Consider the following 55,338-nt stretch of genomic DNA (forward strand, 5'->3'; position numbering starts at 1 on the left):
CAGTCAGCAGAAGCGACGAGCAAATAGCTGTGCCGGGTGACCGGTCAGGAATACGGAGCAGCCCGTGTTGCAGATGGAGGTCGTGGGCGTACGAGTTGAAATGCCCACAAATCAGCCGATCGTCTTGCTCAAGGAGGCACACGGGGAGCGGTTCCTTCCTATATGGATCGGCATGACCGAAGCCACGGCCATCGCCTTGGCCCAGGCGGAGGAGCCTCCCCCGAGGCCGCTCACCCACGACCTCTTCCGTGACGTGCTGAGCGCTCTGGGCGTGGGCCTGCGGGCGGTCAACATCGTCGCTCTGCGCGACGGCATCTTCTTCGCCGACCTGGTGTTCTCCAACGGCGTGGAGGTGAGCGCGCGGCCGTCGGACTCGATCGCGCTCGCGCTGCGCACCGGAGCCCGCATCTTCGCCAGCGAGGAGGTGGTCCAGGAGGCCGGCGTGGTCATCCCGGACGACCAGGAGGACGAGGTGGAGAAGTTCAGGGAGTTCCTTGACACGATCACTCCCGAGGACTTCGGCAGGGCGGGGTAGGTATTTCGGTGCATTTACGCTTCACGACGCGCCGAGCCGGATCGTTGACTGAGCATGGTCACGGTCCTACGGTGCAAGTGAAACCCGTGGTCGCCCTTTATGAACCCCCAGATCAGGCCGCGGGATGAGAGAAAGCCGGAGGTCCGCGTGGCGGTCAGCAGCGGCGAGGGAAAGACGGCCGGCCAGGAAGATCCGGTGCGGCGCGAGGACGCGCGGCAGCGTGCCGGGGAGCAGGGCCTGCTCTTCGACGAGCAGCCGGCGGCGTTGCCGGACGACATCGGGTACCGCGGGCCCACGGCCTGCGCGGCGGCCGGCATCACCTACAGGCAGCTCGACTACTGGGCGCGTACAGGCCTGGTGGAGCCCACGATAAGGGCAGCGCAAGGCTCGGGCTCCCAGCGGCTCTACAGCTTCCGCGACATCCTGGTGCTCAAGGTCGTCAAGCGGCTCCTCGACACCGGGGTGTCGCTGCAGCAGATCCGCACGGCCGTGCAGCACCTGCGCGATCGCGGGGTCGCCGACCTCGCCCAGATCACGCTCATGAGCGACGGCGTCAGCGTCTACGAGTGCACCTCGGCCGACGAGGTGATCGACCTGCTCCAGGGCGGCCAGGGCGTGTTCGGGATCGCGCTCGGCCGGGTCTGGCGCGAGGTCGAGGGATCCCTCGCGGAGCTGCCGGGGGAAAGAGCGGCGGTCGAGGACACCGTCCCGGCCGACCACCCCGCTGACGAACTCGCAAGGCGCCGACGCGCCCGGCGCATAGGGTAGGAACAGCCGCCCGAGCGTTGGCCATGCCAGACGATGGTCAACGGCAGAACTGTTGTCGGCGTCCTGCCGTTGGATGAGTGACGACCGATGGTAATGGCGGGATGACTTTCTGTCACAACCAGGTGCCCGCCCGGCCTTGCCGGGTCGCCGCCGGCCTTGGCGCGGGGTGCGACGAGACTACGCCGATGTCCGTTTTGCTCAGGTAAACGACAGAGAACCGAAGACGCTTATGGAGACCGGCGAGGGTTGTCATCGGTGAGGGTTGTAATCTAGGACAAGCAAAGCTTGCGACCCCGTGCGGGAGAGTCCCCGGGGCCTTCGGGCCCCTGGGCGCCGAAGGAGCAACCCTCCCCGGAATCTCTCAGGCACCCTGTACCGCTCGGGCGAGGCAACTCTGGAAAGCAGGCGCGCCCGCCAGGCGTGCCTCACCGACGGTGCAAGCCCCCGCCCGGGGGTGAAGCTCTCAGGTCGCGGCACCGCACCCATCATGGGGCCGCGCTGACAGAGGGGGAGATCCGGCACTCGCCCGCGCCCTGGCGCCGGTCTCCATACCTTCGGGAGGCACCTCCATGACCGACCTGTCAGCTCCGCCGTTCTCCACCCGGCACATCGGCCCCTCGGAGTCCGAGCAGCAGCGCATGCTGGAGGTCGTCGGCTTCGAGTCCGTGGCCGACCTGGTGGCCGTGGCCGTCCCCGAGGCGATCAGGGCCAAGGACCGGCTCAAGCTGCCCGCCGCCGCGAGCGAGACCGAGGCGATCGCCGAGCTGCGCGCCCTGGCCGATCGCAACCGGGTGCTCACCTCGATGATCGGCCTGGGCTACCACGACACGATCACGCCCGCGGTCATCCGCCGCAACCTGCTGGAGAACCCGGGCTGGTACACCGCGTACACGCCGTATCAGCCGGAGATCTCACAGGGCCGGCTCGAGGCGCTGCTGAACTTCCAGACGGTCGTCTCCGACCTCACCGGCCTGCCCGTCGCCGGCGCCTCCCTCCTCGACGAGGGCACGGCCGCCGCCGAGGCCATGACGCTGGCCCGCCGCGCCGGCAAGTCCAAGAGCGACGTGTTCGTGATCGACGCCGACGCGCTGCCCCAGACCAAGCGCGTGCTGGCCACCAGGGCCGAGCCGCTCGGCATCACGCTCGTGGAGCACTCGCTCGACGGCGAGCTGCCCGAGTGCTTCGGCGTGCTCGTCCAGTACCCGGGGGCCTCCGGGCGGCTGCGCGACTTCCGCGCCGTGGCCGCCGCCGCGCACGAGGCGGGCGCGCTGGTCGTGGCCGCGGCCGACCTGCTGGCCCTCACGCTCGTGGCCGCGCCGGGCGAGCTGGGCGCCGACATCGCGATCGGCACCTCGCAGCGCTTCGGCGTGCCGTTCGGGTTCGGCGGGCCGCACGCGGCCTACATGTCCGTACGCGAGGGCCTGCAGCGGCAGCTGCCCGGGCGGCTCGTGGGCGTGTCCGTGGACGCCGACGGCGCCCCCGCCTACCGGCTGGCCCTGCAGACCCGCGAGCAGCACATCCGCCGGGAGAAGGCCACCAGCAACATCTGCACCGCGCAGGTCCTGCTCGCCGTCATCGCGGGCATGTACGCCGTCTACCACGGCCCCGACGGGCTGCGCCGCATCGCCCGCGGGGTGCACCGGCACGCCGTCGCCATCGCCGGTGGCCTGCGCCGGGCCGGCCTGGAGGTCGTACACGCCGAGTTCTTCGACACGGTCCTCGTCCGCGTGCCGGGCAGGGCCGCCGAGGTGGTCGCCGCGGCCGCCGAGCGCGGGATCAACCTCTGGCGGGCCGACGACGACCACGTCTCGATCTCCTGCGACGAGAAGACCGGAGCCGCCGAGGTGGCCGCGGTGCAGGAGGCGTTCGGGGTTCCGGCCGCGGACCCGGAGGGCGCGGCCGACGCGCTGCCCGCCTCGCTGCTGCGCGAGTCGGCATACCTCACCCACCCGGTCTTCCACAGCCACCGCTCCGAGACCGCGATGCTGCGCTACCTGCGCAGGTTGCAGGACAAGGACATCGCGCTGGACAGGTCGATGATCCCGCTCGGCTCCTGCACGATGAAGCTCAACGCCAGCACCGAGATGGAGCCGATCACCTGGCCCGAGTTCGCGGCGATCCACCCGTACGCGCCCGACGCGCAGGCCGGGGGCTACCTGGAGCTGATCGGCACGCTGGAGCGCTGGCTGGCCGAGATCACCGGCTACGACACGGTGTCGCTGCAGCCGAACGCCGGCTCGCAGGGCGAGTTCGCCGGGCTGCTGGCCATCCGCGCCTACCACCGCGCGGGCGGCCAGACCGGCCGCGACGTCTGCCTCATCCCGTCCTCCGCCCACGGCACCAACGCCGCCAGCGCCGTCATGGCCGGCATGCGGGTCGTGGTCGTGGCCTGCGACTCCGAGGGCAACGTCGACCTGGACGACCTCGACGCCAAGATCGCCAAGCACCGCGACGCGCTGGCCGCGATCATGGTGACGTACCCGTCGACACACGGCGTGTACGAGGAGACCATCACCGAGGTCTGCGCCAAGGTGCACGAGGCCGGCGGGCAGGTGTACGTCGACGGGGCCAACCTCAACGCCCTGGTCGGGCTGGCCAAGCCGGGCGAGTTCGGGGCCGACGTGTCCCACCTCAACCTGCACAAGACGTTCTGCATCCCGCACGGGGGCGGCGGCCCCGGCGTCGGGCCGGTCGCGGTGCGCGCCCACCTGGCGGCCTACCTGCCCGGCCATCCGCTGCACGACGGCACGCCGGTCGGGCCCGTCTCCGCGGCCCCGTACGGGTCGGCGGGGATCCTGCCGATCTCGTGGGCGTACATCAGGATGATGGGCAGCGACGGGCTCACGGCGGCCACCGAGCAGGCCATCCTGTCGGCGAACTACCTGGCGCGGCGCCTGGCCCCCCACTACCCGGTCCTGTACACCGGCCGGGGCGGGCTGGTGGCGCACGAGTGCATCGTCGACCTGCGGCAGATCACCAAGGAGACCGGCGTCACCGTGGACGACGTGGCCAAGCGGCTCATCGACTACGGCTTCCACGCGCCCACCATGTCGTTCCCGGTGGCGGGCACGCTCATGATCGAGCCGACCGAGAGCGAGGACCTCGGCGAGCTGGACCGGTTCGCCGACGCGATGATCGCCATCCGGGGAGAGATCGCCAAGGTGGCGTCGGGCGAGTACGACAAGACCGACAACCCCCTCCGGAACGCCCCGCACACGGCCACGTCGGTCACCGCCGACGAGTGGACGCACCCGTACCCGCGCAGCGAGGCGGCCTACCCGGTGCCGTCGCTGCGTGAGGGCAAGTACTGGGTGCCGGTACGGCGGATCGACCAGGCGTACGGGGACCGCAACCTGGTGTGCTCCTGCCCGCCTTTGGAGGCGTACGAGGACTGAATGCCTGCGGCGCGGTGTCCTCGTCGCTTCGCGTACGAGGACTGAATGCCTGCGGCGGGGTGTCCTCGTCGCTTCGCGTACGAGGGCTGAGCGGACGATGGCGGATCGGCCAGTCCGCCATCGTCAAGTGAGCAGACATGATCGCCAGAAGTCGTTAGGGTGTGAATCGTTGCTGGCCCTTGCTATGCGAGCAGGTGGTTACCGGTAGAACTGTTATGCAACGCATAGTAATCGCGAAGTAACATCCTGTCACGGCCGGGTGTCTGAGTGGCGCCCGGTCCCCGCCCTCGTTGGTGTCCGCACCACCGGGACAGCGTCCGGCGGGGCGGTGGCCCAAGAGCCGCGCTCTCTCCAGGAGTGCGGAGTCAGCCTCCGACACCGCGGTTCTCGGCCACGGTCCGCCCGGCTTGCCGGACGGACGCGGCTTTGGCTTCCACCGGATCGCTGCCCGGCCTCGGTCGGCGTGCGGCGAGGTTACGCCGATGTCCGTTTTACCTCGGTAAACACAGAGAATCGAAGACGCTTCGGTGCGACCCGTCGCCAGAAGGAGCTCTCTTGACGTCCTCAGAGCTGGAGACCCCGCCTCTCGACACCGCCCGCCGCCTCGCCGAGGGCGGCGACCTCGACGGCGCCGCGGCCATACTGAGCCGCCTGGTCGCCGACCCGGAGGGCCCCGACCGGGCCCAGGCCGCCGTCGGGCTCGCCGTGGTGCTGGAGGAGCGCGGCGACGTGGAGGGCGCCAGGACGGCGGCCAGGACCGCGCTGGCCACCGGCCATCCCGAGTACGCCGCCCAGGCCGCCTGCCACCTGGCCGAGGGCTTCGAGCGCGAAGGGCGGACCGAGCAGGCCAGGGCCGCCTGGCAGGCCGTGCTCGGCGTCGGCACGGCCGCGTACGTCCCGCTGGCCCATCTCGCGCTGGCCCGCCTGGCGGCGAACCTCGACGAGGCGGAGAAGGAGCTGCGGGCCGCCATGGCAGCCGGGGACGCGCGGATCGGGGCGCACGCGGCGGGCCGGCTGGCCGGCCTGCTGGTGGAGTACGGCGAGCCCGGGACGGCCGCTGACGTGCTCATGGACGCGCTGGAGGCGGCGCCCGAGGACGAGGTGCCGGGGCTGCGGGTGCAGCTCGGCATCGCGCATCTGGAGCTGGCCTGCGCCGAGTTCGCCGAGACCGTGGAGGGCGGGGCCGACCCCGAGACCAGTGCGCTGGCCATCGAGCTGCTGGCCCGCACGCTGCCGCTGCGCGGGCGGCCGGACGATGCCGACCGGGTGTGGTCGTACGGGCTGGAGCACGAGGACGAGACCTTGGCCGCCGAGGTCAGGCTCCGCTACCACCGCGACGCCTGACCTGCCTCGCCCCTGCTCGGCCGACGCGCCTGGTCCGTGCCGTACCCCTCGCGATGCCGTCCCGCCCGCTCGCGCCGTCCCGCCCGCTCGCGCGATCCCGAGACGGCGGTGGATCGGGTCGTCCACGGCGGAGTCGCGGCTCGAGGACGCCTGATCCGCGCCAGACCGCGGGCGGGGAGCCGGGTCAGCCGCGGCGCATGATGGCCGCCGCGGCGGCCACGTTGATGAGCACGATCGACAGCCAGGCGATCGTCAGCCCGAACAGCCCCGTGCTGCCCGCCGCGATGGCGGTGAGCGGGACGCCGATGCCCATCGACCCCAGCGCGATCGGGATCATCGCGGCACCGGGATTCTTGGCCTTGGGGTGCGGGGGCGGGCCGTACGGCGGCGCGCCGTGCGTGCCCAGTTCGGCCCGCACCCGGGCGGCGATCGTCGCATCGAGCCGTTCCATGAACGACTCCACGAGCGCGGCCTCGTAGTCGGGGCCGAGATCACGGCGGGCGTCGAGGGTGGCCTGCAGGTCATCCCGGAGGGGGCGATTGTCTGGCATGCCACCATCATCCCGGGCGCGTGACACGCCGTCATCCGACCTGAGGGCTAAGACGGGATCGTCCGAAGGTACGGTTCTGCCGTGACTCCTGCGCTCCCTGACGGGAGCGGCTTCTCGCTGACCCGCTTCGCGGCGTCGCGAGCGGCGCGCACCCGCCCTACGGTCGGTGACGAAGAGTGACGAGATCACCACGATGCCGGCAGGCGCCGGGCAAACCTGAAGGGAGGGAGCGCGGACTTTCCCGCCGGTCAAGGCGGGCGGGTCCCTCCGCGCGAATCTGATGGAAATCACCACCCCGCGAGGACCCGCGCTGGTCCAGATCGACGAGGCGGCCGAGCCCCGGCTGCTGCTCGTGCTGACCCACGGGTCGTCCGGGGGAGTGGACGCTCCCGACCTGCTGGCCGTCCGCGACGCCGCGCTCACCGCCGGGGCCAGCGTGGCCAGGGTGACGCAGGCGTTCAGGGTGGCGGGGGCGCGGGCGCCCGGCTCGCCGGCCAGGCAGGACGAGGCATGGGAGATCGTCCTGGAGGAGCTGCGTTCGCGGTGGTCCGGCCTGCCGATCGTGCAGGGCGGGCGGAGCAACGGGGCGCGGGTCGCCTGCCGTACGGCCAAGGCGGTCGGCGCGGCGGCGGTCGTGGCGCTGGCGTTCCCGCTCCACCCGCCGGGCAAGCCGGAGCGTTCCAGGGCGGGGGAGCTACGGGGAGCCGGGGTGGACGTGCTGGTCGTCAGCGGAGATCGTGACCCGTTCGGGATCCCCGACGCCGCGGACGCGGCGCGCCTGGTGGTGCTGCCCGGGGAGGGGCACGACCTGAAGCGGGACCCCGCCCGGGTGGGCGCGGTCGTGGCGGAGTGGATCGGCCACTACGCGTACGCCTAGCTCAGGCCGCGCCGACGACGGGCCGATGCGGCTCGATGGTGGCGCCGCTGGGCAGGAGCTCCCCGGTGTCCTCGAACAGTACGACGCCGTTGCAGAGCAGGGACCATCCCTGCTCGGGGTGGCAGGCGAGCGTGCGTGCCTTCTCGCGATCAGGCGCCTCTGCATCCGGACAGGCCGGGACGTGCGGGCACATCGGCGTGCCTCCGATATCTCGTGGGATGCCCCCGTTGAGGGCGGGAGCGGCTCGGGTTCTTCTGTTGGCAAGTGTGCGGCGTATGTCACACATTCCGACATAGTCCGTTAGGACTGTTACAGGAGGGTCCCCGGAACGTGTGACCTTCGACACAGGGTGCCTTATGCAGGATAACGGGCCAAGCGTGACACGCGCATCACGTTTGCAAACCCTTGAGAAGAGCGTCGAGTCCGCGTTCGAAGTCAACATCGGCCCTTTCATCCCTCCTGACCCATTCGTCGACCTCGGGATCGGCCCAGCCGGACTGCTGCACCTCGACCGCCACGCTGCCGAACACGAAGGCCCGCAGCGCGCGAACGGCCTCCGCGGCGTTGTCCAGGCCGCCGTCGGCGAGCTGCTCGGTCTGCTCCCTGATGGCGATGGCCGTGGCCCCTTTGGGGGGTTTGGTGAGCGCCAGGGCCAGCACGCCCGGGTGCTCGCGGAGTAGCTCCCGCTCCGCCCGGCACCACGATCTGGCCGTCTCCTGCCAGGTCGTGGCCTGCTCCACGTGGACAGTGGTGACGTGCTCGGCCAGGGCGTCCATCAGCGCCTCCTTGCCGCGGGGCAGGTGGTGGTAGATGGCCATGGCCTCGACCTGGAGCGCGTCGCCCAGCCGGCGCATGGTCAGCCGGCGCAGGCCCTGGCTGTCGGCGATGTGGAGTGCGGCCTCGATGATGCGCTCGCGGGAGAGGGGGACTGGTGGTCTCTTGGCGGGCATGATGATCATCTTACTATGTAAAGGGCGTCGCGCCGGGCTGATTTCTGATCGTGTCGCCGGACGGCGTACCCTTGGCCATTGAACGAGTGCCGGCTGGTGAAGGGGCAGGGTCGATGGCGTTTTTCCGTCCGCGGGTGAGCCGGGAGGCCGAGGTTCGCTACCACGCGGACCAGGAGATCTCCAGGAGCTTCCCCGAGCTGCTCGAGAAGGCACGGCAGGCTGAGCAGACGCTGAGGGAGCTGCGGGCCGCGGCGGCCGACGAGATCGAGCTGCTGGCCGCGGGGCAGGCGTTCGACAGGGCGCTGACCGAGGCGCTGCGGGCCGCTGAGGCGGGGCAGCGGGCCACGTTCGGGGTGAAGGCCTACGACGACCGGATCGCGCGGCGCAAGGCCAGGGCCACGCCTGCCGGCAAGACGTGGACGGCGGAGGTCGATCGGCTGCGCACGTTGCGCGAGGAGAACCGGATGTGGGGGATCCCGCGCGTGCCCCGTCCGCTGCCCGCCACCCGCTGACGCCGCTCAGCGTCGCTCGGCGGCCTCCTCAAGGACCCGCCATGAGACGAGACGAAGCCCCGGTCACGAGGGCGTGGCCGGGGCTTCGTGGTGGGTCAGCTGGCCCAGTCGAGCAGGGGCCGGGTGTTGCTCGGGTGGCGGAGCTTGGAGAGGGACTCCTTCTCCAGCTGGCGGATCCGCTCCCGGGTCAGCCCCAGGTGCTTGCCGATCTCGTCCAAGGTGTGCGGCTTGCCGTCCACCAGGCCGAACCGGAGCGCCATGATCTTCGACTCCCGGGGGGAGAGGTTGTCGAGCACGCCCCGCAGCTGGTCGCCCAGCAACTGGCGGTCGACGATCTCCGAGGCCTCCGGCGAGTCGACGTCCTCGATGAGGTCGCCGATCGTGGTCTCCCCGTCCTCGCCGATCGTCGCGTTCAGTGAGATCGGCTGGCGGCTGGTGCGCAGCAGCTCCTCGATCTGGTCCGGCGTCTTGTCGAGCTCGACCGCCAGCTCCTCGGGCGTGGGCTCGCGTCCCAGGCGCTGGTGCATGTCACGCTCGACCCTCGACAGCTTGGAGAGCATCTCCAGCACGTGCACGGGCAGCCGGATGGTCCGGGCCGAGTCGGCGAAGCCGCGCTGGATGGCCTGCCTGATCCACCACATGGCGTACGTGGAGAACTTGAACCCCTTGGTGTAGTCGAACTTCTCCACGGCCCTGATCAGGCCCAGGTTGCCCTCCTGGACCACGTCCAGCAGGGACATGCCGCGGTCGGTGTACTTCTTGGCGACCGACACCACGAGGCGCAGGTTGGCCTCCAGCATGTGGTCCTTGGCCTGCCGGCCGTCCTCGACGACCATGTGCAGGTCCTCCTGGACGTCCAGGGGCAGGTCGGGGTAGGTCTCCAGCTTGTACTCGGCGTACAGGCCGGCTTCGATGCGCCGGGCCAGCTCGACCTCCTGCGCCGCCGTGAGCAGCGTGCGGCGGCCGATGGACTTCAGGTACGTGTGCACCGAGTCGCCCATCACGGACGCCGTGTCGTCCAGGTCGAGCTGCTCGCTCTCGACGTCGGCGTCCTCGGCGCTCACGACGAGGTCGTCATCGACCACGTCCTCCATGTGCTCCGGCTTGGGCTCGGACGGGACGACGCCGTTCGCCGCGTCGGGGGCGGCGGTTTTTGCCTTGGCCGCCTTGCGGCCGGTAGCCTTTGCTCGCGAGGTCGAGGCCTTCTTCGGAGCGGTTTCCTCCTGCTCCGCGGCGGACCTCGGCTGAGCGGGCCGGCGGGTGGCGGTCTTCTTGGGGGCGGTCTTGCTGAGAGACGGCTCGTTCTCGGCGGCCAGGCTCACGCCGGCCTCCGATAGCTCGCGCAGTATCGTACGGCCCTCAGAGGGGCTGATCCCGGCTTCGGCGAACGCGTCACGCAGCTCCGCCAGAGAAAGGTGACCCCGGTTACGCCCTCGTTCAAGAAGCTGGTCGAGAGTCGCGGGTGGGGTCGCCACGGCGGTTCTGGGCATGAGGACACCTCCTCCGTACGGAGTTAGAAGCGATCAGGCAGGTTGTGGCGGGGCGGCTTCGCTGTCCGCACGGCGCACCAGTATCAATAACGCCATTCGCCGCCATTTGTTCCCGTGTGGCCGAAAAGGCGGAAAAGGGGCGGATCGCCATCCGGCGAGCCGCCCCCGTGCGGGTCCTACTCGGTCACGTCGATCCTTCCGGGCGTGACCTCGGGCATGGGCATGGGCTGGGCGTCCTCCATGCGCTCGTCCGACCAGTATTCGAGGACCTTGCCGGGGTCGGGATTGACCTCTTCGGAGACCACGATGTCATCATCGGTGGTCTCGGGGTTCGGGGCCGGCTGCTCCGGCTGGCCGGACGGTGACGCCTTCTCCACCACTGCTCTGGTCTCCTTGCTGACCTGATCGAGCTTGCCCGCCGAGGCGGCCGCCGCGACCGAGGCGCCGCCGGCGACGATGACGCCGACGATGGCCGCGGATGCCCACATCTTGCGGGTCTGGTCCATGAAGGCTCCCTCCTACTCCCCACTATGACGCAGCCGCAACTCGTCAGGTTCCTGCCTTCAGGCGTACCAGATCGGTCTTGCCGTTGGGCAGCAGCGGCAGTCCGGAGACCAGGCGCAGGTCGCGCGGAGCCGCGTGAGGGGGAAGCCTATCGCGGGAATATGCCCGCAATTGGGCAAGCGTGGGGGGTGTGTTGGGGTCCGCGGGCACCACGACGGCCGTGACGAGCTCGCCCCATTCGGGATCGGGCACGCCGATCACGGCCACGTCGGCGATCGCGGGGTGGGCGGCGAGCACGGTGGCCACGGCGGTGGCGACGACCTTCTCGCCGCCGGTGTTGATGACGTCGTCGGCCCGGCCCAGCACCCGTAGCCGCCCGCCGGCCAGCTCGCCCAGGTCGGAGGTGGCGAACCAGCCGTCCTCGGACGGCGGGGCGCCGCCGAAGCGGTAGCCGGAGAAGAGCACGGGGCCCGAGATCCGGATCAGGCCGTCGCCGCCGATTTTGAGATCTACATTGTAAAGGGGCCGGCCATCGTACACGCAGCCGCCGCACGTCTCGCTCATCCCGTACGTCGTCACGACCCGGGCACCGAGGTCCCTGGCCTGGTCCAGCAGGCCGGGCCGGGGCGCGGCGCCGCCGAGCAGGACCGTGCGGAACACCGACAGATCCGCCCCCAGTTCCACGAGCCGGTGCAGCTGGGTGGGCACGAGCGAGACGTGGTCGGCGCCGGAGTCCAGGACCGCGCGCGCGTCGAAGCGCTCGTGGATGATCGGCTCGCTCTCCGACAGCAGGGCGCGGACGAGGACCTGCAGGCCGGAGACGTGCGAGACGGGCAGGCAGCACAGCCAGCGCTCGCCCTTGGACGCCTCCAGACGCCGCAGCGAGGCCGCCGCGGAGGCGCGCAGCGCGGTGGCCGAGAGCATCACGCCCTTGGGCGCTCCGGTGCTGCCGCTGGTGGCGATCACGACCGCCACGCCGGGCGGCACGACCGCGCCGCCGTCATGGAGCGCTCCGTCCACGTGGGTGGGCCGCAGCGCGGCGATCATGGCGCCGGAGGAGGGGCCGGGGGCGAGGGGCAGGACGGCGGGGCCGCTGCCGTCGAGCGCGTCGCGGATCGCCGTGACCATCGCGGGTCCGGGAGGCTGCACAATGGCATTCAGCGGGCGGTCCGGATGCGACGGGTTCCTCCACATGCTCGTAAGGTTAATGGCGACAGGTCGGACGGCGGCGCAGGGGACGGGGAGGGTCGTGACGCGTTCTCCCGTGGTCTTCAGCATCCCGATGCGCACGCGTTTCCGAGGGCAGACCGTCAGGGAAGGGGTGCTGCTGCGCGGCCCGGCGGGGTGGGGGGAGTTCTCCCCGTTCCCGGAGTACGGCCCGCGCGAGTGCGCCCGCTGGCTGGCGTGCGCCCGCGAGGCCGCGTTCGAGGGCTGGCCGGAGCCGGTGCGCGACCGCGTCCCGGTCAACGCGACCGTGCCCGCCGTGGACGCCGAGCAGGCCCACGAGATCGTACGGCGGTCGGGCTGCGGCACGGCGAAGGTCAAGGTGGCCGAGCGCGGGCAGACGTTCGACGACGACGTGGCCAGGGTGGAGGCCGTACGCGACGCGCTCGGCCCGGCCGGGCGGCTGCGGGTGGACGCCAACGGCGCGTGGAGCGTCGAGGAGGCGGTGCGCCGGCTGAAGCGCCTGGACAAGTACGACCTGGAATACGCCGAGCAGCCGTGCGCCACCCTGGAGGAACTGGCCGCGGTGCGGCGGGCCTGCGACGTGCCGATCGCGGCCGACGAGTCGATCAGGCGGGCGGAGGACCCGCTGCGGGTCAGGGCGGCCGAGGCGGCCGACGTCGCGGTGGTCAAGGTGCAGCCGCTGGGCGGGGTGCGCGACGCGCTGCGCGTGGTGGAGGCGTGCGGGCTGCCCGCCGTGGTCTCCAGCGCGGTGGAGACGTCCGTGGGGCTGGCGGCGGGGCTGGCGCTGGCGGCCGCGCTGCCGTCGTTGCCGTACGCGTGCGGGCTCGGCACGATGTCGCTGCTGTCGGGCGACGTCGTGGAGGACTCGCTTGTGCCGGTGGACGGTTTTCTGGAGGTGCGCCGCCCGCCGGTGAATTTTCAGCATTTGTCGGCATTTGAGATTGAATCTCCCCAGTGGCTTCGCCGGATGCAGGAGGCGTCACGTTGAACCCCGCCACAGCGCTGGCCACGGTGCTGGTCGACGAGCTGGTGCGCTGCGGCCTGACCGACGTGGTGCTGGCGCCCGGCTCGCGCTCCGCCCCGCTGGCGCTGGCGCTGCACGCCGAGTCGCGGGTGCGCCTGCACGTACGCATCGACGAGCGCTCGGCGTCGTACCTGGCGCTCGGGCTGGCCAAGCGCGCCGAGCGGCCGGTCGCGCTGATCTGCTCGTCCGGCACGGCGACGGCGAACTTCCACCCGGCCGTGATCGAGGCCAGTGAGTCGGGCGTGCCGCTGCTGGTGCTCACCGCCGACCGCCCGCCCGAGCTGCGCGGCACCGGCGCCAACCAGACGATCGACCAGATCAAGCTGTACGGCGGCGCGACCCGCTGGTTCGCCGAGGTCGGCGTGCCGGAGGACCGTCCCGGGCAGGTGGCGTACTGGCGGTCGCTGGCCTGCCGCGCCTACCAGCGCGCCGCGGGCCCGGCCCACCCCGGCCCCGTCCACCTCAACCTGGCCTTCAGGGAGCCGCTGATCCCTGACGGCGACACCACCTGGAGCGAGCCGCTCGACAACGGCGCAGGCGGCCCCTGGGTGCGCACCAGGGTCGCGCCCCCGCCGATCGCCCTGCACATCCCGCCGACCCGGCGCGGCGTGCTGGTCGTCGGCGACGGCGCCGCGAACGTGCGCCGCTACGTGGCCGCCGCCGGCATGGCGGGCTGGCCGGTGCTGTCGGAGCCGCACGGCGGCGCCCGCTACGGCGACCACGCCATCGCGGCCTACCACCACCTGCTCGGCACCCCGGAGTTCGCCGACGTCCACCGGCCCGACGTGGTGGTCACGCTCGGCCGCCCCGGGCTGTCGCGGCCGCTGCTGTCGTGGCTGCGGCGGACCGCGGAGCACATCGTCGTGGCGCCCGACCTGGACCGCTGGCCGGACCCGACCAGGTCGGCCACGCAGGTGGCGCAGGCGGTGGAGATCCCGGTCGCCGCCGGCGACGACAGCTGGCTGCACGCCTGGCGGCAGGCGGATCTCGCGGCCAGGGCGGCCATCGACGAGGTGCTCGACGCCTCCGGAGCCAGCGAGCCGCGCCTGGCCAGGGACCTGGTGGACGCGCTGCCGAACGGCTCGCTGCTGTTCTGCGGCTCCTCGATGCCGATCCGCGACCTGGACCAGGCGATGCGGCCGCGGCGCGGCATCAGGGTGATGGCCAACCGGGGCGCCTCCGGCATCGACGGGCTGGTGTCGACCGCGATGGGGGCGGCGCTGGCGCACAACGGGCCCGCGTTCGCGCTGCTGGGCGACCTGTCGTTCCTGCACGACCAGAACGGGCTGATCCTGGGGCCCCGCGAGCCCCGGCCCGACCTGTGCATCGTGGTGGTCAACAACGACGGGGGCGGCATCTTCTCCCTGCTGCCCCAGGCGGCGGTACGCGACCCGTTCGAGCGGGTCTTCGGCACGCCGCACGGGGTCGACCTCGGGTACGTGGCGGCCGCGACCGGGACGCCGTACACGCTGGTGTCGGACATCTCCGGCCTGCAGAAGGCGCTGCGCGGCGAGGGGCCGCGTGTGGTGGAGATGCGCACCGACCGCGAGGAGAACGTCCACGTGCACGCCCGGCTGCGCGAAGCCGCCCAGGACGCCGTCCGCGCCTGTCTGGACGGCTAGCCTCCTTGTCCGCGGGTGCCGCTTCGTCGCAGGTCAGCCGCCCAGCACGTCGAGCAGGCGGTTGAGCGGGCTGTCGAGGCCGTACGTGTCGGCCAGGCGTACCAGCGCCTCCGGATCGCGGGGCTTGGCCGGCAGGGTCAGGTCGGCGGCCGGGAGCGGGGCGTCGGGGGCCACCTTGACGACAGCGGGGGCGGCGCGCAGGTAGTCGCGCGCGGCGATCAGCTTGGTGCGGGCACCCGCGGGGAAGCCGTCGGTCGCGCCCGCGTCCAGGGCCTCGAGGAGCGCCTCCAGAGAGCCGAAGCGGGTGATGAGGGCGGCCGCTGACTTCTCGCCGACGCCGGGGACGCCGGGCAAACCGTCGCTGGGGTCGCCGCGCAGCGTGGCGAAGTCGGCGTAGCCGCGGCCGGGGATGCCGTATTTGGCGGTGACGAACGCCTCGTCCACGATCTGCAGGTTGCGGATGCCGCGCGCGGTGTAGAGGACGCGGACCGGGCGGGCGTCGTCGACGAGCTGGAACAGGTCGCGGTCGCCGGTGACGATGTCGACCGCGCCGCTCGCCCGGTGGGTGAGCGTGCCGATGACGTCGTCGGCCTCGTAGCCGGGCGACTCCAGGCGGGCGATGCCGACGGCGTCGAGCACCTCCTCGATGACCGCGATCTGCGGCACGAGCGCGTCGGGCACCACTTCGGTGTTGCCGTGGGCGACGCGGTGCGCCTTGTACGTCGGGATGGCCGCCACCCGGAAGGCGGGCCGCCAGTCGGCGTCCATGGTGGCCGCGAGCTCCGCGGGGGAGTGCTGGCGCACGAGGGTCGCGATCATGTCGATGAGGCCGCGCACCGCGTTGACGGGCGAGCCGTCGGGAGCCTTGATCGACTCCGGCACGCCGTAGAAGGCGCGGAAATAGAGGGACGGAGTGTCCAGAAGCATCAGCACGTGTCTATGGTCGCACTCCCGGCGGGTCCTCGCTGGTTACGCGGAGCTGCCGCTCTCGGACCCTGCTCGTCGCTCCGGCTCAAGTATGCGCACCCCCAGCAAACACGCGTCGTCCTCCGGGTTGGGGCCGCCGATGTCGGACAGGAGGTGGTCGAGCCCGGCCTCCAGGTCGCGGCCCGGCACGTCGCGGGCGGCGGACAGGACCAGGTCGAGGCCGACGTCGATGTCGCGGGTGCGCCGCTCCACCAGCCCGTCGGTGAACATGAGCAGCAGGTCGCCGGGCCGCAGCCGGGTGATGGCCAGCTCGTACGGCCGCCCCGCCGCCGCTCCCAGCAGCACGCCCCTGGGCTGGTCGAGCCGGCTGGCCACCCCGTCGCGCACCAGGATGGGCGCCAGGTGCCCGGCCTGGCTCCAGGCGAACACCCGGGTCTCCGGGTCCAGATGGCCGATGATCGCCGTGGCGGTGGTGTCCGTGAGCTGGTGCAGGACCAGCTCGTTCAGCCAGTCCAGCAGCCGGTTGGCGGTCCTGCCGGTCATGGCCAGGCCGACGAGGGCGTGGCGGAGCTGGGCCATGTGGGCGATCGCGGGCAGGCCGTGGCCGGAGACGTCGCCGACGGCCAGCAGCAGGCGGCCGTCGGGGGCGGGGGCGGCCTCGAACCAGTCGCCGCCCAGGTTCGCGGTCTTCTCCGCGGGCACGTACCGCACGGCGATGCTGGTGTGCGGCAGGTCGCGGCAGCAGGCGGGGTCAGGAAGGATCGCCTCGCGCAGCGCCAGCATCACGTGGCGCTCCTCGGCGGCCTGCTCGCGGGCCTCCAGGAGCTGGCGGCGCGACTCCGACATCATGCGCTCGGCGCGGCGGCGGCCGGTGATGTCCTGGATGACACCGTGCAGGCCGATGGGACCGTCGGGGGCCGCCAGCGGTTCGAGGACCACCCGAATGTCGCGCAGATCGCCGGAGCCCGCGCCGCGGCGGATGCGGAACTCGGCCTGGACAGGCTCGACGCCCCGCACCGCCGACCACAGCAGCTGGTCGAGGGCGGCCACGTCCGCGGGCTCGACGTGCTTGGCCAGCTGCGACAGGGCGATGGGACCCTGGGCGCGGTCGCGGCCGAAGATCGTGTACACCTGGTCGGACCAGATCGTCTCGCCGGTGTGGAGATGCCACTCCGCCCAGCCCATGTTGCCGAGCCGCTGTGCATGCGCCAGCCGTACGGCGAGCATCTCCGCGTCGGATTCGTGCCCGAGCAGCCGGGTCCCCACCGCGGCGGTGCCCATGACGTCGACCATAGTCTCACTCTCAAAGCGCAGTGGATCTGGACAATTGTCCCCACAATAGGTGATCGTTGTTGAACGGAGTGTAGCGATCGCTTCTCGTGTTGTGAGAGCTTTTCGCGGATTTTAGGAGGGGTGGGCGCGAGTAGATTGGGGCCTGTGACGTCCTCAGACCTTTATCCCGTGTCCCGTCTGGCCGCCGTGCAGGAGGCCACCGCCAAGAAGGGGCTCGACGCCCTGTTGCTCACGCCCGGCCCCGATCTGCGTTACGTGAGCGGTTACGACGCCAAGCCGCTGGAGCGGCTGACGTGCCTGGTGGTGCCCGCCGCGGGGGAGCCGTACATGATGGTGCCGCGCCTGGAGCTGCCGGCCGCGGAGGCCTCGCCGGCCTCGCGGCTCGGGCTGGAGTTCGTGGCCTGGGACGAGACCGACGACCCGTACGCGCTCGTCGCGGCCCGGCTCGGGCGGGTGGGCAAGGTCGGGCTGGCGGACCGCATGTGGGCCATGTCGTCGCTGCGCTTCCGCGACGTGCTGCCGGGCGCCGAGCAGGTGCTGGCCGGCAGCGTGCTGCGGGAGTTGCGGATGCGCAAGTCCCCGGCCGAGGTGGCGGCGCTGCGCGCGGCCGGGGAGGCGATCGACGCCGTCCACCGGCGGGTGCCGGAGTTCCTGCGGGCCGGGCGGACCGAGCGCGAGGTGGGCCGCGACATCGCCGAGGCGATCCTGGCCGCCGGGCACGCCACGGTCGACTTCGTGATCGTCGCCTCGGGCCCCAACGGCGCCAGCCCGCACCACGACGTGTCCGACCGGGTGATCCAGGCGGGCGAGCCGGTCGTGGTCGACATCGGCGGCCAGCTGCACAACGGCTACTGCTCCGACTCCACGCGCACGTACAGCGTGGGGGAGCCGCCCGCCGAGTTCGCCGCGTACTACGAGGTGCTGCGCCGCGCCCAGGAGGCGGCGTGCGCGGCGGTGCGGCCCGGCGTGTCGTGCGAGTCGGTCGACGCGGCCGCCCGCGACCTCATCGCCGAGGCCGGGTACGGCGGCTACTTCATCCACCGGACCGGGCACGGCATCGGGATCGAGACGCACGAGGAGCCGTACATCGTGGCCGGCAACGGCGAGCCGCTGGAGCCCGGGCACGCCTTCTCCGTCGAGCCGGGCATCTACCTGCCGGGCCGGCACGGCGCCAGGATCGAGGACATCGTCGTGTGCACCGAGAGCGGTGGGGAGCGGCTGAACGACACGCCGCGCGAGCTGGTGATCGTCTAGGCGTCGAAGGCGCGCCGATCGCGGGTCTATCGGCATCATCCTTCGCTGTATACCGTCCGAATCATGGCCGAATTCGAGCAGTATCCGTTCATGCCCGGTCCACGGGGTCTCCCTGCGGAGACGTACGCGAAACGGCGGGAGCAGGAGCCGCTGGGCAAGGTGCGGCTGCCCAGCGGCGACACGGCGTACCTCACCACGACCTACCAGGACGCGGCCGTCGTCCTGAGCGACCCGCGCTTCAGCCGGGACCTCAGCCGTCCCGGCTCGCCCAGGATGTTCGACGGCTTCACCCTCGCCGAGGGGCCCGGCCTCATCAGCATGGACCCGCCCGACCACACGCGGCTGCGCCGGCTGCTGTCCGGGGTGTTCACGCCGCGCCGGGTCAACGGCTGGCGGCCGAGGCTGCGCGCGCTCGCGGGCGAGCTCATCGACGCGCTGCCCGAGGAGTTCGACTTCGTGCGCGACTTCGCCTTCCCGCTGCCCGTGCAGATCATCTGCGACATCGTGGGCGTGCCGGGGATCGACACCGTACGGGTGCGTGCCTGGTCGGACGCGATGCTGTCCACCTCCAGCCTGACGGAGGAGGAGAAGCTCACCGCGGCGATGGAGTTCTACGGCTACGTCGCCGAGATCATCGCCGCCCACCGCGAGAATCCCGGCGACGGCCTGCTGGCCACCATGATCCACGCCCGCGACGGCGAGGACCGGCTGACCGAGGACGAGCTGGTACGCAACACGCTCGGCCTGTTCGTGGCCGGACACGAGACCACCGGCTCGGTCCTGGCCAGGTCGATCCTGCGGCTGCTCGACCCGCGTGACGGCTACGAGCGGCTGGTGGCCGGGCCGGAGCTGGTCCCGGACGTGGTCGAGGAGCTGCTGCGCCTGGAGCAGCCGGGCGACAGCCCGCTCATCCGGGTGGCCACCGAGGACGTGGAGCTGCCGTCGGGCACCGTGCACGCGGGCGAGGGCGTGATCGCCTCCTTCGCCGGTGCCAACTTCGACCCGTCGGTCTTCCCGGACCCGGAGGTCATGGACCTGCGGCGGGAGACGACGCAGCAGCACCTGGCGTTCGGGCGGGGCGCGCATTATTGCCTGGGCGCGAACCTGGCCAGGATGGAGCTTCAGGAGATCCTCGGCGTGCTGGTGGAGCGGCTGCCCGATCTCGCGCTCGCCGGGCCCGCCGGCGACGTGCCGTGGACGGAGGGCAACATCATCGTCCGGCCCGTGCGGGTGCCCGTACGCAAGAGCGGCCACGGGTGAGCCGCTTCTCCGGGCGCGCCGGTTCACTGGGGCACAGTCGCTGACATGTTCACGGAGGTCACGTACGCCACCCGCGCCGGTTCCGAGCGGCCCAACGAGGACCTGGTGATCGCGGGTTCCTCCTGGATCGTCGTGCTCGACGGGGCCACGGCGGCGGCCGGGGTGGACAGCGGTTGCGTGCACGACGTGCCCTGGCTGGTGGCCCGGCTCGGCGGGGCACTGGCGGCGCGGCTGTCCGCCGATCGCGACACGTCGCTGGCCGGGGTCCTGGAGGCGGCCATCGGGGAGACGGCGGCGGCGCACGGGGACAGGTGCGATCTGGGCAATCCGGACTCGCCGTCCGCGACGGTGGCCATGGTGCGGGCCGGGCGGGGACGGGTGGAGTACCTCGTGCTGGGGGACTCGCCCGTGATGCTGGCGCCGGCCGGCGGCGGGGTGGAGGTCGTGGCCGACGACCGGCTGGAGCGGTTGCCGGGCGGGCGGCCGTACCCGGTGGAGCTGGTGCGGCGCATGCGCAACGCGCCCGGCGGGTTCTGGGTGGCCGCCGCCCGGCCCGAGGCGGCCGCGCAGGGTGTGTGCGGGGCGGTGGACGTACGGGAGGTGCGGGCGGTCGGGGCGTGCACCGACGGCGTCGCGCGGCTCGTCGACTGGTACGGCTGGAGCTGGGACGACCTGGCCGCCGCGCTGGACGGCGACGGGCCGGGCGCGGTGATCGGGGCGGTGCGGGAGCTGGAGGCCGCGCGCGGGCCGGTGCGGGGGAAGCGGCACGACGACGCCACCGTGGCGTGGGCGCGGCTGGAGGCTCCTTCGCGGTGACCTCACCTGGACACTCCGGGGTGTATCAGACGTCGTGGGCCTTGCTCTGCCATGACGAGGGCGGCGGAGGGAGTCCGGCATGTTCGTCGGCAGGACGGCGGAGCTCGCCCTGCTGCGCGCCGAGCTGCGCGCGGCGGGCGGCGGTCGCGCCAGGAGGGTGGTGATCGAGGGGCCGGAGGGGATCGGCAAGACCGCGCTCGTCCACCACACGCTCGGCGGGGAGGCGGGCGTGCGGTTGCTGGCCGCCAGCGGCGAGGAGGGCGAACGCGAGCTCGCGCTCGGCGTCATGCGGCAGCTCGCGGACGAGGTCGTGCGGGCGGCCGGGGACACCACGCGGCGGCTCGCGGACGAGGTCGTGCGGGCGGCCGGGGGCGACGCCACGCGGCGGCTCGCGGCCGATGGGGCCGGCCGGGATCCGCGGGGGGCCGGTCTCGACGGGGGCGTGGCCGGGCTGGACGGAGTCGCGGCTGCGGGGCTCACGGCGATGGGACGGGATCCGTGCGCGGCCGGGCAGGTGATCTGCGACGTCATCGGGGCGTTGCAGGCGCATGGGCCGGTCGCGGTGCTGATCGACGACGCCCAGTGGGCGGACGGGCCCTCGCTGCACGCTCTGGGTTACGTGCTGCGGCGGCTCCGGGCCGGACGCGTGATCGTGCTGGTCGCCTGCCGCGACGTGACCGATCCGTGGCTGCCCGACGGGCTGCGCCGCCTCCTGACCGGCGACGACACGCTCCGCATCACGCTCGGAGGGCTGAGCGCGACGGACCTGGCCGAGCTGGCCACCGCCCTGGCGCCGGCGCACGCGGGCGCTCCCGCGCCGGGTCTCGGCGCGGAGGCGGCCGAGCGGCTGCGCGAGCACACCCTGGGAAACCCGATGCACGCCCGCGCCCTGCTGGCGACCGTGTCCCTGCCGGCCTTGGCGGATGCCGCCGTACGCCTGCCGGCTCCCCGCACGTACCTGCGGTCCTTCGCCGTCCGCCTCGACGGCCGCACCCCGGCCGCCCGGCGGCTCGTCGGGGCCTGCGCCGTGCTGGGGCAGGCGTGCCCGCTGCACGTGGCGGCCGCCGTCGCCGGCGGGGTCGACGAGCCGCTGAACGCCCTCGAGGAGGCCGTCGCCGCCGGACTGCTCCGCGAGCTGCCCGGCCGCATGATCGGCTTCGCCGAGCCCCTCGCCAGGGCCGCCGCGTACGACGGGCTCGGCGCGGGCACCAGGGCCCGCCTGCATCTGGCCGCCGCCGCGCTGGCCGACGACACGGGAACGGCGCTGCGGCACCGGGCCGCCGCGGCGGGCGGACCCGACGACGCGCTGGTCGAGGAGCTGACCGGGTACGCGGCCAAGGCCGCACAGCACGGGCGGTGGCGAGAGTCCGCCGCCCACCTGGAGCTGGCCGCCGGCCTCACCGAGCCCGCGCGGGCCCCGGCGCGCCGGGACGAGCTGCGTACGGCCGTGCTGGAACACGTCCTCATCGGGGGCGACGTGCTCCACGCGGAGCGGCTCGCCGGAACCCTGGGCGGGTGCGGCGCGCACGGCGCCGCCGACCCACGCCCGGCGCGCCAGTACGCGCTGGGCCGGCTGGCGCTCGTCTCCGGGCGCTTCGACGAGGCGTCGGAGCTGCTGGCGGAGGCGTGGCGGCACCGGGAGCCCGCCTTCGCCGCCGACGTGGCCGAACAGCTGGCCTGGCTGTACCTGGTCACCGGTGGCCGGGCGGCGGCGGTGAGGTGGGCGCGCCTGGCGATCGAGCAGGCCATCCAGGGCACGGTCGCCAGGCCGTACGACGTGCTGGCGCTGGGAGGGGCACCCGGCGCCGGCGCGCCGCCCGGCAGCCTCGCGGCGGCCGTCGTGCACCTCGGGCGGGATTCGCCAGAACGGGCGTGCATCGCGCTCAGGCAGGCCGTCGCGGGGACGGAGAGGGCGGGGCTGACGCACCACCGGCTGCTGGCCACCGCGCTGCTCGCCGCAGCCGAGCACGCGTACGCCCGCTGGGACGACGCCGCCGCCCGCGCCGAACGTGCCCTCGCCGAGGCGACGGCGCTCGGCCAGCGGTGGCTGCTGCCGTGCCTGGAGGCGGTCTGCGTCGCACCGCTGGCGGCCTGTGGGCAGCACGATCGCGCGCTCGCCCACGCCACGGCCGCCATGGCCGCCGCCCGCCGCATGCGCCACGCCATGGGGGAAGCCCAGGCGGGCCTGGCCCTGGCTCTGCTCGGCGTCGAGGACGCGGCTCCCCGGACGGGACCCTGGGACGTGTCGCCGTGCGCGGGCGACCCGTTCGTGCCCGACCCGCGCCCGCGCCGCATCGAGACGATGGTCGCCGGCGGCCGCCTGGAGGAGGCCGAACGCGCCCTGGCCGCCTTCGACGGGCTGGACTCCGACGGCGGGGAGACCGGCGGAGCGAGCTTGGATCACGCGGAGTCCGATCATGTGGGGATCGAGGCGGCGGGCTTCGAGCGGCCGGGGCGTGATCGCCCGAAGCCGAGCCGCCTGGAGCCCTCCCGGCCCGGGCCTGGCCGGCGGGAGCCGACCGGGCGTGGCCGTCAGGAGCGGGAGCGGGCAGTGCGGCGGCTGGCGCCGCGTAGGGAGGCTGAGCGGATCAGGCTGGGAGCACTGGTGCTGGCCGCCAGGAACGTTCCAGCCCAGGCCGAGGAAAGCTTCGGTCGCGCGCTGGCGCTGGTCGAGGGCGGGGTCTGCCCCCTGGAGGAGGCGAAGGTGCTGCTGGATCTCGGCCGGCTCCTGCGCCGTACGGGCCGGCGCAAGGCGGCCGCGGAACGGCTCGGTGCCGCCCGGGCGATCTTCGAACGGCTGGGCGCGCGGCCGCTCGTGGACCGCTGCGCGCACGAGCTGGAGGCATGCGGGCTCGAGCCGCAGGCCACGGTGCGCCTCGGACTGACGCCCCAGGAGCTCAGCACCGCCACGCTCGTGGCCCACGGCCTGACCAACCGCCAGATCGCCACGGAGCTGCTGCTCAGCGTCAAGACCGTCGAGTACCACATCGGCAAGATCTACACCAAGCTCGGCATCAGCTCCCGGGTCGCGCTCGCCGCCAAGGTCGCCACCGACGGCGGGCCGGCGTAGCCGGGTTCGGGATCCGGGACGCCACCGGCCTGCTCCGGTGGCGTCGGCAGCCGCCGGAGCAGGCCGATCGGCTACGCAGCTGATACCTTGATCGATACCGCGCGATCATGAAAGAATTATTCGAATATACGCATATATCCGGGTATTGGGGGTCGTCGCCCATGATCCGCGAGCCGATCGAGCGGCCCTAGGATGGCGGACGGCGAGCCGGGCGAGGCGTTCGAGCTCGGCAGGACGTGCGCCATGGCCGCCGAATGCCGCAGGGACCTGCGCCGCTGCGCCCAGATGTACGGCGCGCTGTTCCCGCCCGCGGCCTTCGACAACGAGCTGTACACCACCCTGACCCTCGCCACGGCCTTCAGCGCCCCCTGGGCCACCGCCGACCGCCTGAAGGTCGTCAACCGGGCCGCCCTGTGGGTCCTGGCCGTCGACCGCCTCGTCGACCACACCGCGACGACCCGCGAGCAGGTGAACCGCCTCACCCGCGAATGCCTGTCCGTCGCCGACGGCGCCGTGCCCCGCTCGGCGGTCACCCGCTTCCTGGCCGATCTGCGTGACGAGCTGGCCACCGTCAAGGAGTTCGGCGACCTGCAGTGGCTCTGGCGGGACCAGCTCGCCAGGATGCTGGCGGGCATGTCCAGGGCGTGGGTGTGGCGCGACACCCAGGTCATGCCGACGCTGGACGGCTACCTCGTCAACGCCGACAGCCGCGGCTCCTGCTTCGTGGACCTGTCGCACTGGATCTACACGGCCGACGACTGGGCGAAGGCGCACCTGGAGGATCTCCGCGCCGTCAGCCGCCAGGTGCAGCGCTATCTGCACCTGCTCGGCGACGTGGCGTCGTACCGGAAGGACATGAGCTGGGGCGATCTCAACATTCTGGGCCTCGGCGTCAGCCGCGCCGAGGTGACGGACGCGATGGCCGGCCTCGCGCGCGAGGCGGCCCAGCTGATCGAGCCGGTGCGCGAGCACAGCCCCCGCACCGCTTCCTACCTGCGCAGACAGATCGGATTCAACGCCGGGTTCACCGGCATCTCAGACCACGGCCGGCCCGCGTAAAGGGCTTGTCGGATCTCCTGACAACTGGACTTGACCATGCCCGGGCGAGACCGGCAAATAACGGTGCTCAGAGCGACAAACCGTGACATTTTGTTTCTTGTAAAAGAACGCGGCTTGAGTGGAAAATGTGACGTTGCTAGAGTGTCTCGATGCCAGGCATGTGGATCGGCCTTCTCAACACACCTTGACAGGTACCACTGACCACGGCACCTCAGGGCGGGGCCGCGCATGCGCGGGAGATGTACGGGCGGTGCTGGATGGAATTCGGTCGCTCTGACCATTGGCGACTACCGACGGCGATCAAGATCTTGATCGCCGGTGGATTCGGCGCGGGCAAGACCACGATGGTCGGCGCCGTCTCCGAGACCCGGCCACTGCGCACCGAGGAGGCGCTCACCCAGGTCGGGACGCACGTCGACGACCTGTCCGGCGTGGAGCGGAAACTCACCACCACCGTGGCCATGGACTTCGGCCGCATCACCATCGCCAACGACTACATGCTCTACCTGTTCGGCACCCCCGGCCAGGAGCGGTTCTGGTTCGTGTGGGACGAGCTCGCGCTGGGCGCGCTGGGCGCCGTGGTGCTGGCCGACACGCGCCGCCTGGATGACTGCTTCCCGTCCGTCGACTACTTCGAAAAGCGCGACCAGCCGTTCATCGTGGCGCTCAACTGCTTCGAGGGCACGCATCCCTTCACCGTCGGCGAGGTCCGCCAGGCGATCGGCCTGGAGCCCGACATCCCCATCGTGCGCTGCGACGCCCGCAGACGCGACTCGGGCAGGGAGGTCCTCATCACGCTGGTGGAGCACGCGATGCGCCGGGGCGCGACCCCGGTCGGAACCATGTCGTGACCATGACCGGCTACCTTTGATCCGATGGAGGAGATCGACCGCCGGATCGTGACACTGCTGGCCCGCGACGGCCGCATGAGCTTCACCGATCTGGCCAGGGAGACCGGGCTCTCGGTCTCGGCGGTGCATCAGCGGGTGCGCCGCCTGGAGAAGCGCGGTGTCGTGCGCGGATACGCCGCGATCGTCGACCATGACGCGATCGGGCTGCCGCTGACCGCGTTCGTGTCGATCAAGCCGATCGATCCCGCGGCGCCCGACGACGCCCCTGAGCGGCTGGCCCACCTGACGGCGATCGAGGCGTGCCACAGCGTGGCCGGCGACGAGAGCTACATCCTGAAGGTGCGGGTTGCCTCGCCGGTGGCGCTGGAGGATCTGCTGCAGCAGATCCGCGCCGCGGCCAACGTCTCCACCCGCACCACGGTCGTGCTGAGCACGCCGTACGAGCACCGCGCCCCCGACGTGGCCGCCGAGCCCCCCGGCGGCCAGGACGGCCCCGCCTGAGCGTGGCTCAGACGGTGCCGTACGCGGGCCTGCCCGCCCACTCGTAGACGAGGTGAACGACGCCGGCGTCGGTGGTGCCGGCACGGGAGAGCTTCAGCCCGGCCGGCACGGTGCCCTCGGCGAACAGCCGCTTTCCCTGGCCGAGGACGACCGGGAAGACCAGCAGGTGATACTCGTCGACCAGCTCGGCCCGCTGCAGCGTCCGCAGGAGGTCGCTGCTGCCCTGGACGAGGATCACGCCGTCGGTGCGCTTCTTCAGGTCGGCGACCGTCTCGGCGGCCTCGCCCACCAGGACCTCCGTGTTGCGCCAGCCGGCCTTCCTAGGCGTCCGCGTGGTGACGTACTTCGGCATGCTGTTGATCTTGGCGCCGCCCTCCTCGTCCGGCACGTTCGGCCAGTGCGAGGAGAGGATGTCGTAGGACCTGCGGCCCAGCAGCAGGCCGTCCGCGCGGTCGAACAGCGGGCCCATGATGCGGTCGAACCCCTCGTCCAGGTGCGGCGGCAGCCATCCTTCGTGCTGGAAGCCGTCGGAGGGGTCCTCGCCGGGCCCGCCGGGGGCCTGCATGATCCCGTCCAGCGTCACGAACGTGCCAACCACCAGCTTGCCGGCCATCGCGGTCTCTCCTTCTCTCTTCGTGGTCATGTGCCTACAGCATGGTGGGATCCGTTTACGGAATTCTTAAGGCGTCCCTACGGCGCCGACCTCTTACGAAGCGCTGACGGAATCGGCCGCGAGCGCCGCACGGGCGCCCGGCGGTGCGACGCTGCACATCATGAAAGCCGCACCGCGGCGGGTGGGCTTGGTCGCGGCGCTGCTGGCCGCGCAGGCGACCGTCCTCGCCGTCGTCTTCTCCAGCGCCCCGGGCGGGATCTTCTGGTGGTACGGGGCCGCCTGGGCGCTGTTCGGCGGCGCGGTCTGGGCGCTGCGCGGCGTGCCGGAGGCGCCTGCCCGGCGGCTGGTGCTGGCCGGGGGTCTGGCGCTGGTCGCCACCGGCCTGCTGGGCCCGCCGAGCACCAGCACGGACTCCTTCCGGTACGCCTGGGACGGGCGCGTCCAGTCGGCCGGCATATCCCCCTATGACCATGCTCCGGCCGACCCCGCCCTCGCCCATCTCCGTGACCCCTGGCTGTTCCCCGGTTGCGCCGAAGGACATTTCTATCCGATCGACGGCGGATGTACGAGGATCAACCGGCCTGCCGTGCACACGATCTACCCGCCGCTGGCGGAGGCGTACTTCCTGCTGGTGGACCGCCTCTCGCCCGAGGGGGCGCGGCACAAGCCGCTGCAGGTGTCCGGCGCGCTCCTGGCGGCCGGCACCACGGCCGCCCTGCTGCTCCTGCTGCGCCGGCGCGACGTCCGGCAGGCCGCGTTCTGGGCGTGGTGCCCCGCCGTCCCCATGGAGGCCGTGAACAACGCCCACGTCGACATGCTCGCGGTGGCCGCCGTGGTGCTCGCCCTCGGCGCTCTCCGTGGCCGGGGAGCGCTGCTGGGGGCGGCGGTCGCGGTGAAACTGGTGCCCGCCGTGGTGCTGCCCGGCGCGCTGCCGGGGGCGCTGTCGAGCCCGCGGGCCGCCCGGCGCGCCCTGCGCACGCTGATCCCGGCCGTCCTCGTGGTGGTCCTCTCCTACCTGCCGTACGTCCTGGCCTCGCGGGCGTCCGTGCTCGGCTACCTGTCCGGGTACGTGGCCGAGGAGGGCTACGACGAGGCCGGCGCCCGCGACCGGTACGCGCTGCTGCGCATGCTTCTGCCGGACTCCTGGGCGCTGCCCGCCGCCCTCGTGATCCTCGCCGCCGTCGTGCTCCACGTCCTCAGGCGCGGCGACCCGGAACGCCCGTGGCGCGGCGCGCTGGTGCTGACCGGCGTGGCCTTCCTCGTCCTGACCCCCGGCTACCCCTGGTACGCGCTGCTGATCGTCGGCCTGGTCGCCCTCGACGGCCGCTGGGAGTGGCTCGGCGTGCCCCTGGCGGGCGCGGCCGCGTACCTGACCGGGGACGGCACCGCCGCCTACGCCCTGGCCGCGGCGACCGTCGCTGGCGCCTGGGTTGTACGACGACATAGGATGTCATCATGATGACTTCTGCGGATCGTATCGCCTGGGTGCGCCTTTCCTCCGTCTACCTCCCCCTCGACACGCCGGTCAGCGATGCCAAGGTGCTCACCGGGCGGCAGCGGCCGATGACCGAGATCGCGTTCCTGTTCGCCGAGATCGGCACCGAGCAGGGGCACGAGGGCATCGGGTTCGGCTATTCCAAGCGCGCCGGCGGCCCCGGCCAGTACGCGCACGCCAAGGAGATCGCGAACGATCTGGTCGGTGAGGACCCCAACGACATCGCCCGGCTGTGGGACAAGCTGTGCTGGGCGGGCGCGTCGGTCGGGCGCAGCGGGCTGGCGGTCCAGGCCATCGCCGCGCTCGACATCGCGCTGTGGGACATGAAGGCCAAGCGCGCCGGCCTGCCGCTGGCCAAGCTGCTGGGCGCGCACCGCGACTCCGTGCGCTGCTACAACACCTCGGGCGGGTTCCTGCACGCGCCCATCGAGCAGGTGCTGGAGAACGCCACGGCGGCGCTGGAGCGCGGCATCGCCGGCATCAAGATCAAGGTCGGCCAGCCGGACACCCGGGCGGACCTGGCCCGGGTCAAGGCCGTCCGCGAGCACCTCGGCGACGCGGTGCCGCTGATGGTCGACGCCAACCAGCAGTGGGACCGGCCGACGGCCGCGCGGATGGGGCGGGCGCTGGAGGAGCACGGCCTCGTCTGGATCGAGGAGCCGCTGGACGCCTACGACCACGCCGGCCACGCGGCCCTGGCCGCCGCCCTGGACACCCCGATCGCCACCGGCGAGATGCTGACCAGCGTCGGCGAGCACGCCGAGCTGATCAGGGCCCGCGGCGCGGACATCGTCCAGCCGGACGCCCCTCGCATCGGCGGCATCACCCCGTTCCTGCGCCTGGCGGCCCTCGCCGAGCACGAGCGCCTCCAGCTCGCGCCGCACTTCGCCATGGAGATCCACCTCCACCTGGCCGCCGCGTACGCGATGGAGCCGTGGGTGGAGCACTTCGAGTGGCTGGAGCCGCTGTTCAACGAGCGGCTGGAGATCCGCGACGGGCGGATGCTCGTCCCCGGGCGGGCGGGACTCGGCGTCACGATGAGCGAGCAGGCGCTCAAGTGGACCGCCGAGCGGTACGAGACGTGACCAGCCGCACCCAGCAGCTCGTCGACACGCTGACCGCGCGCATCCAGGAAGGCGTGATCAGACCGGGGGAGCGGCTGCCGACCGAGAGCGACCTGGTGGAGACGCACGGCGTGAGCAGGACCGTCGTACGCGAGGCCATCGCCCGGCTCAAGGCGGCCGGGCTGATCGAGACCCAGCACGGGCGGGGCAGCTTCGTGCTGGCCCGGCCGAGCACCACCGGGTTCGACCCCGCGCCCGCCAGGACCCGGCAGGAGGTGCTCGACCTGCTCGACTTCCGCATGGGGGTCGAGGTCGAGTCGGCCGGCCTGGCCGCCGCCCGCCGCACCGGCCCGGGCCTGGCCGGGCTGCGGGAGGCCCTGCGGGGCTTCGAGTCGGCCGCCGGGCACCCGAGCGCGGCGGTCAACGCCGACTACCGGTTCCACCTGCGGATCGCCGTGACGACCGGCAACCGGTACTTCGCCGACCTGCTCGCCTCGCTGGGGCCGTCGATGATCATCATGCCGCGTGACCGGCTCCAGCCCGGGCGGGAGGACTTCGCCAGGATCGTGGCCGAGCACGACAACATCTACGCCGCGATCGAACGCCAGGATGCCGAAGCGGCCAGGGCCGCCGCCCGCGTCCACCTGTCCAACAGCCGCGCCCGCCTCCTGCGCGACGCTCCGGCCTGACGCGCCGGGGGCGTCCGCCGCCCCAAGGCCCCGGTGCCGCGGTCAGGGCGGGGTCGCCGGCTCGTAGTGGGCGCGGAGGCGGGCCTTGGCCGGCTCCGAGGCGGAGAGGTGGTCCAGGGCGAGGAGGGCCGCGCCCATCACCGGGGGCACGTCGGCCACCACGAGCTTGGCCCGCGGCGCCCGGAGCGCGAACGCCGCGTCCAGCAGCGACGTCAGCAGCGGGTCCCGGGCCGTCAGCAGGCCCCCGCCCAGCACCACCTCCGTCGCGGTCTCCAGCAGGCCGAGCCGGCGCAGGCACACCTCGGCCAGGACCGCCACCTCCTCGGCCTGCCGCTCGATCAGCGACCTGGCCACAGGGTCCCCGGCGGCCGCCACCGCGAACACGCCGGGCGCCAGCTCGTGCAGCCGCCCCTCGCCCAGCCGCCCGAAGTGGATCTCCAGCACCAGCTCCTCGACGGTCCCCGTCCCGAAATGGGACATGATCAGATCGGCCAGCGCGGTCGGGACGCCCCGGCCGTCCTCGGCCCGGGCGGCGTGCCACAACGCCTCCTCCGCCAGGCCGTGGCCGCCGCCCCAGTCCCCGCTGAGCCGGCCGAGCGCCGGGAAGCGGGCCACCTCGCCGGTGGGGGAGACGCCGACCGCGTTGACACCCGCCCCGCACACGACGGCCACCCCCCAGGAGGCGGACGCGCCGGCCCGCAGCAGCGCGAACGTGTCGTTGCGCACCACGACGTCGGCGCCGAACCCCCTGGCCGTGAACTCCCGCGCGAGCGCCTCCTCCTCGACGGGCAGATCCGCGCCCGCCAGGCAGGCCGACACATGGCCGAAGCCGCCCGCGGGCACGCCGCCCAGCGCCGCGAGGGCCGTCTCGACGACGCCCACGGCGGCCGCCACCCCCTCACGCTGCGGCGCGAACGGGCCCGAGCGCCCCGTCGCCAGCACCTCGCCGTCCTCCGACACCAGCGCCACGTCCGTCTTGCTGTTGCCGCCGTCCACGGCCAGGGCGAGCCGGGGCCGCGCCGCTCTCCCCCCGTCGAGCGTCACTCGCCCACCGTCCACGGCAGGTGCTCGCGACCGGCCTCCAGCAGCAGTCCCGTCAGCTCCTCCACCAGCTCGTCCTGCCCGACCAGCGGATGGGCGAGCAGCGCGTCGCGCACGCGGTCCGCGCCGCCGTGCAGGGCCGCGTCCAAGGCCAGCCTCTCGTACGCGGACACGTTCGCGATCAGCCCGGCGTACAGCGGCTCGACGGCGGGCATCGGCAGCGGCACGGCCCCGCCCGCGCCCACGGCCGCGGGCACCTCGATCACCGTCTCCTCGCCCAGGAACGGCAGCGTGCCGCCGTTGCGGACGTTCACCACCTGGGTGTCGCCCCGGTCGCCGAGCAGCGACGCGATCAGCGCCACCGCCGCCTCCGAATAGAACGCCCCGCCCCGCTGGGACAGCAGCTCCGGCTTGGTGACCACGGCGGGGTCGGCGTACATGTCCAGCAGCCGCGCCTCCATCTCCGCCACCTCCGCCGCCCGCGACGGCTTCGCGCGCTGCTCGCGCACCACCACGTCGTGCGCGTAGAAGTACCGCAGATAGTAGGACGGCACCACGCCGAGCCGCTCCAGCAGCCCGAGCCGCAGCCCGACGCTGTCGGCGATCTCCTGGCCGTGCTCGGCCAGCAGGGCGGGCAGCACGTCCTCGCCGTCCAGGTGGACGGCCCGCTCCCAGGTCAGATGGTTGAGCCCGACGTGCCCGAGCGACACCCGCGCCGGATCCACGCCGAGCCAGGCCGCGAAGCGGCGCTGGAAGCCGATCGCCACGTTGCACAGCCCGATCGCGCGGTGCCCGGCGTCGAGCAGCGCCCGGGTGACGATGCCGACCGGGTTGGTGAAGTCCACGATCCAGGCGCCGGGGGCGTGCTCGCGTACCGTCTCGGCGATCTCGAGCACGACCGGCACCGTGCGCAGCGCCTTGGCCAGCCCGCCCGCGCCCGTCGTCTCCTGCCCCACGCAGCCGCAGCGCAGCGGCAGCGTCTCATCCACCTCCCTGGCTGCCTGACCGCCCACCCGGAGCTGGAACAGCACCACGTCCGCCCCCGCCACGCCCTCGGCCACCGAAGAGGTGGCCAGCACGCGGGCGGGATGCCGGGCGTGCGCGAGCATCCGCCGCGACACCCCCGCCACCAGATCGAGCCGCGCGGTGTTGGGGTCTATCAGCGCGATCTCCGTCACCGGAAGCTCGTCGCGCAACCGGGCGAACCCGTCGACCAGCTCCGGCGTGTACGTCGACCCGCCCCCGACCACAGCCAGTTTCAACCCTTCACTCCTGTCAAGGTCACGCCCTCGATGAACACCTTCTGGGCGAGGAAGAACACGATGATCACCGGTGCCGTCACCAGGAGGGTGGCGGCCATGGTGAGGTTCCACTGCACGCTGTGGAACGCCTTGAACGTCGCCAGCCCGAGCGACAGCGTCAGATTCTCCTGCTCGACGCCGGCGTACAACAACGGGCCGTAGTAATCGTTCCAGCAGTAGAAGAACTGGAACAGGGCGACCGCCGCGATCGCCGGCCGCGCCATCGGCAGCACCACCCTGATCAGCGTCCGGAAGTCCGAGCAGCCGTCCACCTTGGCCGCGTCGGTGTAGTCGCGCGGGATGGTCACCAGGAACTGCCGGAGCAGGAAGATGGAGAACGCGTCCCCGAGCAGCAGCGGAAGGATCAACGGCCACAGGCTGTCGGTCAGCCCCAGCCGCGCCCACACCAGGTAGATCGGCACCGCGACGACCTGCGGCGGCAGCATCATCGCGGTGATCACCACGAGGAACGCCGCCCGCCGCCCCCGGAACCGGAACCTGGCCAGCGCGTACGCCACCGGCACCGACGACACCACGGTGAACAGGGTGCCGAGGGCCGCGTACATCAGCGTGTTGCCCGCCCACCGCACCAGCCGCGACTTCTCGAACACCTCGGTGAAGTTGTCCCAGTTCCAGGTCTGCGGCCACAGGTCGCTGGTCAGCGCCTGCTCGTCGGTCATCAGCGCGGTCAGCGCGATGAACACCACCGGCGCCAGGAACATCAGCGCCAGCGCGATCGCCAGCGCGTGGGTGGCGATCCACAGCAGCACGCGCCGCCGCCGCCGGGACCGGTCGCCGCCGCGCCGCGCGTGCCGGGCGAGCGCGGGCTGCGCAGAGGCGGTGATCGTGGCGCTCATGAGACCTCCTCGGCCCGGCGGAACTGCCGCAGCAGGATCAGCGTGAAGATCATCGAGGTGCCGAACAGCAGCAGCGCCAGCACGCAGGCGTACCCCATGGAGAAGTCGCGGAAGCCCACGTGGAACAGCCACTGCGGCAACGTGAGCAGCGACTCGTCCGGGTAACCGGGGGAGAAGCTGCTGCCGGCCGAGTCGGTCACGCCCGAGGCGACGCGGGAGGCGACCATCGCCTGGGAGAAGTACTGCAGGGCGTAGATGACGTTCGTGACCAGGGCGAACATCAGCACCGGCGCGATCATCGGCAGCGTCACGCTGCGGAACTGCCGCCAGGGCCCCGCGCCGTCGATCGCGGCGGCCTCGTACAGGTGCTTGGGCACGTCGAGCAGCGCCGCCATGAAGATCACCATCAGCTGGCCGCAGCCCCACAGCGACAGCATCGTCAGGCTCGGCTTGGACCAGGCCGGGTCGCCGAACCAGTCGGGCCCGGCGATCCCGAACCAGGAGAGGACCTGGTTGACCGGGCCGGTGCCCGGGTTCAGCAGGAACACGAACGTGATCGTGCCCGCGGTCATCGGCACCAGCGACGGCAGATAGAAGACCGTCCGCAGAAGTCCGACGCCCGCCTTCAGCCTGATCACCAGCTGGGCGAGGGCGAGGGAGAACAGCACGGTCGTGGGGACCATGACGGCCACCAGCCACAGCGTGTTCTTCGCCGAGGTCGCCACCCGGGGGTCCTTCAGCAGGTAGCGGTAGTTGTCCAGGCCGATGAACTCGAGGGTGTACATGTCGTAGCGGTGGAAGGAGAAGTACACCGTGGACAGCAGCGGATAGACGAAGAAGATCGACACGCCGGCGATCCACGGCGACAGCCAGACGAGGGCGCGCAGGCCCTCGCCGCGCCGCCATCGCGGCGGCGCGGCGGGGATGGAGGTCACGATCAGCCTCCGGACAGCTTCAGCTTGTCGTTGATCTGCTTGTCGACGTCCTTCAGCCCGGCGTCCAGGTCCGGCACGCCGCCCTTCTCCCACTTCGTCATGAACGTGCTGAAGACCTCCTGGTTGAAGACGCTGTTCACGCTGGCGGGCAGCGTCGAGGTCTTCGGATGGGCGAAGATGTCGAGGAAGGTCTTGAACCTGTCGTCCTTGGCCAGGTCGGGGGAGTCCATGGACGCCTTCGTCGTGGGGACGTTGCGCAGCGCGTTCGACAGCGTCACCAGCGAGCCCGTGTCGGTGGTCAGATACTTGACCAGCTCCCAGGCCTGCTGCGGGTGCTTGGCGCCCTTCGGCACGCCGATCACGGTGCCGGCGGTGAAGCCGCTGCCGTACAGGTCGGGTTTGTCGTCGGCGACGGGCAGGGGAGCGGTGCCGTAGTCCAGGTCCTTGGCGTCGTTGGCGATCATGGCGTTGCGCCACTCGCCGTCCAGGATCATGGCGACCTTGCCCTTGAAGAACGGGTGCTCGGCGCTCCACTCGTCGCCCAGCCCTTTGCGGAACTTCTCCAGCTTGTCGTAGCCGTACCAGTCGACCAGCTCCTTCTGCCATGTCAGCAGCTGTTTCCACGCCGGGTCGGAGCCGATGGCCGAGGTGCCGTCGTCGTTGTACCACTTGGCGCCCACCATGGGGCCGAGGTGGCTCGGGCTGTTCTCGTAGTACTGGACGCTCGGGATGAAACCGGCCACCTTGATGGTGCCGTCCGCGTCGCGGACGGTGAGCTTCTTGGCCAGCTCAGCCAGCTCGCTCAGCGTCTTGGGCGGCGCGTCGCCCTTCATCAGGGCCTTGTTGTAGTAGAGGCCGTAGGCGTCGGCCAGCAGCGGCAGCGTGCACTGCTTGCCCTCGAAGGCCGTGTAGGAACGTGCCACCGCGGGCAGCACCGACAGGTCGATGCCGTCCTGCGCGATCACCGGGGTGAGATCTTGGAACGCTCCCGACTTGCACCACTGGGCGACGTTGTCGGTCGTGAACGAGGCCGCGACGTCGGGCGCGTTGCCGCCGCGGATGGCCTGGGTGATCTGGTCGTCCTGCACGCCCTTGGTGGCCTTGACGGTGATCTGCGGGAACTTCTTGTTGAACCCGGCGATGGCGTCCTCGAACGCCTTGACCTCGGCGTCGGTGGAGAAGCCGTGCCACAGCTCGATGGTGGCGGCCGGGAGTGCCTGCGAGGCGGATCCTGAGGGTTTGGGCTGGGCGCCGAGCGACGGCCCTGCCTCCTTGCCGGCGGTGCAGGCGGTCAGCGCCGAGCCCAGAAGGGCCGCGGCGACCGCCAGGGGGACGAAGCGCACGGGGGGTGCCTCCTGCCAGGTGATCAGGTGATCAGGTGATCAGGTGGGAAGGGTGGAGCTGAAGACCTCCTCGCGCACGGTGTCGAGGGCGAGGTCGAGCGCGCCGGCCAGGACCGGGTTGCCCGCGACGTTCGACAGCCGCACACGGGGTCGCGGGATGGTCAGCGCGTGCAGCTCGTGCTCGACGAGCTCGCGCAGGGTCTCGCCGCCGGTCAGCACGATGCCGCCGGTCAGCACGATCAGGCCGGGGTCGACGACGGACGTGATGGCGGCCAGGCCCACGGCCAGGCGGGCGGCGATGTCGCGCAGCCCCGCCCTGGCGTCGTCGGCCTTCTGCCCGGTGCCTTCCGCGGCGCGCACGGCGTTCGTGATCGCCTGGCGGAAGTCGGCGCCGCGCACGCCGTACGAGCGCAGCAGCTTGAGCACGGACGGGCCGCCGGCGAGCGCCTGGTAGCCGTGGTTGGCGTAGCGGCCGGCCTCGCGGGCCGTCGGCGCGCCCGGGGTCGGCATGTAGCCGACCTCGCCCGCGCCGCCCGTCGCGCCCCGGTGCATCCGCCCGCCCAGGACGATGGCCGAGCCGATGCCCTCGTCCGCCCACAGCAGCACGAAGTCCTGGCTGTCGTGGGCGGCGCCGTGGGCCTGCTCGGCGAGCGCGACGAGGTTGACGTTGTTCTCGACGTCCACCGGCACGCCGAGCCCGGCGCTGAGGGTGGGCACGAGGTCGGGGATCTGCCAGCCGGGCACGTCCTTGGCGGCGGCGTACCCGAGCCTGCGGGTCGTCGGGTCGATGGCGGCCTGCACGCCGATCACGACGCGGCGCAGCTTGTCGGGCGGGTTCGCGCCCAGCAGCGCCGTGTTGAGCCGGTCGACGAGCTCGCCGTGAGGGCGGCGCGGCGTCGGCAGGGTGTGCTCGCCCACGATCGCGCCGGTGATGTCGGCCACCTTGGCCTCGATCCGGTCCGGGGTGACGTCGAGCGCGCCCACGTAGGCCGCCGCCGGGTTGATCCGGTAGACCTCCGCCGTCCGGCCCGGCAGGCCCTCCCGGATGCCGTCGAGCACCACCAGCCCCGCCTCCTGCAGCCGGGAGAGAAGCTGGGACGCCGTCGGCTTGGACAAGCCGGTGAGCGCGCCGATCTCGGGGCGGGTCAGCGGGCCGCGTTCGAGGAGGGCCTGCAGAGCCGCGCGATCATTGATGGCGCGTAGCAGACTGGGGGTCCCCGGAACCGGACCGCTCACGACGTCTCCCCTCCTTGAAGTTAGGAAACTTTCCTAACTAGGGATGACCATAAGGAGACGCGGTGGACATGGTCAAGGGGTGAAATGAAGACGTAACCGAACGCCGGCGAAAGCAGGTAACCGCAAAGAAGGGGGAAAGGGAGCGGGAGTACCTCGACAGGCATGCTAGTGTCGTCGTTTGTCGTAACAACAAGCAGAATGGCCCGGAGTGTCCCATTAACCACAATAATGGTCAGGCGGCAACTCGTCAAACGGAGCTCGCCAGGGAGCAGGCGTACGTCACCCGGCTCTACGACCGCCTTGACACGCTGCGTGAGCGTACCCAGCGGCAGCTCAAGGAGGTGCTGGCCGCGGGCGCCGTCGGCACGATGCAGAACAGGTCCGAGCGGGACACGTTCGCCGACATGTACGCCGCCAGGCTCGCGCGGCTGTGGGCGGTCGAGCGCGGCCTGGTTTTCGGCCGGCTGGATCACGCCGAGGAGGGCCGGCTCTACATCGGCAAGCTCGGCATGACCGACGACGACCAGCGGCGGCTGCTCATCGACTGGCGCGCCCCGGTGGCGCAGCCGTTCTACCGCGCCACCCCGGCCGCCCCGATGGGCGTGACCAGGCGCCGTCACCTGCAGACCAAGGGCCGCACGGTCGTCGTCGTCGACGACGACCTGCTCGACCTGGACGCGCTCAGCGACGACGACCGCGCCACCCTCAACGGCGAGGCCGCGCTGCTGGCCGCGCTCGACGAGCGGCGCACCGGCCGCATGCGCGACATCGTCGCCACCATCCAGGGCGAGCAGGACCGTGTCATCCGCAGCGACCTGAACGGCGTCCTGGTCGTCCAGGGCGGCCCCGGCACCGGCAAGACCGTCGTGGCCCTGCACCGCGCCGCCTACCTGCTCTACACGCACCGGGAGCGGCTGGAGCGCCGCGGCGTGCTCATCCTCGGCCCCAACCTCACGTTCCTGCGCTACATCGAGCAGGTCCTGCCCTCGCTCGGCGAGACCGACGTGCTTTTGTCCACGGTCGGCGAGCTGTACCCCGGGGTGACCACCACCGTCAGGGAGCGGCCCGAGGTCGCCGCGGTCAAGGGCGACCTGCGCATGACCGAGGTGATCGCCAAGGCCGTGCGCGACCGGCAGAAGGTGCCGCGCCAGCCCATCGAGCTCACCCTCGGCCGCGTCACGCTCACCGTCGACCGTTCCATGCTGGAGGCCGCCAGGAACAAGGCCGCCCGCTCGCGCCGCCCGCACAACCAGGCCCGCGCCGTGTTCGTCAGGTCACTGCTCAACGCGCTGGCCAGGCAGCACGCCCGCAAGATCGGCAAGGGGCTCATCGACGAGGAGGAGCTGGGCGACCTGCGCGAGGAACTGCGTACCGAGCCGGTGGTCAAGGCTGCGCTCAACCGGCTGTGGCCGTACCTGACGCCTCAGCGGCTCCTGCTCGGCCTGTACGGCTCCGAGGAGCGGCTCGGGTACGCGGCCTCCGGCCTGAGCCCGGAGGAACGCGCGCTGCTGCGGCGCGAGGGACCTCGCCTCGGAGAGTGGACCGAGTCCGACGTGCCGCTGCTGGACGAGGCCGCCGAACTGCTCGGCGACATCGACGAGCAGGTGCTGCGCGCCAGCGCCCTGCAGGCCGAGGAGGAACTGGCCGCCGCCCGCCAGGCCGAGGAGCACCAGCGCGAGGCCGAGCTCGCCTACGCCCGCGAGGTGCTGGAGCTGACCGGCCTGTCCGACGTCATGGAGGCCGAGCGCCTGGCCGAACGCCAGCGCGGAGAGGGGCCGTACCTGACCACCGCCGAGCGCGCCGCCGCCGACCGTACCTGGGCCTACGGGCACGTGATCGTGGACGAGGCCCAGGAGCTGTCGCCGATGGCCTGGCGGGCCGTCATGCGCCGCTGCCCCACCCGTTCGATGACGATCGTCGGCGACATCGCCCAGACCGGCTCGGCCGCCGGGGCGCGGTCGTGGGCGGAGGTCCTCGACCCGTACGTCGCCGGGCGCTGGCGCCAGGAGCGGCTCACCGTCAACTACCGCACGCCGGTCGAGCTGATGGCGGTGGCCGCCCGCGTGCTGGCCACCATCGACCCCGCGCTGGAGGCCCCCACGTCCGTGCGCGAGCTCGGCGTGGAGCCGTGGTCGGCGCCGCTGCCGGCGCTGCCCGAGCTGGCCAAGGCCGAGGTCGGCGAGGGCGGCAAGGTCGCCGTGGTGGTGCCCGACGCGCTGCTGGCCACGCTGGGGTCCAAGGTGGCGGCGGCCGTCGCCGGGACCGTGGTCGTCGAGTCCGGGGCCGGGCGGGCCAAGGGGGCGGAGGCCCTCGACGCGCCGGTGGCCGTCATGGGCGTGACCGACGCCAAGGGGCTGGAGTTCGACTCGGTGATCGTGGCCGAGCCCGACCTCATCGCCGCCCAGTCGCCACGAGGGTCCAGCGACCTGTATGTTGCTCTCACCCGCGCCACGCAACGGCTCGGCGTCGTCCACGAGCGGCCGCTTTCGCAGGCCCTCCAGGGCTTGCCAAGCCGCTCGCCGGCACCCGCAAATGGGCTTTGATCTGCTTTGCGGTGGCCGGTCATACATGTCCTACCTGCGGAAACTTGATGTTTCTGCTGATCGGGACACGGTTGACATCTGAGGTGGAGTCGGTAGTTTGCTGCGCAGTCCAGCACGGGACTTGGCCGGTTGGCCGTCTCTGACATCGCCGGATCCTGCGTCCGTGACGGAGCGTGACTTCGTCCACACAGCCAGGTGCAGGGCCGTCGGTCCGTCGAGTCGGGGCACCCCAACCGGGCGGGGGGTTGGACCCGGGACGGGTCCGGGAGCCCAGTAGACAACGGAATTCCGCGCTCGCCGCCGACGAGACGGGTCCGGTCCGAAGGGTTTCCGGGCCCTCTTCCCGCTCTCGTGCGCAGGGCCGGCCAGTGCGCCGGGTGGTCCCGCCGCTCGCGGGATCACCCTGCCGCTCGCCTTTCGCCTTTTCGCCTCGGACCGCCCAATTCTTGATCTTCCTGTGCCCCCCTTGCTGACATGAGCGCGGCCGGGGGGCGGTAGCGTTTTCGCAAGCAGGCGTTCGATGGTGGCGGAGGAGATCCCGGAGTGGTTCAGGACAGAACGGGCGTGCCCCCCGCGACGGGGCACGGCCCGGACCCGGCCGCCGGGTCTGCGCCGGACAACTCCGGCACGCCATCACCCCAGCTCACGGGCACGTTCCCCACGTCCGCCGACCCCGGCACCGGCTCCTCCGCGCCAGAGCCCCCCACGGCCCGCACCGCAGGGGACGAGTCCGGGCGGGAGCCGTGGATGGTGCTGCTCGCCCGGGTGGCGGCGGCCGTTGCCGGCGGGATCGCGTTGTTCCTGGCCTTCCCGCCGCTCAGCTGGTGGCTGTGCGCCCCTCTCGGCATCGCGCTCATCACCGGCTCGCTCTACCGCACCCGCCCCAGGCGGGCCGCCTGGCTCGGTTACCTGAGCGCCGCGGTGTTCCTGTTCCCCGCCCTGGCCTGGGTCCGCACGATCGGCGATGACGTCTGGCTCATGCTGGTCGGCACCGAGAGCCTGTTCTACGCCGCCATGGCCGCCCTGGCCGCACTCGTGTTCAGACTCCCGGGCTGGCCGGTGTGGTTCGGCGGCCTGTGGGTGGCCATGGAGTGGGCCCGCGGCCTGGTGCCCATCGGCGGGTTCCCGTGGGCGCGGGTGGCCTTCAGCCAGGGCGAGTCGCTGTTCACCCCCTACGCCGCGCTCGGCGGCGCGCCGCTGGTGTCGTTCGCCGTCACCTTGTGCGGCGGGTTCCTGGCCCACGCGGTCCTGGTACGCGGCCGGGCGTGGCGCAGGGCCGTGCCGGTCGCGCTGGCGCTGGCGGTGCCGGTGCTGACCCTGGCGATCCCGCGACCGGGCGACGAGGGCCGGACGGTCAACGTCGGCATCGTGCAGGGCAATGTCCCTGGCCGCGGCATGTACGCCCTCGGCGACGAGCCCGCCGTCGTGCTGAAGAACCACGCCAACGAGACCAGGCGCCTGGCCCAGGCCGTACGCGAGGGCAAGCTCCCCAAGCCCGACATCGTCGTTCTTCCGGAGAACTCCACCGACATCGACCCTTACCAGGACGCGGTCGCCCGCCAGATCATCGGGGACTCCGTCCGGGACGTCGGCGTGCCCACGCTCGTCGGCGCCGTCGCGGCGATCGGCACAGAACAGCGCGCCACCCGCAGCCTGGTGTGGGACCCGGCGACCGGCCCCGGCGCTTACTACGACAAGCAGCACCTGGTGCCGTTCGGCGAGTACACGCCGTTCAAGGAGATCGTGCTGGCGCTGTGGGAGCGGGCCAACCTGGTCGGCAGGCAGTCGGTCGCCGGCGACAAGCCGGGCGACCTGAAGATGGGCCCGGTCACGATCGGCGCGGTCAACTGCTACGAGGTGGCCTACGACGACACCGTACGCGGCACCGTGCGCGCCGGCGGGACCCCGCTCGTGGTGCAGACCAACAACGCCACCTACGCCGAGTCCAACCTGCCGCCCCAGCAGCTGGCCATGTCGCAGCTGCGCGCCGTCGAGCACAACAGGGCCGTCGTGACCGCCGCCACCACGGGCATCTCGGCATTCGTCACCCCTGACGGTAAGGTCTCCTGGCAGACCCGCGAACTGGTCGCGGACATGAACGTGGTCAAGGTGCCCGTGCGTGCCAAGGAAACGATCGCCACGAAGGTGGGAGCGTTTCCTGAGTGGGCATTGATGGTGATGGGAGCGATGGCCGCCGGAGTCGCCGCGTGGCGTGGCAGGCGGCGAGGCGACCGGGTGAGGAGCGACTGACTGTGGAGACTCTCGGCCGGGTGCTCGTCGTCGTACCGACCTACAACGAGCGCGACAATCTGCCCCTGATCGTCGGGCGGGTCCGTGCCGCGGTGCCGGACGCCGACCTGCTGGTGGCCGACGACAACAGCCCCGACGGCACCGGAGAGGTCGCCGACGAGCTGGCCGCCGCCGACGACCACGTGCACGTCCTGCACCGCCCCGGCAAGCAGGGCCTCGGCGCGGCCTACATCGCCGGGTTCCGCTGGGGGCTGGCCGAGGGCTACGACGTGCTGGTGGAGATGGACGCCGACGGCTCGCACCAGCCCGAGGAGCTGCCGAAACTGCTGGAGGCGCTGGCCGACGGCGCCGACCTGGCGATCGGGTCGCGGTACGTCCCCGGCGGCAAGATCGTCAACTGGCCGCACCGGCGGGAGCTGCTGTCCAAGGGCGCCAACGTCTACACGCGCGTCATGCTCGGCCTCCCGGTCCGCGACGCCACCGCCGGGTTCCGCGCCTACCGGGCCGCCACCCTGGAGAAGGTGGGCCTGTCGGGCGTGGAGTCGCAGGGTTACTGCTTCCAGGTGGACCTGACGCTGCGCACCTCCAGGCACGGGCTGCGGGTGGTGGAGGTGCCCATCACGTTCGTGGAGCGGACGGTGGGCAAGAGCAAGATGAGCGGCAAGGTCATGTCCGAGGCGCTGTGGCGGATCGGCATGTGGGGCGTCACCGGCCTGCCCAAGCGCCTGCGCCGTAAAGGCGATCGCGGATAGGAACGCTCGCGGCGTTCCGGGCGTTGTTCCTGACGTACGCGTGTGCGGAATCGAGGGAAACGATGCGGCTCCTGCTCTTCCTGGCCTTCCTGGTCGTCCCCGTCCTGGAGATCTGGCTGCTGATCCAGGTCGGCTCCGTGATCGGCGGGCCCGCGACCGTGGCCCTGCTGATCGCCGACAGTCTGCTGGGGGCGTGGATCGTGCGCCGCGAGGGGCGCCGGGCCTGGCGGGCGCTGCAGGAGGCGCTGCAGTCCGGCCGGATGCCCAACCGCGAGCTGGCCGACGGCGGCCTGGTGCTGGTGGGTGGCGCGCTGCTGCTGACGCCGGGGTTCTTCACCGACGTCTTCGGGTTCCTGTGCGTGCTGCCGTTCACCCGGCCGATGATGCGCCGCCTGGGGGCGTGGTTCTTCGAGCGCAGGGTCAAGCGGATGGCGGCCGCCTCCCCGTACGCGAACCTCTTCCCGCCGCAGTCCACCTCCCCGTCGCAGGCCGACGCCGGCGCCCAGCACGGAGCCCCGCACGGCGGCCGGGTCGTGCACGGCGAGGTCATCAAGGAGGACCGCGACTGAGAGCCGGCCTCCGCCACACCGGTCACTTCGCCGGCCCCGCACCGCGGACGGCCTGATCAGGTTGCGGGCGGTACTCGATGCCGAGGTCGCCGGCGAACACCCGGAGTGGCCGCGTCAGCTGCGCGCCCGGCTGAGCAGGCGCATGAGCCGGATGCGGCGCCGCCTCATCCCGGCGATTCGGGTCTTCGCGTGGGGCGCATGAGAAAGCCCCCGGGCCCTAGGGCCCGGGGGTCTCACCGTGAGAGATGTCAGGCGCTCTTACGACGCTGGGCCCGCAGGACCGCGAGCCGTTCGTTGAGCACCTCCTCAAGGTCTTCGATGGACCGCCGCTCCAGGAGCATGTCCCAGTGTGTCCGCGGGGGCTTGGTCTTCTTCGACTCCGGCTGCTCGCCGTCCACACGCACCGCCGTCGCGCCGCACATGCGGCACTCCCAGGTCGCGGGGATCTCGGCCTCGGCGGCAAGCGGAACCTCGAAGCGATGGCCCTTAGGACAGGTGTAGGACACCTCCTGGCGTGGGGCCAGATCCGTGTTACGGTCGTTCTCGTAGCTGGTTGCCCCGAGCCGGGTGCCACGAAGCGCGCGCTCGCCCATGTTTAAATGCCTCCTACAGGGCCCCCTTGCGTGGGGGGTCTGTCTCCCACGGTGTCTAACGCTTGGTACCGTGATGGGATTCCCACCCACGGCGTGATCCAATCGCGGTTGGGGCCTCGGGTCTTCACACGATTGCCGATTCCGGCCGTGATTGCGGGGTTCCGCGGTTCTCATGATCTGAGAGTGCCGGACGGTGACGCCACGTGAGCGCCGCGGCGAGGCAGAGGCCGCCGATCATGATGAGCGCGCCGTGCGCGATCCGCAGCGGGTACGGGCCGAAGAACTGAGGGATGAACAGCGCGAACCCCAGCGCCAGCGCCGCCCCGCTCCACCTGGGCAGCGTGCCGGAGCGCCACACCGCGACCGCTGCCATGACGGTCCCGGCGGCGAGCAGCGCCAGCCCGGCGGCGAACATGGTCATCGCGACGGGCCCGTACCTGAACTGCTCGGCCAATTCCATCAGCGCGGGCGTCCGGTCGCGCAGGGAGCGCTGGGCGATCACGTTCAGCCCGAAGTCCTCCGCGCCGTAGTACGGCAGCGTCAGGCCGGCGCCGGTCCAGGTCACAACCGCGGCGCGCAGCGACAGCCGGTCGCCGAGCACCTGGTGCAGGCCTAGTGCGGCCAGGCCGAGCAGGATGAAGCCGAGCATCGCGGCGGCGTGGCCGGCGACCCAGGCGGTGGAGGCCATCGCGACGGCGTCGTCTCCGGAGGGACGGATCGCCGGGTAGAGGAGGAACAGTATTCCGCTCGCCGCGAAGGCCGTGGCGGTCAGCCGGGACGTCATCAGTGCTCCTAAGAGTGCGTCGCTCACTTGCGAGAGCAATGCTCTCGCATGTCGGGTGACGCCGTCAAGAGCGGTGCTCTCGATATGGAGCAATGGACGCTCCCGCTGCCGGGGGCGCGCTCGCTACGGGCGGCGGCCGCGGGTCAGGAGCGGGACCAGGGTCCGGTCGCCGAGCCGGGTCATCGCCGCCAGCGGCTTGACGGCCGCACCCACCAGCAGGGGAAGCCCCGGCCGGCCGGTGGCCCTGGCGAGGCCGGGGCCGAGCGCGGCCATCAGTGCCGTCAGCGCGGGCAGCGGCCGGATCCACATGGTGATCTCCTTGACCAGCCCGTCGTCGTCCACCGCGAGCATGGCCGCCTCGTGCAGCTCCTGCCGCCCCAGCCGCGCGGTCGCCGTCAGCATGCGCGTCCGCTCGTCGCCGACGTCGCTCTGATACCGCATCCCGGACAGGACGTCGAACACCGCAGACCACAGCTCCCGCACCTGCTCCTTGCCCCGGAACGAGGCTCTGGCGCTGAGCGGCGAACGGAAGATCACGTCGTCGGCGAGCGTTGCCATGAGTGCGTCGAGGTCGTGTGCCTCGCCCGCCTCCCGGTACGCGCGAACAGGTGAGTCCTGAATGTGAACTGTCATGAGTTCACTTTATCAACCCACTATCCTGGGTCCATGAACAGGTTCGGTGAGATGCACTGCTCCATCGCCCAGGCCGTCGGCGTCCTCGCCGAGCCCTGGACCCCGCTGATCCTCCGTGACCTGTTCCTCGGCCTGCGCCGGTTCGACGACCTTGTGGAGGATCTCGGCATCTCGCGCAACCTTCTGACCCGCCGCCTGGAGCATCTGATCGCGGCGGGCGTGGTCGAGCGCCGGCTCTACCAGGAGCGCCCGGCCCGCTACGACTACGTCCTCACGGAGGCGGGCAGGGACGTCGTGCCCGCCCTGATGACGCTGATGGCGTGGGGCGACCGCTGGTCCACGCCGCCCGGCGGCCCGCCCGCGCTGCTGGTGCACTCCTGCGGCCGGACGTTCACCCCGGTCGTCACCTGCCCGCACTGCGGCGGGGAGGCGACGGCCGGCACGGTGAAGGCCGTGCGCGGCCCCGGCGCGGCTCAGGGGCCCGGCACGATGCTGCTGGCCGCCTCCGGCGGCTAGATTCCGTCCGGCACCTCGTTGCCGGCGTCCCTGATGGCCTTGGGCAGGTTCGTCAGGGCCAGCAGCACGAACCCGGCGACGAAGAAGACGACCAGGGACACGATGGCGATGCGGTAGCTGCCGGTCAGCGTCAGGGCCAGCGTGATCGTCAGGTTGCCGATGAAGGCCGAGCCCTTGTCGCTGATCTGCAGCAGGCTGAAGTATTCCGCCTCCCGCCCCTTCGGGATCACCTGGGAGAACAGCGAACGCGACAGCGCCTGCGTGCCGCCCAGGACGACGGCGATGGCCAGGGCCATGAGCATGAACTGCAGCACCGCCTGCTCCTGAATGAACAGGGCGACGATGACGATCCCCGTCCACACCACCAGGCTGGCCAGCACTGTGCGCTTGGTGCCGAACACCCGGGCCAGCCGGCCCAGCAGGAGCGCGCCGAAGAACGCCACGAACTGCACCATCAGGATGGTGACGATCTGGATGGTCGTGTCGAGCTTCAGGGCCTGCGAGGCGAAGGCCGCGCTGTGCCCGATGACGGTCTGGATGCCGTCGTTGTAGACGAGGTAGGCGATCAGGAACAGCATCGTCAGCGGGTATTTGCGCAGCTCGGCCAGCGTGCGGCCGAGCTGGCGGAAGCTGCCGCCGACTGAGCCGAGCGCGGTGCTCTCGTGCGGCGGCACCGGCCGGTTGCGCAGCCGCAGCAGCGGGACGATGGTGAAGACGGCCCACCACAGCCCGGACGACATCAGGCAGATCCGCACCGACTCGCTGGTGCTCAGGCCGAGCGCGTCGTGGTTGAGGAACAACGCCAGGTTGAGCGCGAGCAGCAGGCCGCCGCCGATGTAGCCGATGGCCCAGCCCTGGGCGGAGACGCGGTCGCGCTCCTGGGCGGTGGAGATCTGCGGCAGGAACGAGTCGTAGACCACGATCGAGCAGCCGTAGGCCAGGTTGGCCAGGACGAACAGCACCAGGCCCAGCAGGTAGCGGTCGCCGTCGAGGAAGAACAGTCCGAGGACGGCCAGCGCGCCGGCGTAGGCGAAGCCGCCGAGCAGCTCCCGCTTGCGGCCGGTGTGGTCGGCCAGCGCGCCCGCGATGGGCAGCAACACGATCTGCAGCAGCACCGCGACCGTCGTGGCCAGCCCCCAGATCGCCACGGGCCGGATGTCGGCGCCGAACACGTCGACGAACCCCAGCTCGGGGGTGGTCAGCTTGTCGAAATCACGTGCGCAGACGTCGGCCGGCGTGGTGGGGAAGTCTTTGGCGCAGGCCGCGGTCGTGGCCACCGAGATCAGGTACGGGCCGAGGAAGACCGAGATGACGGTGGTGTAGAAGGCGGAGTTGGCCCAGTCGTAGACGTACCAGCCGCGCTGCTCGCGGCGGCGTGCGGCGGGGGAGTCGTCAAGGGCCGTTGGGGGGTGGGAACGTTTCATGAGGAAGTCATTCCTGTGTATGAGCTCGCGTGGGTAAGTGTTTGCGGAGACCGGCCGATGTCGCGCCTATATGTCCAAGTCGTGAGGGAATCCGCCGTCTTGGGCGGGACCGCACGTGGGACATGCGTCGCCGCCCGGGGTTGTGCGTGGGGGACCACTGTGTCCAAGACCGTTCGGGGCGCCCGGCTGACCGGCTGGGCTGTCCGGTGACCATCATGCCGTCATGCCGCCAGGCTGCCGGGATGTCACCGGCCGCGCTGCTCGAGCACCTCCAACACCTCGAACACCTCGAACAGCGCGCGCAGGTTGCGCAGGTCGGCGGTCAAATCGCAGTGTCGTGCCCATGACCTTACGATGATCACCTTCTGCGAAAAGGGCTCTGCCCGTGACTCGGAGGGGCCGTGGAACCATCAAAAAGGTACAGGCAACGGCAAGCCGTGTCCTCACGCGGCAAGGGCGTGTTCGCGCAAGTGGCGCCTCATGACGGCCTGCAGGAAACCGCGCCCTCACGACCGTCAGGGCAAACCGGTGGCGGATAAAGAACACCGTCGTCCCGAGCGGGGCCGGTGACCGCGTGAAAGGCGCTCATGCCTGGTGGAGCTCGCCGAGAAGACCGGCGCCGACCTGGTATGGGCCACGAGCCGGACCCGGCGCAGGCTCACCGGGTCGACCTGCCGAAGGGAGTCCAGCGGGCGCAGGCCTTCCGCCGAGGAGGCGATGCCGCTCAGTTCGGCGAGCGCGCAGGCGGCGAAGGCGAGCCCGCGGGAGGCGATCCACCCGTCGGTGAAGGTTCGCGGCGTCTCGTTCCCGTTCTGCGCGCGGTCGACGATCGATGCGATCGCCGCCGCCCCGGCGGGGTCGTCAGCGCCGCTGAGGTACGCCCGCGCGTGCGCGACCAGGGCCGGGTCGCTCACAGCCGCCGACAGCACCGCCTCGATGTGGCCGCGGTGCTCCTCGGCCGGCTTCGCTGCCACGTCCGCGGCGCCGGGGCCGACGGTGTCGCCGGGCGTGACCTCGCCCAGCGCCCGGTTGGAGACGCCCGGTTCCGCGGGGAGCGCGCCGCCCCGCCGGGGTGCAGATCTCGGCGCAGGGGCTCGGAGAGGACCAGGACGTCCTCGTCCGGGGGGAAGTGATCGTCCATGGCGGATCACCGTAGCGGAACCGGGTGACACTCACCCCACGTCCAGCAGATACCGCAGGTCGCGCTCCACCTCGCGGACGGTCCGGGCTGGCTCGCGGGCGAACAGAACGGCGCAGTCGCCGCGGAAGCGGGTGAACGGGCCGGCGACCGACAAGAGACGTCGGTGGGGGATCCCGCTTTGCGGTTGGCGGTGGTGGTCAGGAACCTGTGACGAACCAACCCTTGCTCATCTGTCTCTCCGTTCTGGGATGTTCACCAGGCGATGGGGCCGAGGCGGTCGATGAAGGTCCCGGTCGGCCCGTCAGAGGCGAGCGTCGCACGGTCGATGATCGGATCACTGCCCTCGGTGACCGTCAGCACGCCCGCGCGGTTCATGTCGGTGGCGGGAAACCTGCCGTTGGCGACCTCGCCGGGGGTCACGGCGTTGAACTTGATGGCCGGCAGCGCCTGGGCGTATCGGACGGTGATCATGTTCAGTGCCGCCTTCGACGAGGTGTAGGCGAGTTCGTACATCTTCGAGACGGCTTGCCCCGGGTCAGTCACGAACGCGATAGACCCACCGGCGCCGGTGACCATCACCACCCGCGGGTTATCGGCCGCCTGCAACAGCGGCAGGAACGCGTTCGTGACCCGGACCGGCCCGTACACATTGGTGTCGTAGACGGCGTGGATGTCCTTGGCCGTCGCGTCCGCCGGGTTGACACCGCGGCCCGGCGTGCCCGCGTTGTTGATCAGCACGTCCATCCGGTCGGTGTGCTCCCGGACCAGCCGCACAGCCCCGGCCACCGACTCCTCCGAGGTCACGTCCAACGGAACCATGATGACGTGTGCGCCGTCGGCGGCCAGCTTCTGCGCGGCGGCCCTTCCCCGGCCCTCGTCGCGTGAGCCGAGGAAGACCCTCCAACCCAGCTCCCCGAGCCTACGCGCCGTCTCGTAGCCCAGGCCTTTGTTCGCTCCAGTGATCAATACTGAGGTCATGTTCTCTCCTGACGTCGTTGTACTTACGACCATGTGACGGTGCCGACCCGATTCCTGTGACACTGCCGAGGTGTGATGTAGGCCACCAGCGGCGGTTGTCACAAACCGAATGTGAGGTGACGCGTCGATCGTTATGCCGCGGCGGCCAGGTGAGAGAGCCTGTCTCCACGAATCACGACCAGTGGTAGCCCAGGTTCACGGCTAGTGCGGCCACCGCAGTGGCGAAGAATCCGCCCCAATTCACGAGCTTGCGGGAACCCACTCGCAGGTGCGCGAGAAGCGCGCCGAGGAAGTACAACACAAGGCTGAAGGCGGCGAGTGTCCCCAGCATCGGCACGGCGAACCCGCCCAGCAACCCCAAGGAGCCCGCCGCCAGCAACATGCCCAGCACCGGTACCCACGACCGTGGCAGGCGCTTCATGTCCGCCTGAGCCTTCGGGAATTCGTGGCCGATCAGGTAGACGACGGCGGCGCTGCCGTTCAATACCGAGGCGAAGACGGTGACCGTGACATAAACGGCGAACATCAGCCTGCCCTTCTCGATTTCAGCAATGCGGTGAGCACGGCACGGGCCGTGCCGTTGAGGTCAGCATGGTCAACTGGGTTCGCATCTGTCAACACGGCACGTGCCGTTCCAGTAGGGTGACGGCATGACCGACCAACGCGCCCCTCGTACCGACGCCCGGACCGAAGCGATCATGCGGGTCACGCTGGACCTGGCCCGAGAGGTCGGCTACGCCAAGCTCAGCATCGAGGCGGTCGCGGCCCGGGCCGGCGTCGGCAAACACACCGTCTACCGCCGCTGGGCCTCCCGGGGCCTGCTGTTCCTCGACGCGGTCCTCAGCCTGAACACCGCAGGCCTGGACCACCCCGACAGCGGCGACATCGTGGCCGATCTGCGCGAGGTGATGACCAGGGCCGCCGACCTGCTGGGCCGGCCGCCATGGGGACCGCTGTACCAGGACCTCATCGGCGAAGCCCAGCACGATCCGGAGGTCGCCGCCGCGCTCAACCGGCGTTTCATCGAGCCACAGACCGCCAACACCCTGGCTCGCCTCAGGTCCGCCAAGGACCAGGGCCAACTCGCTCCCGACTTCGACCTGGACCTGGCGTTCGAGATCCTGTCGGGCCCCTTGTACTACCGGCTGCTGATCACACAGCAGCCGGTGACCCCCGCCTACATCGACCGCGTACTCCATGCCCTCTTCGCCGGGATGAGCCCCAGAGCGCAAACGTGATAGCGCAGGGTCGACCGACTGGTCCGCCCTTTCTTAACCTGATGCGGCATCTGCCTCCAGCGCGGACGCGCTGGAGGCAGGTCTGACCTACCCGCCCGCTACGGGCACGGGCGGACGCGTGTCCACCCGGGGCAGGGCTCAGCTCTCCAGGATGGACAGGGCTCGGGACGGGCACAGGGTGACGGCGTGGCGTGCCTGTGCCGCCCTCTGGTCGTCGGGGTGGTCGGTCAGCAGGGCCACGATGCCGTCGTCGTCCTGGTCGAAGACGGCCGGTTCGGTCAGGACGCACTGGCCGGAGCCGACGCAGGCCCCGGTGTCCGCTTTGATCCGCATCATGTCCTGCTCACCAGGTGACCGGGAGTTCGTGAACGCCGTAGATGACGGCATCGGACTTGAACGGCAGATCCTCGGCCGGTGCGGCCAGCCGCAGGGTGGGAACACGGCGGAACAGCGTGTCGAAGACGATCTGCAGTTCCATCCGGGCCAGGTTCTGGCCGAGGCACTGGTGCGGGCCGAAGCCGAAGGCGAGGTGGTGGCGGGCCCCGCGGTCGACATCCAGTTCGCCCGGGTTCTTGAACACCGCCGGGTCCCAGTTGGCCGACAGCATCGAGACGACGACGCCTTCGCCGGCCTTGATGCTCACCCCGCCGATCTTCACATCTTCGGTGGCCAGCCGGGAGGTGACCCCGTCGGCGATGGTGAAGTAGCGCAGCAGTTCCTCCACGGCCATGGGCGTCCTGCCCGGGTCGGCCTTGACCAGGGCCAGCTGCTCCGGATGGGAGAGCAGCCCCACCACGCCGAGCGAGATCATGTTCGCCGTGGTCTCGTGCCCGGCGGTCAGCAGCAGGAAGGCCAGGCTCACCAGGCTCGCATGGTCGAGGGTGCCCTCCTGGCGTTGCCGGGCGATCTGCCGGCCGAACAGGTCGTCGCCGGGTTCGGACTCCTTGCGGGTGACCAGGTCGTCGATGTAGGCCCGCAGTTCGGCGAACGCCTTCTGGCGGTCCTCCACCGAGTTCCGGCGCACCATCATGGTGGTACGGCTCTGGAAGAAGTCGTGGTCGGTGTACGGGACGCCGAGCAGTTCGCAGATCACCAGGGAGGGCACCGGCAGGGACAACACCTGCACCAGGTCCACCGGCCGTCGGTCGGCGGCGAGCAGGTCGTCGATGAAGTGGTCGACGATGTCCTGGATCCGCGGGCGCAGCGCGGCCAGCCGCTTCACGGTGAACTCGCCGATCACCGGCCGCCGGGCCGCGGCGTGTTCAGCGCCGTCCATGCCGAGCATCAACGGCGGCTGGCTGCGCAGCTGCTGCAGGGTCGTCGCATCGAGGGTGAACAGCGGGAAGCCCTCCTTGCGCTTGTCGGAGGAGAAGCGGCCATCGACGAGGACGGCCCGGGCCTCCTCATGCCCGGACACCCACCACGCCTCTCCGCCGCTGGCCAGGCGGACCTTGCTGATCGGTGCCTGCTCGCGCAGCCGCTCGTAGGCGGCGGGCGGGGCGAACGGGCAGCCCCGCTCGACCGGCAATTCCAGATCGGCGAGTTCGCCGGCAACGCTCTTCGTCATGAATGACCTCCCAGTACTAGATCTGGCGGAATGTGTTCTGCTTGTGGCGATCTCCGGAACCGGCGGTGTCCTGCGGAGGCCGAGAGTCGCCTGTCGCGCCCCCGTCAGGTCCATGTCGCTCCAAGGCCGTGGGCCGGCTCGTCACCGGTGTTCATCGCAGGCTGAGCGGGGTCTCGGATTCGCTGGCGACCACATCTCCGGGTCGCGGACGCGTAGGAGAGGCCGGTGATGCGGCCGCCTGGGGAAGGCCCGCGGCGACGGTGGCGGTACCGCGCACGCGCAGGCAGGCGGCCAGGCACAGCACGACCCCGAGCGCGAGCCAGGCGACCAGGACGACGACGGAGTGGGTGACGCCGCGGCCGTCGAAGAACGCCGTGGAGCGCAGCAACTGGCCACCCGCCCCGGGCGGCAGCAGCTGGCCGAGAACGCCGGACCAGCCGGGCAGCATTTCGGGCGCGGTCGCGGCACCTGACAGTGGATTGCCGATGAGCATCATGACGACGGCGCCGAGACCGAAGCCCGCCACCCCGAGCAGTGACTCCAACCCGAGAATGCTCAGGGAGGTGGCCGCGATGGTCAGGGCGATGGCGCCGCTGTTGGCCCAGTAGGAGCCGTTGAGCGAGCCGAGCCAGAACTGCAGGATCGCTGCCGCGGCCAGGCCGCCGGTGATGGCGAAGGTGAGCGCTCCGGTGACCCGGCGGGCGGTGCCGCGGACGAGTCTGGTCAGCAGGAGTGGGGCGAGCAGGCCACCCATGACCAGGGGAAGGGCTCCGGCGGCCAGACCGGCGCCGCGCGGGTCGTCGGCCGGCAAGGCGACGAGGTCGCGGACGGCGATCGCCGTACCGGTGCCCTGTGTCTGCGCCTGGTTCAGCGCGGTCGCCAGGCTCTGCAGGGTCTGAGCGACCGCCGCGCCGGCGGCGGAGGCCATGATGACCTGCGGGGTTCCGGAGCTGACGTCGATCGCCCCGTACACCTGCCGGTCGCGGATCAACCGTTCGGCGGCCGCGGTGCCGGCGACCTCGATGATCTCGAAGCCGCCCGGCAGGCGCTGGCCGAGAGCGGTGCTGATCTGCTCGACCGCGGTGGCCGGCCCGGCGACGGCGATCGGCACATCGTGTACCGACGAGCGCACCGACGGCCAGGCGAAGGCGGTGAGCAGCACGGAGATGCCCGCCGTGAGCAGGACGACCGCCCTGACCACCGTTAACCAGGGTGACGGTGGTGTGTCGGCTGCCTGCGAGGCCTGAACGGCCATGCCTACTCCTCGAAGACAACGTTTGCGTGATTGACGTGGTGACGGGGCGGGCCGGTACGCACGTGCGCCGATGAGCGGATGCCTTCGCTCGGGATGCTCCGCACTGTCGAGATATCGTGATCAAGGCGCGGCGGCCGACGGATCACTTCAGCGTGAGGGGGGTCTCGGATGCGATGCGGGTCAGCTTCTGCGGGTTGCGGACGTAGTAGAGGCCGGTGATGCGGGCGTCCTCGACCCGGGCTGCTATGACGCCGTCGATGTCGCCGTCCACGCGCAGCAGGAGTGCCGGATTGCCGTTGACCACGGTGGGTTCGCCGGCGAGCGCGATCTGAGCCTTGCCGAGGCCGCTGACGATCATGCGGGCCACCTTGCCGGCGCCGATGATCGGCTGCGGCGCGGCCTGCTTGACGCCGCCGCCGTCGCTGATCAGGACGACCTCGGGGGCGAGCACGTCGAGCAGGCCCTGCAGGTCCCTGGTTTCGACCGCGCGCTGGAACGACTCCAGTACCGCCCGGATCTGGCTCGGGGAGACCACCTCGCGCGGGCGGCGGGCATCGACGTGCCGCCGGGCGCGGTGCGCGATCTGGCGCACGGTCGCCGGGGTCTTGCCGACCGCGGCCGCGATCTCGTCGTAGCCGACGTCGAAGACCTCCCGCAGGACGAAGACGGCGCGCTCGGTCGGCGACAGCGTCTCCAGGACGAGCATCAGCGCCATCGACACGCTCTCGGCGAGTTCGACGTCCTCGGCCACGTCCGGCGCGGTGAGCAGCGGCTCGGGCAACCACGGGCCGACGTACGCCTCCTTGCGGCGTTTCATCGTGCGCAGCCGGTCCAGCGAGCGCCGGGTGGCGATCCGTACCAGGTAAGCGCGCTGGTCGAGCACCTGCTCCACGTCGACCTTCATCCACCGCAGCCAGGTCTCCTGCAGGACGTCCTCGGCATCGGCGGCCGAGCCGAGCATCTCGTAGGCGACGGTGAACAGCAGGTTGCGGTGGGCGAGGAATGCCTCGGTCGCCTCGGTGGCGCGGTCCATCCGGCCGCCGTCGAAGGGTGGCTCGACCGGGCCGGTCGTTGCCTCGCTGTGCTCGTTCATACCTGGCTCCTGCCTGTTCACCCGCAACTCCTTCTCCATGCATAAGGCGCCGGCGCCCACCGCTGTGTGACACCCGTGATCGGTGACACACGTCACATGACCGCACTGTCACAAAGTTCGGAGCGCCGACGCCTCATGGTCGTCAGGACGCCGCGCGAACGATTCGTCGCGGCACACAACTCCCCGAGTTGATCGCCTCGGCCGGTTGCGTGGTGACCGCCGCGCAACCGCCACCGCAGAAGGAACGGAAAGACATCATGAGCAAGGTCTGGTTCGTCACCGGTTCGTCCCGCGGCCTCGGCCGTAACTTCGTCGAGGCCGCCCTGTCGCGCGGCGACAAGGTGGCCGCGACCGCCCGGACCACCGCAAGCCTTGACGAGCTGGTCGCCGCCTACGGCGAGGCGGTGCTTCCGCTCGAGCTGGACGTGACCGACAAGACCGCCGTCCTCGAGAGTGTGAAGCGGGCCAGGGAGCACTTCGGCCGTCTCGACGTCATCGTGAACAACGCCGGCTACGCCCAGGTCGCCGCGATCGAGGAGCTGACCGAGCAGCAGTTGCGCGACCAGCTGGAGACCAACGTGTTCGGCGCGCTGTGGGTGATCCAGGCCGCGCTGCCCCACCTGCGTGAGCAGGGCGCGGGGCACATCATCCAGCTGTCCTCGGCGGCCGGGCTCATGGCGATGCCGCTCAGCGGCGCCTACAGCGCCTCCAAGTGGGCGCTGGAAGCCCTGAACGAATCCCTCGCCCAAGAGGTCGCAGACTTCGGCATCAAGGTGACCGTGATCGAGCCGGGCGGCTTCGCCACCCGCTCCGGCAAGAACCCCGATCCCCTCAACAACGGCCACCTGTCCCAGCCCAACCCGATCTACGACGGCCTTCGCCAGCGCATCGCCACGTTCGCGGGCAAGCAGCCCGCCGGCGACCCGGCCGCCGCGGCCCAGGCACTCCTCAAGATCGTCGACTCCGACAACCCGCCCCTGCGGGTGCTCTTCGGCCAGGGCTTCTACCCGATGCTCCAGCAGGTCTACGCCGACCGGCTCAAGACCTGGGCCGACTGGCAGGACCTTTCGGCGCAGGCTCACGGCAACCTCGATCAAGAAAATCGATGACCCAGGGCCGAGCCAACCCACCGAGAGCAAGCGAACCGACAGGAGCACCCCATGAAGCACCGCATCGTCGTCCTCGGCGCCGGTTATGCCGGGGCCTACGTGGCCGGGAACCTGGCCCGCCGGCTGTCCCCGGCGGACACCGAGATCACCGTGGTCAACGCCGAGCCGGACTTCGTCGAGCGGCTGCGGCTGCATCAGCTCGCGGCCGGCCAGGAGATCGAGGCTCCAAAGCTCGCCGACGTCTTCGCAGGCACGGGGATACGGCTGCGCCTGGCCCGGGTCACCGCCGTCGACCCCGAGCGCCAGGTCGTCGCCGTGGCCGACGCCGACGGCGGCGAGCTCGGCTACGACACGCTTGTCTACGCGCTCGGCAGCCACGTCGCCGACTGCGGCGTCCCCGGCGTGGCCGAGCACGCCTTCCACGTCACCGCCCGGCCCGCGGCGCTGCGCCTGCGCGAGCGGTTGGACAGCCTGGGCAGGCGGGGCGAAGGCGGGCGTGTGCTGGTCGTCGGCGACGGGTTGACCGGCA

53 protein-coding genes and 1 riboswitch (1 of these 54 cut by a window edge) are annotated in these 55,338 nt (G+C 71.5%); of the genes, 26 read left to right on the forward strand and 27 right to left on the reverse strand.

Annotated elements, in window-relative coordinates; genetic code table 11:
• The first annotated feature begins 64 nt into the window (after nt 1–64).
• The 4 genes from ACIBX3_RS20145 to ACIBX3_RS20160 all read left to right on the forward strand — a co-directional run bounded on the left by ACIBX3_RS20145 (nt 65) and on the right by ACIBX3_RS20160 (nt 6,042).
• The gene (locus tag ACIBX3_RS20145) at nt 65–535 is read left to right on the forward strand and encodes a bifunctional nuclease family protein (protein WP_020539830.1); all 471 of its coding nucleotides are present in this window, start codon (nt 65–67) and stop codon (nt 533–535) included.
• A gap of 147 nt (nt 536–682) precedes the next feature.
• On the forward strand, nt 683–1,303 hold the full coding sequence (locus tag ACIBX3_RS20150; protein WP_397119015.1) for a MerR family transcriptional regulator: 621 nt from the start codon (nt 683–685) through the stop codon (nt 1,301–1,303).
• A gap of 288 nt (nt 1,304–1,591) precedes the next feature.
• Nucleotides 1,592–1,691, forward strand: a riboswitch (glycine riboswitch).
• A gap of 181 nt (nt 1,692–1,872) precedes the next feature.
• Nucleotides 1,873–4,698 carry an aminomethyl-transferring glycine dehydrogenase gene (gcvP, locus tag ACIBX3_RS20155; protein ID WP_397119017.1) on the forward strand — a complete coding sequence of 942 codons (2,826 nt, stop codon included), beginning with the start codon at nt 1,873–1,875 and terminating at the stop codon, nt 4,696–4,698.
• A 555-nt stretch (nt 4,699–5,253) separates the two neighbouring features.
• Entirely contained in the window at nt 5,254–6,042 is a 789-nt protein-coding gene (locus tag ACIBX3_RS20160; protein WP_397119019.1) for a hypothetical protein, read from the forward strand.
• A 184-nt stretch (nt 6,043–6,226) separates the two neighbouring features.
• On the opposite strand, the gene ACIBX3_RS20165 is transcribed toward ACIBX3_RS20160, so the two are convergent.
• Nucleotides 6,227–6,592, reverse strand: a complete 366-nt coding sequence (locus ACIBX3_RS20165) for a hypothetical protein (RefSeq protein WP_397119020.1) — start codon at nt 6,590–6,592, stop codon at nt 6,227–6,229.
• Between the two features lie 280 nt (nt 6,593–6,872).
• Between ACIBX3_RS20165 and ACIBX3_RS20170 the strand changes: the two genes are divergently transcribed.
• Nucleotides 6,873–7,469, forward strand: a complete 597-nt coding sequence (locus tag ACIBX3_RS20170; protein WP_397119022.1) for an alpha/beta family hydrolase — start codon at nt 6,873–6,875, stop codon at nt 7,467–7,469.
• A gap of 1 nt (nt 7,470) precedes the next feature.
• Here ACIBX3_RS20170 and ACIBX3_RS20175 read toward each other — a convergent pair whose 3' ends face one another.
• Nucleotides 7,471–7,662, reverse strand: coding sequence for a DUF5999 family protein (locus ACIBX3_RS20175; RefSeq protein ID WP_397119024.1), 192 nt, complete (start codon nt 7,660–7,662; stop codon nt 7,471–7,473).
• Nucleotides 7,663–7,858: 196 nt separating this feature from the next.
• Complete coding sequence (locus ACIBX3_RS20180) at nt 7,859–8,419, reverse strand: TetR/AcrR family transcriptional regulator C-terminal domain-containing protein (protein WP_397119025.1); 561 nt, start codon at nt 8,417–8,419, stop codon at nt 7,859–7,861.
• 113 nt (nt 8,420–8,532) lie between these two features.
• On the opposite strand from ACIBX3_RS20180, the gene ACIBX3_RS20185 reads away from it, so the two are divergent.
• Complete coding sequence (locus ACIBX3_RS20185) at nt 8,533–8,931, forward strand: hypothetical protein (RefSeq protein ID WP_397119027.1); 399 nt, start codon at nt 8,533–8,535, stop codon at nt 8,929–8,931.
• 95 nt (nt 8,932–9,026) lie between these two features.
• Here ACIBX3_RS20185 and ACIBX3_RS20190 read toward each other — a convergent pair whose 3' ends face one another.
• The 3 genes from ACIBX3_RS20190 to ACIBX3_RS20200 all read right to left on the reverse strand — a co-directional run bounded on the left by ACIBX3_RS20190 (nt 9,027) and on the right by ACIBX3_RS20200 (nt 12,119).
• A complete protein-coding gene (locus ACIBX3_RS20190; protein WP_397119029.1) occupies nt 9,027–10,421 on the reverse strand; it encodes an RNA polymerase sigma factor in 1,395 nt (464 codons plus the stop codon).
• 176 nt (nt 10,422–10,597) lie between these two features.
• Nucleotides 10,598–10,927 carry a hypothetical protein gene (locus ACIBX3_RS20195; protein WP_397119030.1) on the reverse strand — a complete coding sequence of 110 codons (330 nt, stop codon included), beginning with the start codon at nt 10,925–10,927 and terminating at the stop codon, nt 10,598–10,600.
• A 43-nt stretch (nt 10,928–10,970) separates the two neighbouring features.
• A complete protein-coding gene (locus ACIBX3_RS20200) occupies nt 10,971–12,119 on the reverse strand; it encodes an AMP-binding protein (protein ID WP_397119032.1) in 1,149 nt (382 codons plus the stop codon).
• Between the two features lie 88 nt (nt 12,120–12,207).
• Here ACIBX3_RS20200 and ACIBX3_RS20205 point away from each other — a divergent pair, with 88 nt between their 5' ends.
• Both ACIBX3_RS20205 and menD read left to right on the forward strand, forming a co-directional pair.
• Entirely contained in the window at nt 12,208–13,101 is an 894-nt protein-coding gene (locus ACIBX3_RS20205) for an o-succinylbenzoate synthase (RefSeq protein WP_397119328.1), read from the forward strand.
• A complete protein-coding gene (gene menD / locus ACIBX3_RS20210; RefSeq protein ID WP_397119034.1) occupies nt 13,098–14,759 on the forward strand; it encodes a 2-succinyl-5-enolpyruvyl-6-hydroxy-3-cyclohexene-1-carboxylic-acid synthase in 1,662 nt (553 codons plus the stop codon). Before ACIBX3_RS20205 ends, menD begins: the two co-directional genes overlap by 4 nt.
• 33 nt (nt 14,760–14,792) lie before the next feature.
• Here the strand turns inward: menD and ACIBX3_RS20215 are convergent, their stop codons facing one another.
• Complete coding sequence (locus tag ACIBX3_RS20215) at nt 14,793–15,686, reverse strand: 5'-3' exonuclease H3TH domain-containing protein (protein WP_397119330.1); 894 nt, start codon at nt 15,684–15,686, stop codon at nt 14,793–14,795.
• Nucleotides 15,687–15,728: 42 nt separating this feature from the next.
• The gene (locus ACIBX3_RS20220; RefSeq protein ID WP_397119035.1) at nt 15,729–16,967 is read right to left on the reverse strand and encodes a PP2C family protein-serine/threonine phosphatase; all 1,239 of its coding nucleotides are present in this window, start codon (nt 16,965–16,967) and stop codon (nt 15,729–15,731) included.
• Nucleotides 16,968–17,147: 180 nt separating this feature from the next.
• Here ACIBX3_RS20220 and ACIBX3_RS20225 point away from each other — a divergent pair, with 180 nt between their 5' ends.
• From ACIBX3_RS20225 to ACIBX3_RS20255, 7 genes are all read left to right on the forward strand, one after another.
• On the forward strand, nt 17,148–18,233 hold the full coding sequence (locus ACIBX3_RS20225) for a M24 family metallopeptidase (RefSeq protein WP_397119037.1): 1,086 nt from the start codon (nt 17,148–17,150) through the stop codon (nt 18,231–18,233).
• Nucleotides 18,234–18,296: 63 nt separating this feature from the next.
• Complete coding sequence (locus tag ACIBX3_RS20230) at nt 18,297–19,493, forward strand: cytochrome P450 (protein WP_397119039.1); 1,197 nt, start codon at nt 18,297–18,299, stop codon at nt 19,491–19,493.
• A 45-nt stretch (nt 19,494–19,538) separates the two neighbouring features.
• Nucleotides 19,539–20,309 carry a protein phosphatase 2C domain-containing protein gene (locus ACIBX3_RS20235; protein ID WP_397119041.1) on the forward strand — a complete coding sequence of 257 codons (771 nt, stop codon included), beginning with the start codon at nt 19,539–19,541 and terminating at the stop codon, nt 20,307–20,309.
• 79 nt (nt 20,310–20,388) lie between these two features.
• Nucleotides 20,389–23,379: an AAA family ATPase gene (locus ACIBX3_RS20240; RefSeq protein WP_397119043.1), complete on the forward strand. Its 2,991-nt coding sequence runs from the start codon at nt 20,389–20,391 to the stop codon at nt 23,377–23,379.
• A 192-nt stretch (nt 23,380–23,571) separates the two neighbouring features.
• Nucleotides 23,572–24,438 carry a terpene synthase family protein gene (locus tag ACIBX3_RS20245; RefSeq protein WP_397119045.1) on the forward strand — a complete coding sequence of 289 codons (867 nt, stop codon included), beginning with the start codon at nt 23,572–23,574 and terminating at the stop codon, nt 24,436–24,438.
• Between the two features lie 257 nt (nt 24,439–24,695).
• Entirely contained in the window at nt 24,696–25,289 is a 594-nt protein-coding gene (locus tag ACIBX3_RS20250) for a GTP-binding protein (protein WP_397119046.1), read from the forward strand.
• 24 nt (nt 25,290–25,313) lie between these two features.
• Nucleotides 25,314–25,790, forward strand: a complete 477-nt coding sequence (locus tag ACIBX3_RS20255) for an Lrp/AsnC family transcriptional regulator (protein WP_397119048.1) — start codon at nt 25,314–25,316, stop codon at nt 25,788–25,790.
• Nucleotides 25,791–25,797: 7 nt separating this feature from the next.
• Here ACIBX3_RS20255 and ACIBX3_RS20260 read toward each other — a convergent pair whose 3' ends face one another.
• Nucleotides 25,798–26,433 carry a dihydrofolate reductase family protein gene (locus ACIBX3_RS20260; protein WP_397119050.1) on the reverse strand — a complete coding sequence of 212 codons (636 nt, stop codon included), beginning with the start codon at nt 26,431–26,433 and terminating at the stop codon, nt 25,798–25,800.
• A 130-nt stretch (nt 26,434–26,563) separates the two neighbouring features.
• Between ACIBX3_RS20260 and ACIBX3_RS20265 the strand changes: the two genes are divergently transcribed.
• From ACIBX3_RS20265 to ACIBX3_RS20275, 3 genes are read left to right on the forward strand one after another with little or no spacing between them, the layout of a single operon-like run.
• A complete protein-coding gene (locus ACIBX3_RS20265) occupies nt 26,564–27,862 on the forward strand; it encodes a glycosyltransferase 87 family protein (protein WP_397119052.1) in 1,299 nt (432 codons plus the stop codon).
• Complete coding sequence (locus ACIBX3_RS20270; protein WP_397119054.1) at nt 27,859–28,983, forward strand: mandelate racemase/muconate lactonizing enzyme family protein; 1,125 nt, start codon at nt 27,859–27,861, stop codon at nt 28,981–28,983. Before ACIBX3_RS20265 ends, ACIBX3_RS20270 begins: the two co-directional genes overlap by 4 nt.
• On the forward strand, nt 28,980–29,651 hold the full coding sequence (locus ACIBX3_RS20275; RefSeq protein ID WP_397119056.1) for a FadR/GntR family transcriptional regulator: 672 nt from the start codon (nt 28,980–28,982) through the stop codon (nt 29,649–29,651). The genes ACIBX3_RS20270 and ACIBX3_RS20275 overlap by 4 nt, the downstream gene beginning before the upstream one ends.
• A 42-nt stretch (nt 29,652–29,693) precedes the next feature.
• Here the strand turns inward: ACIBX3_RS20275 and ACIBX3_RS20280 are convergent, their stop codons facing one another.
• Genes ACIBX3_RS20280 through ACIBX3_RS20305 form a run of 6 tightly spaced genes read right to left on the reverse strand, consistent with a single transcriptional unit; the run spans nt 29,694 to nt 36,364 of the window.
• Nucleotides 29,694–30,695 (reverse strand): N-acetylglucosamine kinase, encoded by a 1,002-nt coding sequence (locus ACIBX3_RS20280; protein ID WP_397119058.1) that lies wholly within the window; start codon nt 30,693–30,695, stop codon nt 29,694–29,696.
• The gene (locus tag ACIBX3_RS20285; protein ID WP_397119060.1) at nt 30,692–31,954 is read right to left on the reverse strand and encodes a 6-phospho-beta-glucosidase; all 1,263 of its coding nucleotides are present in this window, start codon (nt 31,952–31,954) and stop codon (nt 30,692–30,694) included. The genes ACIBX3_RS20280 and ACIBX3_RS20285 overlap by 4 nt, the downstream gene beginning before the upstream one ends.
• Entirely contained in the window at nt 31,951–32,850 is a 900-nt protein-coding gene (locus ACIBX3_RS20290; RefSeq protein WP_397119064.1) for a carbohydrate ABC transporter permease, read from the reverse strand. The genes ACIBX3_RS20285 and ACIBX3_RS20290 overlap by 4 nt, the downstream gene beginning before the upstream one ends.
• Nucleotides 32,847–33,785, reverse strand: a complete 939-nt coding sequence (locus ACIBX3_RS20295) for a carbohydrate ABC transporter permease (RefSeq protein WP_397119066.1) — start codon at nt 33,783–33,785, stop codon at nt 32,847–32,849. Before ACIBX3_RS20295 ends, ACIBX3_RS20290 begins: the two co-directional genes overlap by 4 nt.
• Before the next feature lie 2 nt (nt 33,786–33,787).
• Nucleotides 33,788–35,128 (reverse strand): ABC transporter substrate-binding protein, encoded by a 1,341-nt coding sequence (locus ACIBX3_RS20300; protein ID WP_397119068.1) that lies wholly within the window; start codon nt 35,126–35,128, stop codon nt 33,788–33,790.
• A gap of 39 nt (nt 35,129–35,167) precedes the next feature.
• On the reverse strand, nt 35,168–36,364 hold the full coding sequence (locus tag ACIBX3_RS20305) for an ROK family protein (RefSeq protein WP_397119070.1): 1,197 nt from the start codon (nt 36,362–36,364) through the stop codon (nt 35,168–35,170).
• A gap of 341 nt (nt 36,365–36,705) precedes the next feature.
• Here ACIBX3_RS20305 and ACIBX3_RS20310 point away from each other — a divergent pair, with 341 nt between their 5' ends.
• The 4 genes from ACIBX3_RS20310 (at nt 36,706) to ACIBX3_RS20325 (ending at nt 42,478) form a co-directional block, all read left to right on the forward strand.
• On the forward strand, nt 36,706–38,907 hold the full coding sequence (locus tag ACIBX3_RS20310; RefSeq protein WP_397119072.1) for a HelD family protein: 2,202 nt from the start codon (nt 36,706–36,708) through the stop codon (nt 38,905–38,907).
• A 543-nt stretch (nt 38,908–39,450) separates the two neighbouring features.
• Nucleotides 39,451–41,157, forward strand: a complete 1,707-nt coding sequence (gene lnt, locus ACIBX3_RS20315; RefSeq protein WP_397119074.1) for an apolipoprotein N-acyltransferase — start codon at nt 39,451–39,453, stop codon at nt 41,155–41,157.
• 2 nt (nt 41,158–41,159) lie between these two features.
• The gene (locus tag ACIBX3_RS20320) at nt 41,160–41,909 is read left to right on the forward strand and encodes a polyprenol monophosphomannose synthase (RefSeq protein WP_397119076.1); all 750 of its coding nucleotides are present in this window, start codon (nt 41,160–41,162) and stop codon (nt 41,907–41,909) included.
• Between the two features lie 62 nt (nt 41,910–41,971).
• Nucleotides 41,972–42,478, forward strand: coding sequence for an FxsA family protein (locus tag ACIBX3_RS20325; RefSeq protein ID WP_397119078.1), 507 nt, complete (start codon nt 41,972–41,974; stop codon nt 42,476–42,478).
• A gap of 248 nt (nt 42,479–42,726) precedes the next feature.
• On the opposite strand, the gene ACIBX3_RS20330 is transcribed toward ACIBX3_RS20325, so the two are convergent.
• From ACIBX3_RS20330 to ACIBX3_RS20340, 3 genes are all read right to left on the reverse strand, one after another.
• Nucleotides 42,727–43,071 (reverse strand): RNA polymerase-binding protein RbpA, encoded by a 345-nt coding sequence (locus tag ACIBX3_RS20330; RefSeq protein WP_043625492.1) that lies wholly within the window; start codon nt 43,069–43,071, stop codon nt 42,727–42,729.
• A gap of 124 nt (nt 43,072–43,195) precedes the next feature.
• Nucleotides 43,196–43,855 carry a hypothetical protein gene (locus ACIBX3_RS20335; protein ID WP_397119080.1) on the reverse strand — a complete coding sequence of 220 codons (660 nt, stop codon included), beginning with the start codon at nt 43,853–43,855 and terminating at the stop codon, nt 43,196–43,198.
• Nucleotides 43,856–43,978: 123 nt separating this feature from the next.
• Nucleotides 43,979–44,488, reverse strand: a complete 510-nt coding sequence (locus tag ACIBX3_RS20340; RefSeq protein WP_397119082.1) for a nuclear transport factor 2 family protein — start codon at nt 44,486–44,488, stop codon at nt 43,979–43,981.
• Nucleotides 44,489–44,521: 33 nt separating this feature from the next.
• Here ACIBX3_RS20340 and ACIBX3_RS20345 point away from each other — a divergent pair, with 33 nt between their 5' ends.
• Complete coding sequence (locus tag ACIBX3_RS20345; protein WP_397119084.1) at nt 44,522–45,004, forward strand: winged helix-turn-helix transcriptional regulator; 483 nt, start codon at nt 44,522–44,524, stop codon at nt 45,002–45,004.
• On the opposite strand, the gene ACIBX3_RS20350 is transcribed toward ACIBX3_RS20345, so the two are convergent.
• From ACIBX3_RS20350 to ACIBX3_RS20370, 5 genes are all read right to left on the reverse strand, one after another.
• Nucleotides 45,001–46,428, reverse strand: a complete 1,428-nt coding sequence (locus tag ACIBX3_RS20350; protein WP_397119086.1) for an MFS transporter — start codon at nt 46,426–46,428, stop codon at nt 45,001–45,003. The genes ACIBX3_RS20345 and ACIBX3_RS20350 overlap by 4 nt on opposite strands.
• A gap of 515 nt (nt 46,429–46,943) precedes the next feature.
• Nucleotides 46,944–47,402 carry a hypothetical protein gene (locus tag ACIBX3_RS20355; protein ID WP_397119088.1) on the reverse strand — a complete coding sequence of 153 codons (459 nt, stop codon included), beginning with the start codon at nt 47,400–47,402 and terminating at the stop codon, nt 46,944–46,946.
• Nucleotides 47,403–47,600: 198 nt separating this feature from the next.
• Complete coding sequence (locus tag ACIBX3_RS20360; RefSeq protein WP_397119090.1) at nt 47,601–47,723, reverse strand: hypothetical protein; 123 nt, start codon at nt 47,721–47,723, stop codon at nt 47,601–47,603.
• Between the two features lie 98 nt (nt 47,724–47,821).
• Nucleotides 47,822–48,547: an SDR family NAD(P)-dependent oxidoreductase gene (locus ACIBX3_RS20365; protein WP_397119092.1), complete on the reverse strand. Its 726-nt coding sequence runs from the start codon at nt 48,545–48,547 to the stop codon at nt 47,822–47,824.
• 172 nt (nt 48,548–48,719) lie between these two features.
• A complete protein-coding gene (locus ACIBX3_RS20370; protein ID WP_397119093.1) occupies nt 48,720–49,073 on the reverse strand; it encodes a DoxX family protein in 354 nt (117 codons plus the stop codon).
• A 124-nt stretch (nt 49,074–49,197) separates the two neighbouring features.
• Here ACIBX3_RS20370 and ACIBX3_RS20375 point away from each other — a divergent pair, with 124 nt between their 5' ends.
• Nucleotides 49,198–49,785, forward strand: a complete 588-nt coding sequence (locus ACIBX3_RS20375) for a TetR/AcrR family transcriptional regulator (protein WP_397119095.1) — start codon at nt 49,198–49,200, stop codon at nt 49,783–49,785.
• A gap of 138 nt (nt 49,786–49,923) precedes the next feature.
• On the opposite strand, the gene ACIBX3_RS20380 is transcribed toward ACIBX3_RS20375, so the two are convergent.
• The 4 genes from ACIBX3_RS20380 to ACIBX3_RS20395 form a co-directional block, all read right to left on the reverse strand.
• Complete coding sequence (locus ACIBX3_RS20380) at nt 49,924–50,121, reverse strand: ferredoxin (protein ID WP_397119097.1); 198 nt, start codon at nt 50,119–50,121, stop codon at nt 49,924–49,926.
• A gap of 7 nt (nt 50,122–50,128) precedes the next feature.
• Nucleotides 50,129–51,352, reverse strand: coding sequence for a cytochrome P450 (locus tag ACIBX3_RS20385; protein WP_397119099.1), 1,224 nt, complete (start codon nt 51,350–51,352; stop codon nt 50,129–50,131).
• Between the two features lie 151 nt (nt 51,353–51,503).
• Nucleotides 51,504–52,607, reverse strand: coding sequence for a hypothetical protein (locus ACIBX3_RS20390; RefSeq protein ID WP_397119101.1), 1,104 nt, complete (start codon nt 52,605–52,607; stop codon nt 51,504–51,506).
• A gap of 142 nt (nt 52,608–52,749) precedes the next feature.
• Nucleotides 52,750–53,640 carry an RNA polymerase sigma-70 factor gene (locus ACIBX3_RS20395; protein ID WP_397119332.1) on the reverse strand — a complete coding sequence of 297 codons (891 nt, stop codon included), beginning with the start codon at nt 53,638–53,640 and terminating at the stop codon, nt 52,750–52,752.
• 317 nt (nt 53,641–53,957) lie between these two features.
• Here ACIBX3_RS20395 and ACIBX3_RS20400 point away from each other — a divergent pair, with 317 nt between their 5' ends.
• Nucleotides 53,958–54,809 carry an SDR family NAD(P)-dependent oxidoreductase gene (locus ACIBX3_RS20400; protein ID WP_397119103.1) on the forward strand — a complete coding sequence of 284 codons (852 nt, stop codon included), beginning with the start codon at nt 53,958–53,960 and terminating at the stop codon, nt 54,807–54,809.
• A gap of 51 nt (nt 54,810–54,860) precedes the next feature.
• Nucleotides 54,861–55,338: the 5' end (the start) of an NAD(P)/FAD-dependent oxidoreductase gene (locus tag ACIBX3_RS20405; protein ID WP_397119105.1), read on the forward strand. Its footprint extends 719 nt past the window's final position; only the first 478 of its 1,197 coding nucleotides appear in the window; it begins with the start codon at nt 54,861–54,863; its stop codon lies beyond the right edge, outside the window.

It is taken from the genome of Nonomuraea sp. NPDC049480, from assembly GCF_044465905.1.
Taxonomy (GTDB): Bacteria; Actinomycetota; Actinomycetes; order Streptosporangiales; family Streptosporangiaceae; genus Nonomuraea.

Excerpts from the sequence above, each read along its gene's own strand:
- ACIBX3_RS20400 (WP_397119103.1), top strand. The coding sequence starts at position 53,958 with ATGAGCAAGGTCTGGTTCGTCACCGGTTCGTCCCGCGGCCTCGGCCGT.
- ACIBX3_RS20325 (WP_397119078.1), top strand. The coding sequence starts at position 41,972 with ATGCGGCTCCTGCTCTTCCTGGCCTTCCTGGTCGTCCCCGTCCTGGAG.
- ACIBX3_RS20390 (WP_397119101.1), bottom strand. The coding sequence starts at position 52,607 with ATGGCCGTTCAGGCCTCGCAGGCAGCCGACACACCACCGTCACCCTGG.
- ACIBX3_RS20370 (WP_397119093.1), bottom strand. The coding sequence starts at position 49,073 with ATGTTCGCCGTTTATGTCACGGTCACCGTCTTCGCCTCGGTATTGAAC.
- ACIBX3_RS20265 (WP_397119052.1), top strand. The coding sequence starts at position 26,564 with ATGAAAGCCGCACCGCGGCGGGTGGGCTTGGTCGCGGCGCTGCTGGCC.
- ACIBX3_RS20350 (WP_397119086.1), bottom strand. The coding sequence starts at position 46,428 with ATGAAACGTTCCCACCCCCCAACGGCCCTTGACGACTCCCCCGCCGCA.
- ACIBX3_RS20170 (WP_397119022.1), top strand. The coding sequence starts at position 6,873 with ATGGAAATCACCACCCCGCGAGGACCCGCGCTGGTCCAGATCGACGAG.
- ACIBX3_RS20220 (WP_397119035.1), bottom strand. The coding sequence starts at position 16,967 with ATGGGCACCGCCGCGGTGGGGACCCGGCTGCTCGGGCACGAATCCGAC.
- ACIBX3_RS20185 (WP_397119027.1), top strand. The coding sequence starts at position 8,533 with ATGGCGTTTTTCCGTCCGCGGGTGAGCCGGGAGGCCGAGGTTCGCTAC.
- ACIBX3_RS20260 (WP_397119050.1), bottom strand. The coding sequence starts at position 26,433 with ATGACCACGAAGAGAGAAGGAGAGACCGCGATGGCCGGCAAGCTGGTG.
- gcvP (WP_397119017.1), top strand. The coding sequence starts at position 1,873 with ATGACCGACCTGTCAGCTCCGCCGTTCTCCACCCGGCACATCGGCCCC.
- ACIBX3_RS20395 (WP_397119332.1), bottom strand. The coding sequence starts at position 53,640 with ATGGACCGCGCCACCGAGGCGACCGAGGCATTCCTCGCCCACCGCAAC.
- ACIBX3_RS20180 (WP_397119025.1), bottom strand. The coding sequence starts at position 8,419 with ATGCCCGCCAAGAGACCACCAGTCCCCCTCTCCCGCGAGCGCATCATC.
- ACIBX3_RS20290 (WP_397119064.1), bottom strand. The coding sequence starts at position 32,850 with ATGAGCGCCACGATCACCGCCTCTGCGCAGCCCGCGCTCGCCCGGCAC.
- ACIBX3_RS20250 (WP_397119046.1), top strand. The coding sequence starts at position 24,696 with ATGGAATTCGGTCGCTCTGACCATTGGCGACTACCGACGGCGATCAAG.
- ACIBX3_RS20190 (WP_397119029.1), bottom strand. The coding sequence starts at position 10,421 with ATGCCCAGAACCGCCGTGGCGACCCCACCCGCGACTCTCGACCAGCTT.
- ACIBX3_RS20245 (WP_397119045.1), top strand. The coding sequence starts at position 23,572 with ATGGCGGACGGCGAGCCGGGCGAGGCGTTCGAGCTCGGCAGGACGTGC.
- ACIBX3_RS20230 (WP_397119039.1), top strand. The coding sequence starts at position 18,297 with ATGGCCGAATTCGAGCAGTATCCGTTCATGCCCGGTCCACGGGGTCTC.
- ACIBX3_RS20240 (WP_397119043.1), top strand. The coding sequence starts at position 20,389 with ATGTTCGTCGGCAGGACGGCGGAGCTCGCCCTGCTGCGCGCCGAGCTG.
- ACIBX3_RS20335 (WP_397119080.1), bottom strand. The coding sequence starts at position 43,855 with ATGACGTCCCGGCTGACCGCCACGGCCTTCGCGGCGAGCGGAATACTG.
- ACIBX3_RS20385 (WP_397119099.1), bottom strand. The coding sequence starts at position 51,352 with ATGACGAAGAGCGTTGCCGGCGAACTCGCCGATCTGGAATTGCCGGTC.
- ACIBX3_RS20200 (WP_397119032.1), bottom strand. The coding sequence starts at position 12,119 with ATGTGGAGGAACCCGTCGCATCCGGACCGCCCGCTGAATGCCATTGTG.
- ACIBX3_RS20345 (WP_397119084.1), top strand. The coding sequence starts at position 44,522 with ATGAACAGGTTCGGTGAGATGCACTGCTCCATCGCCCAGGCCGTCGGC.
- ACIBX3_RS20380 (WP_397119097.1), bottom strand. The coding sequence starts at position 50,121 with ATGATGCGGATCAAAGCGGACACCGGGGCCTGCGTCGGCTCCGGCCAG.
- ACIBX3_RS20165 (WP_397119020.1), bottom strand. The coding sequence starts at position 6,592 with ATGCCAGACAATCGCCCCCTCCGGGATGACCTGCAGGCCACCCTCGAC.
- ACIBX3_RS20330 (WP_043625492.1), bottom strand. The coding sequence starts at position 43,071 with ATGGGCGAGCGCGCGCTTCGTGGCACCCGGCTCGGGGCAACCAGCTAC.
- ACIBX3_RS20255 (WP_397119048.1), top strand. The coding sequence starts at position 25,314 with ATGGAGGAGATCGACCGCCGGATCGTGACACTGCTGGCCCGCGACGGC.
- ACIBX3_RS20365 (WP_397119092.1), bottom strand. The coding sequence starts at position 48,547 with ATGACCTCAGTATTGATCACTGGAGCGAACAAAGGCCTGGGCTACGAG.
- ACIBX3_RS20205 (WP_397119328.1), top strand. The coding sequence starts at position 12,208 with ATGCGCACGCGTTTCCGAGGGCAGACCGTCAGGGAAGGGGTGCTGCTG.
- ACIBX3_RS20175 (WP_397119024.1), bottom strand. The coding sequence starts at position 7,662 with ATGTGCCCGCACGTCCCGGCCTGTCCGGATGCAGAGGCGCCTGATCGC.
- ACIBX3_RS20375 (WP_397119095.1), top strand. The coding sequence starts at position 49,198 with ATGACCGACCAACGCGCCCCTCGTACCGACGCCCGGACCGAAGCGATC.
- ACIBX3_RS20340 (WP_397119082.1), bottom strand. The coding sequence starts at position 44,488 with ATGACAGTTCACATTCAGGACTCACCTGTTCGCGCGTACCGGGAGGCG.
- ACIBX3_RS20195 (WP_397119030.1), bottom strand. The coding sequence starts at position 10,927 with ATGGACCAGACCCGCAAGATGTGGGCATCCGCGGCCATCGTCGGCGTC.
- ACIBX3_RS20270 (WP_397119054.1), top strand. The coding sequence starts at position 27,859 with ATGATGACTTCTGCGGATCGTATCGCCTGGGTGCGCCTTTCCTCCGTC.
- ACIBX3_RS20215 (WP_397119330.1), bottom strand. The coding sequence starts at position 15,686 with ATGCTTCTGGACACTCCGTCCCTCTATTTCCGCGCCTTCTACGGCGTG.
- ACIBX3_RS20235 (WP_397119041.1), top strand. The coding sequence starts at position 19,539 with ATGTTCACGGAGGTCACGTACGCCACCCGCGCCGGTTCCGAGCGGCCC.